The following is a 57,671-nucleotide window of genomic DNA, read 5'->3' as shown; positions in this document are numbered from 1 at the left end:
ATCTATAACTCGTTATAAATATTGATGTTACAACAACGTGCCATGTCGGGCACGGTGATTGCAAAGACAGAGAGAGAGAATCTATCGTTTTGTTTTATTTACACACCACTAACCAGGAGGTATCAGTGATTCGACGGTTTATCACATTCATCTGCATGGCGATTGTAATCTTCACCTTTTCGGCCGGGGCCCAGAACCGATGGAGTCTGGAATTGCGCCCGGGAGGATCATTTCCGGTCAAGGAGCTTGGTGACGCCGATCTCACGCCGGGATTTGGTTTTGAAGGCACGGTGGCATATCGATTTATCGGTTCTTTTTGTGCCTATGCCGGATGGGGATGGAACCGGGTGACGGCCGATCAGTCCTTTGCCGGTCCCGACGTCCGGTTTGAAGAGACCGGGTATGTTCTGGGGGTGCAGGCCATGTATCCTTTCGGCCGTTCCATGCTGAAGTATTATGTACGGGCCGGGATTTTGTACAATCATATCGAAACGGAAGACAGTGAGGGCGAGATAGTCGACAGTTCACCCCATGGTCTGGGCTGGCAGGCCGGGGCCGGGCTTGCATTCGATATTACCGACCACCTCCGGTTGACCCCGGGCCTTCGATACCGGTCCCTGTCCCGGGAAATTGATATCGACAATACTGTTGTCGACGCCGATTTGCGCTATCTTTCGGCAGGGGTCGGCATTGCCTGGCGCTTCGGGAGAGGATAACCCCGCCCCCTGAACAGGAGGCAAAAGCCCATAACCTAAACGTAAACAAACACCAGTTGGGAGACACAATGATCGACCGTCGTACCTACAAACCAGTGCCCTATTACATCCTCACCTATCTCATTACCTATGCCCTCTGGTTCACGGGGGCATATATGAGTCACCGGGAATGGGGTGACGGCCCGCATATGATCCTCATGCTTGCGGGGCTCATTGTGCCCTTTGTCCTCTCTCTGGTCTTTATCTTCGCTTCGGGCAAGCCGGTTCTCAAGAGGCTGTTTTTCAACCGGCTTGTCAATATTCATCTTATCGCTCCTGAAACTTTTCCCTTCATTTTTCTTATCATGCCCCTGTCGGTGCTGCTCTCTATCGTCCTTTCGCTCCCCTTCGGGGGAACAATTTCGCAGTTTCACTTTGCCGAAGGGTTCTCTTTTTCTGCGGGATTCGTTCCTGTTGTGCTTCTGCTTTTTCTTGCTTCCACCTTTGAGGAACTCGGGTGGCGTGGCTATGCTTTCGACAGCCTTGAAAGTAAACACACGTTTTTTACCGCATCGGTAATTTTCGGGATGGTATGGTCATTCTGGCATTTTCCCCTACTTTTTGTCAAAGGTTCCTATCAATACGAGATTTTCCACCAAAATCCATTGTATGCCCTCAACTTTTTTGTCTCCATTATCCCTTTAGGGGTGATTATCAGCTGGGTATGCATCAAAAACGGCAAGAGCATTCTTGCCGCGGTGCTTTTTCATTTCATAATCAATATGTCTCAGGAGGTGTCGGCAATCTCGCCGGCAACAAAGTGTATTCAGACCGGGGTCCTGACAATGATTGCCGTTGCGCTCATAATGGTGGACAGGGAACTGTTTTTCTCCAGAAAGCACTTTGTGCCGAAGAGGAGCCAGCTCAGGAGTACCGAGTGATTGTTTGCCCTCCGATGCAATAATTGATAAGGAGTGTTACAAGCTGATACCCATGATACGTACATAGCATAGGGTATTTGCCGGATTGCATCAACGGCTGGGCAAAGATGAAGCTCCATGGCTATGCTTTAGTTCTTAAAGGGCGGCATGCGATTTGCTTATTTAGCACTATATATTTTAGGTCAGTGCTGTCCAAAAAAATTGAAAAATATAATAATACTGATATTTTTAACTTTCTGATCAGCGAATATCAGCTTGATCAGCGTAATTAGCGTTCTATTTTGGACAAGACTGGTTTTAGGTGCTCAGTTGTGAAAGCGAGAGATCTATGTCGCCGGAATCTGCTGTTCATCTTCTTGATGAAGGCCATATACTTCTCTTCTTGGTGCAGTTCTTTATCCTGCTTGGTTCGGCCAAGCTGCTTGGATTGTTTTTTGTACGCTCTGGGGTTGCACCACTGAATGTATAATTGCTACTGACCGTCAATTCAGCGACTGGAGGTTCCAATGAAAAAGCAGATCTTATATATCACAGCTGCACTTGTCTGCACAGTAAGTGTCTTTTTTATTGATCTTTCGCTGCCGCTGGAATACATTGAGTGGATTTTGTATATTATCCCGCTCATTATTATCTACCTGGTCCAGCGTTCTGTTTATACTTATATGTTGCTTGGCCTCATCGCAGTACTTCTGGTAAGTGGTCTTGTTCTCTCCCCTCGGCAAGAAACTCTGCCCCTTATCTCTGTTGTTAATAGATTTGAAGGGTTTGTCGCATTCACTGCCTTTACAATAATTATCAATATGTTGATCCGTTCAAATAATAATCTCAGGGAGACTAAAACCCTTTCAGAACAGTACTCGGCAAAACTCGAAACTGCCAACAGGGAGCTTGAAGCATTCACCTATTCCGTCTCTCACGATCTTCGGAATCCAGTTAACAATATTTTCTTTATGACTGAAGCGCTTTCTACCCTCCATGCCGAAAACCTGGATAGTGAGGGCATGAAGTTCGTACAGGAGATCGAGAAAAGCGGTAAGCGAATGGATGCTATTATTTCTGACCTGCTTCGGCTCTCGCAAATTTCACGAAACGAAATCGTTTATGAATCTGTCGATCTCAGTAAAATGGCATCCGATATCATTACAGAGCTTCGGAAAAGCAGTCCTCGCGACAATATGACGGTAAAAATTGAAAAGCATATGACTGTAACTGCGGATAAAGGATTGCTCTACAGCGCCTTACACAACCTTCTTGGCAACGCCTGGAAATACACGGCAAAAACTTCCAATCCTTATATTGAAGTTGGTGCAAAGAAAGCAGACGAGAAGCTGATCTATTATGTCCGGGACAACGGTGTTGGATTCGATATGCAGTATGCAAAGAGCATATTCACTTCCTTTACGCGGGTTCATGCAGAAAAGGAATTTCACGGCACAGGAATCGGACTGGCAATAGCAGAACGCGTCATCATGCGCCATGGAGGAAAAATATGGGCCGAATCCACCCCGGGAGAGGGGGCGACATTTTACTTTACTATTCCGAAGGCGGCCCACAATGTAACACAATCCGTCGCCCCCCGGCGTCATTGAGACCAGTGAACGCACTATTGATTTCCGGCACCGCGGCAAAGGTGCTTTCCGAAACATGCATCTCCCCTGCCCCGCATCCGGTTCTTCAAAAAGTTGTCTGATATAACCATACCTTTTTCTACGTGTATTATTTTCATTAAAACCGAATCGGCTCAACATACCGGAGGATTAAACATGCATCAGGATCAGATACACAATCTTCGGAAAATGGCGTTTGACGTGCGCAGGCACATACTCACGATGAGCACGCGGGGAGGATGCTTTGTTGGCGCCTCCTTTTCATGCACTGATATTCTTATCTGTTTATACCAGTATTTTTTAAATATTTCAAAATCGAACCTGCAGAATCCCGGCCGGGATTATTTCTTTTTATCCAAAGGCCATGCGGCGCCGGCGCTCTATGGGGTTCTCGCCGAATCGGGGCTGATTTCCAAAGACCATCTGAACAATCACCTTTCACCGAACGATCATATATATCTTCACCCGAATCCGAACATCCCTGGAATCGAATTCCATTCCGGTTCACTGGGGCATATGCTTCCCCTTGCAGTGGGAGTTGCGATTGACTGCAAACGGCAGAAGACAAACAACAGGGTTGTCGTTGTAACCGGTGATGGTGAACTCAATGAGGGTTCCAACTGGGAAGCATTGCTCACTGCGCAGGCCTATAAACTGGATAACATGATTATCATTACGGACCGGAATCAATTGCAGGCAAATGTTCCGACCGAGGATCTTATTCCATTGGAAAAACTCGAGGACAAGTTTGCTGCATTCGGCTGTGGGGTTACCCGCATTGACGGCCACGATTTTGAGATTATCAATAACACACTCACTTCAGTGCCCTTCGGAAAATCGAAACCCTCGGCCATTATCGCCGAGACGGTGCGGGGCAAGGGAATCCCTTCTATGGAATCCAGAACCGACAAGTGGTTCATGCAGCCGACAGTGGAGGAAGCATCGGAACTTATGAGGGAGATGGAGAAAAACTGGAGTAATGGAGTAATGGGGTAAGGACAATACACCGGCTAGCCTGGTACTCCATCATTATTTTAACTTTTTCACTCTGAAATCATCGAGGCTATTTCACGGCAATGAACTATGAACACACCTTACTTCACTTAGCACGACAGAACAGCCGCCTTATTATTCTCACTGCAGAGAACAGAGGCCCAATCCGTTCTTTTGCAGAGGAGCTTCCGGACCGGTTTGTCGACGCCGGCATTGCAGAGCAATCGCTGGCCGGCACTGCTGCGGGTCTGGCGTTGCGGGGAAGAATCCCCATTGTCCATTGCCTTGCGGCCTTTATCACCATGCGGGCCTATGAATTTGTGCGTACCGATATCGGGTACCCATCCCTGCCGGTGAAAATCATGGGAACGATCCCCGGTTTTCTGTCCGAAGCAAACGGCCCGACTCATCAGGCGGTCGAAGACATCGCGCTCATGCGAACGATCCCATCGATGAACATTTTCTGCCCTGCCGATGAACAGGAACTCTGTGAGGCCCTCCCCGTGGTGCTGGAAAGCAAAAGCCCCTTCTATATCCGGTTCAATGCTTTGCCGACATCAATTTCTCATACCCATAAGGTAGAGATCGGCAAAAGTGAGCGGCTCACCGAAGGGACCGATATCACCATCCTCACTTACGGCATGCTTACCGGTTCTGTTTACGAAGCTGCGCTCAAGCTTATCGAAGCGGGGATATCGGTCAACCTGATCAACATGCGGTTTGTGCGTCCACTTGATGAAAATGCGGTTCTTCATGCAGCCCGAACCACCTGCATGTTGATTACTATCGAAGATCACATCCCGACCGGCGGCTTGTTCACCGCTGTTGCGGAGCTTCTGGTAAAAGAGAATGTGCGAACCCCATTACAACAGATCGCCCTGAAAAAGACCTGGTTCAAGCCGCTTTTGTTGCCCGGCCTGCTCGAGCATGAGGGCTTTACCGGGGATCAGCTCGCCGATGAGATAACTGGAATGCTGAGCGAGTAACGATGCGATCGGTCCGGACGCGCTCTGTATCCGCATGCTCCATGGTCATTCCTGCTCTCTCAGGTTCTGCCGCATAAATTCACCAATCGATTCCCACACCGCCGGATCCGAAAGCAGATCGTTATGGGCTCTTCCGGGGACCGGAACGAATCGGCATCCCGGAGAAGCTTCCGCAAGACGTTTTCCCTGATTGAAAGGGATAAGCCGGTCGTTTTTGCCGTGGATAATCAGCACGGGGCAGGAAATCTTCTGAATTGTTGATATCGATGGATACACGTCTCTCACCACTATCTTTACCAGCCAGGAGGGGTAAAACTGTGAGGCGACATCGTGCAACGAAGTCCAACCGCTCACGGCAATGAGACCGTCAACGGCGTCGGGATTTGCAGCAGCACACGTAATTGCCGCAGCGGCGCCCAACGACCATCCGCAGACTATCCGTGGGTTATCCGGATACTGCGATTGAACCCATTTCAAAAATACATCGCAAGCTTCGCCGACGCTTTTTTCCGAAGGTTTCCCTTCGCTTCGCCCGTAGCCGGGGTAATCGAGGGCCACAAAATGAACGTTCAGCATCTGAAGAAGGGCGAATTGTCCCGACTGACGGAGGGTTGCGAGGTTTTCGGCATTGCCGTGAAGATAGAGAACTACCGGCATGTTTCCCGGAAGATTTTCGTTGCGGAATTCCCATCCTGTAACGGTGAGCCGTGAATCGGTAGTGAGCCTGATTTCTCTCAACGGAGAGGGCGCAGGCGACGGCACTTCCAGCGAAGGCGCGGGATAGACGGATTTTTGAACAATACAGCCGGGAAAAGATATCATAGTAAATAATATAAGAGAGAGTACTGCACTTTGTTTCATTTTTAAGTCGTGAAAAAACGATTCATTAATAATGACAGCGATTTATATTAAAATAATTGATAACTACTCAGGTCCTTAAGGATGATTTCAGGCCTCATTCCGACTTTCGCGGGAATGACGAATCCGCCCCACCTGATTAGTTACAAGAGTTGTATAAAGAGTATCAGCACTAAAGAGGAAACGATGCCGCCACGATGCCCCGGTATGGATCCCGGAAACTGGACCCCTACAGATATTACCGAACACCCTTGCCCAAGATGCGAAAAGACAATCGAGTTCTGGAAAGATGATACCCGGCGCATCTGTCCTCACTGCAATACAACGGTTGTTAATCCCCGATTCTCCACCACCTGCGCATCGTGGTGCAAAAAAGCTGATGAATGCCTGGGAAGCAGAAATGAAAAAGAGTAAGGTTGGGGCTGAAAAAAGTACTGATATAAGCTCTTCTTCATTCTCTGTCCCCCAAGTATGGGGGACGGGCGGAGCCCGGGGGGGTTGGACTTTCAGGAAAAGCATTTTCCAAGCTGGGTCTTAGGGCCGCATAGGCCCTACCAAAATCATACATACCCGATCACCTAAAAAAGCATATATTTCAGTCCAATCCCGACACTGTACCCGTTAATTCCGATTTTATCTTCGGTATCGAATACCAAGGGCAGTGAGAGGTAGAAATAGAGTGGGAACGGAAGGCCGATGTTGGCGATTTCCATACCGTAGCTGAAAGTACAGGTTACAAGGTCCTTGTCTTCCTTATTGATTTTTTTCTCGGCAACCCATTCGGTATCGGCTTTGTGCACCGCATAGGAGAGCGTGTCGTTGGCCGGACGCCAATCATCGGTGGTATCGCTGTCGATGAAATTGCGCAACGAATCCATGGCTTGTTTCTCGGTCCGGACTGTATCGCTCAACAAAGGAGAAAAGGTATAGACGCTGATACCCTCACTTCGAACATAGGAGCCGTCACCGGGTGCAAGGGGAAAGGAAGGTGTTACGCCGAAAGAGGTCATCAAATGCTGCCGCTTTATACCAATATACGCATGGACATCGATCATATCGCTCCGGCGTACTTCTTTATCGTTGATATAGCTGAACGCCTTGTCGCGGCCCCAGGCAAGTTCTTTTGTTGTCGGTTCGGCCCGGCCGAGTTCGTAATCCCATTGCGTAGCCGTGGTTTTGAAATAGAGCAGTCCTGTGGAATAGGAGCCGCCCAGCATTACCATTCCCCATTCTTTGGTGATGGTATAATCGAGCCCTAGATTAGCGCCGAATACGCCTGAACCAAGCTGCATATCTGAAACGACAAGCTCATGTCCGAGATCGTAAATATCGGCCCGCCCGGTGGGGAGGGAAAATCCCAACTGCGCCTGCATCTGGCCTTCCATGCCAAGTTTTTTTGCAAGAGAAAGGGAGATGTCACCCACACCGGCAATCTTTTTTTCCGAGCTTTCGCTGGTGATCGCTTCTTTCCACTGGAGCGGCATGCTCAGGGTGAAATCGAGTATATGGGGATGGAACCCGAATGTAATGGGGATTGTCGTATTCCGGCGTGAGGCCATTCCACCTCCTGCATCATTGATCACCGATTTTGCCAACCGGACTTCCATATCAAGCATGGCTCCGGGCACCCCCCGGCCGATCCACCGTACACTCGCCCCGCCGGTGGCACTTCCACCACCGACACCGCACCCCCCGATGCCTTTCCAGGGGACAATCGTAAGAACATGCTTATTAAACTTTTCGCTATTGTGAAATCCGCGCCATAATGACACAGCTGCAATGCAGACAATAATCGGAAATCCGTACTGTAAAATTGTCCGGTACTTTTTATTAAATTGACATTTCATATTTTGGCCTTTCTTTTGAGCATGGGGGCATTAATCATTGTTTTCGTACCGTTTCCATCGTGCATGATATACACGCTCTGTCCGAGTGAACGGACCGAGGAGAGTAATTGCCGATCGGAATCGATCGTACCGACAAATGCGCCGCTCAGGCTGTAGAGCCGGTATTCTTGCCACACAGGGGCAGTAATACCTCTCGCGGCATCGGGTAAGGACTTTGCCCCTACCAATCCGTCCGGAAGGTCTCCGAGCCAGAAATCCGGGTGCGCAGGGCCGTGAAGGCCGCCCCAACCTTGGTTCCGGACGAATATTTCTGTCTCTTCGGTACTGATATTCATTACCGCGATATAGCTGTTTATATCGGATGTATAGACAATGTGTTCATTGCTGTTGGCAGCGAAACGCCCGCTGTTGATTTTGTCATCATTTTCGCTTACGGATTTATAAACAGATCCCGGATTGCTCCACCTGTATATATTAAATTTTTCATGATTCCCGGCGTTCGCACTCAGATATTGGCCATCCGGCGTAATGCTCGACTGGCAGTGAGAATCGTATCCATTGCGGCTTCCGTTGACTTCTATCATATACAAATGATCAACATCGTAGCCTTCCGAGCTTCGAGCGGCGATCCTCATACCATCGGTACTTATAGCAAATTCACCGATATAATTTTTTTGCGGATCGTTATATACCGTCTCTTTATTCCCGGCAATATCTACTTTGTAAAAATTATGCCCCTCGACATAAAACGCATAGTCATCATCAGGCCGATAAGTGGCAATGCTTGCCCTCCCATGCCAATAGTATACTCCCGGAATATTCACCGGATCTGTGCCGTCGTTATTAACCCGCCACATATATCCTTTGCCATTTATATTCTCACCGCCGATGTCATTGTTAGGCACAGAAGGATCATCTGTAAGAACATATATATAATTGGCATCGGCCGACCAGCAGGCATTACGCGCATTTGAGATAGTTGTAATTTTCGTCCGCGAATTTCCGTCGGAGACATATAAATCTCCACCGTTTCCCCATACTACCCAGCCCTCGATCGAAGCGCCTTTTGCCGAATACATTACACTCAAAATAAGAACCATCAGCACAATCCAGTGAGTTACACGCATACCGCTCTCCTTAAAAAAGTTAAATTGAAGCAACTATCTAACCGATTAACCCTTTATGCACGAACTAGCTGAGATTGAGTTTACCTACTCATTTCCGCCTTTTGAATACACTATTAATATAACAAAAATGACGGCGTGGAACCAATAAATAATTTATTACCCACAGGAGCGACAATTTCTGATATATAATAAATAATATTGCCCACTCGCTGCCGCTGTCACCGGGAAGGATGCTTTAGGAGAAGAGCGTATCGTCCATAATAACAAAACCCGGATGATTCAAGGCACCTCTATAGCTTAAACCGATCTATTTTAAGCGTTTACCGTTCTCTTATTCCCTTGAGCTGGAACAATAAGCAGCGTATCAGAGCTTCCGGCATTTAGAGTAAAATCATGCGGAAAACTATCATAGACTAAAGGCATATACGCTCTAACTGTCCAGCCTGTATCAATGTGAAACGGCTCATAGACCATAATCATTTCGTCTACAGTTAAATTTAAATAATCTGCTTTATTGAAAACAGCTACGACTTCAACATGTTTCTGCCCTGCGGTGGCGTATGTATGATCCACATACAGCGTATCGGTTGTGCGGCCCCGCCTGGGAACAGAAATGGAGGTATCATCATCTCGCCTATCGAATCTCACAATGACAGAATCGAGGTGTTCTGGGAGTGAAAGAATTATGCCGATTCTGATTGTATCGCTGCTATCCCATACCAGAGAATCTTTTCCAGGAAAAAATAGCATAACGTTACTATTACGAGGATCTTCCAAGGGGTCCGAAGGAGAAGTGCAAAGAAAAAAAAGAAATGCAAGAGAAAAACAAGCTATTAATGCACAATAGTTTAATGTACTACAGCGAAGCATATATGCAATTTTTCTCATAACCCAATCCTATAATCAAAAAAGCGCGCTATTGCTGATAATATAATATCTAAAAAACTGAAATTATAATTTACCAGGGAATTTCTCTCAGATCGGATCAATAAGCATAAGAATTCGACTCACATATTCGGCCCAAGCTAAATTGATATATTTTCGGCGGGGTGTTTGTTTGGATTTTTTGTGAATAATGCTGTTTTGCAGCTATATTCATCATTCCATAAAAAGCTTTGCGAAATGGCATAATTGCCCTGTTAGGGGAAATAGGTTTGGCACCCATTCTTCTATGGGCGGTTCTTCGTCTTTATGCTTTTTGACTTTTTCTTAGTCAATGATGAATTCAACCAGCTTGCTTTTTCTTTATAATAATTTCTTATCTCCTCATTTGTTTTGTTCTTAGTTTCTTCATGGATTCTATCACGTGTTTCTCTAATGAATTTCATGGTTTTAAATTCATTCATAGGTGGTAACCTCCCGTGGTGAATGTATTGTTAATTGTCTAAATCCATATTCAATATTCACTGCATTGAATTTTGCAATCTTATCAAAATGCACGATATGTTTAAAGTTCCAGCTGACAAGAATATCTGCATTGTGGACTGTAGCCAATGCAATATGAATCATGTCATTCTTGTATTTCTGTGTTAATATTTTATGCCCGAGATAGGCATCCGTCAGCATTTCAACATTTGAATCAATCTCAAATTTAACCACATCATAGTCAAATAATTCTCTGTATTTCTGTTTAACCGTTTCCGGTGCATTTTGAAGTTCTGCAATAACTATATCCGAAGTCGCAACTTTAAAGAATCCATTTTTAATGTCCATAAAAAGTCCGTTTGACCACTTTTGAAATTCGCCATCAAAACAACCGCCGATAATAGATGTGTCCAGATAGATTAGTGGGATTTTCATTTCAATTTTCCTTTAATGCATTTTGATACTTTTATCTCCCCTTCCGCCGCCCATTTCTTCTGTCTTTGGGTGCCAAACCTATTTCGCATAACGAATTCTTCCCCGTAATCTTCCCCGGATTCTTATCCTCTTCTCACCGCTCCCCCACCTTCCTGAGCATAGAAAGCACCTTCTCCGCCTCATCTTCCTTGAGATTACCCAATCCGCAGGCAGGAGTAAAGATTCGCTGGGATTCAATTTTCTCTTTGCCGATACCTTTGTCGGTAAAAACAGTGGTGAGTTGATCGATTCTTTTATTCAGGCTATCGACATTTTCCTTTTCGATATCCTCGGAGCTTCCGGTGGGCACGATACCCCACCCGAGGATTTTGCCCCGGTCTAAAAACTCACCGATCGCATCGGGATAGAGTGCGACTTTTTCTCCGAATTCATAGGCATCAAAGGCAATAACATCGATATCGGTGCGCGCGATAAGCGACCAGTCCATATTGCCGCAGCAATGGATTCCCACCAGGCCCCCGGCCTCATGAATTTCACCGGTGATCTCATTCACGCCACTTATCACGTCCTCATCCGAAATCCCCATATACGCAGGGGTACCAAGGGCCGAAAAAATAGGCTCATCAAAGAAAATCGCGACTTTTTCACCAATTTCCGAGAGGACTTTTATCTGCCAGAGCGCTTTGGCCGTTATGCCTTTCAACACGATATCCTGATACTGTTCATCGAACCATACCGCTTTTCCATCATTGTCATTAAGAGTCAGCCCGAAGGTAAATGCTCCGATTACTTGTCCTTTTATATAAGGAACCTTATTTCCTTTTAACCGCCGTACAAAGGCATGAAATCCTGCCGCATGCTCATCACCCAATGCAAAATAGTCGAGGTCCTTTTCGACGATTTTCTCATAAAATCCGGCCATGGTCTCCAGAAGCTCATCGGTACGCTCAACCCAGACCTTCTTTTCGGCATCATCGTAGGAAACCCCCGGAAATCCTTCACAGTACTGGGGAACCATATTTTCCCTGAACGACCGTTTCGGAAGCTGGGGCCACGTAGGGATCGAAAGTGGATTCCGCTCTAAAGCATCCAGTGCATCTTCTCCGCTCTTATAAGGAGTACTGCCGATCATACAGGTCTGATTGGGTTGAATAAGTGGCATAGTAAAACCTTTCTATCTTTTTAAATCACACATTTCAAATCACAAAAACGGTGCGTTCGATCCCGGGATGGATAAGCCTTGTATTGTTCTTTTTACCTTAGCCTCAGCCATATTCTTACCAGATCCCTTCCAAATTATATTTTGCCCCCCTTTGTATTCCACCTCTCCTCTGAAAATCAGGCGAATTGATTAAATTATTAAGCTAAAACTCTTTAATCAATATACCCAAATTATTTATATTATTATTTAAGGAGTTAAATGCCAGGCGTTCTTCCCTATATCAGCTTCAGTTAGCATAGCAGCCCCACCACTTTGTGCGAAAAAGGAGTGTCTTTCGATGCATATTATCCCCGATACTCAGAGGATATCCGCCTCTGAATTGGAACTTCACGAAGAAAATCCCGATAACATTGAGCCTGAAAAGCGGAATCATTTTTCAGAATTCCTGATGGATTTCATCTCAAGCGGAACTCATCGTACCCATACTTTCGAACAACGAAGAAAACTGGTTATGCTCAACGGTATGTTCATAATCGGTTTATTGTTTATGATTCCCTATGGAATTCAGGGGTTGGTATCCGGGAATATAACCGTTGCCGTTATCGATTTTGCCGCCATTGCCCTGATATCAGTTTCCTTGTTTTCTCTCCGGGCAAGCAAAAACTATAATATGGGATGTGCGCTCGGAATTCCGGTCTATATGCTTCTTATTCTTTTTCTTACAATCTATGGCGGAATAGGTCGGACCGGCTATTTGTGGTCTTTCTCTCTCCCCTTCATTATAATTTTTCTTTTAGGTTCCAGAAAAGGAGCTCTTGTTTTCGGCCTCTATCTTCTTGGATTGCTTATCTTCTTTTTCACCGACTTTCCTCCGGGTTCAACCTCCTATACTTTTGCCTTTAAGATGCGCTATCTGGGCGCCTTTCTTTCGGTGTATCTTCTGGCTACTTTTTTAGATCGTGTTACCTTGGAATACGAAAAAAGGATAACCAGCGAAAACAGTAAATATGAACAGGCGAGCAGTGAAGTAAAAAAAGCATGGATATTTATCAGGAATAACGAAACGACGATCCAGACACTTATCGACCGTGCATCCGATGCAATTCTGATCATTCAGAATAAGATTATTGTCTGCGTTAACGAAAAAGTACCCGAACTTGGGGGGTACGCCAAAGAAGAGATTATCGGGGCGCCTTTTACCAAATATATCCATCCCAACCATGTTCAGGAAGCCAATGCGAATTACATGCTTCGCATCAAGGGCGTTTCGATCCCGGAAACTTATCCATCGGTGCTTGTCGGTAAAGACGGTGTCGATATCAATGTTGATATACGCGGTGGTAGAATTATGTATCGCGGAGAACCTGCGGATCTGGTCTTTCTGCGAAAAAAATAGTTACCCTTCTTTCCGTTCACCGCTTACCGAATAGCCGGCATCAGCGATTGCCTTCTCGGCCAGTGTCTCATTGAATGTACCGACACATCGGGCCTTTTTCTCATGAAGATCCACATCAACCTCGGTAATTCCCGGCACTTTCCGCAATTCTTCGGCAACATGAGCAGCGCAATGATTGCAGGTCATGCCCTCGATACCAAAGGTCATTCCCGGGCTTTCGGACGCTATCTCCTTTTTGAGTCCGAGTTTTTTAAGTGATGCACTCCAGAGCGAGGGTACAAGTTTTCGCATGAGCGACATTGCAAGAAGTATCAGGAAAATGACGGAAAAACCGATTTTCCAAGGAGATACGCCTATGTCATGAACATGACTCAGTGGATGATATCCGCTTTCCTGAAAAAGGGCGAAAATGTAATTGAGCAAATAGCCGGCAGCAATGGAAAGAATCGCAATGGAACCGAGAAACACAGCAACCATCTTTTTGCCCATGGCATTTCCAATCAGGGTAATGGATGCCGCGTTGGTGGCAGGGCCGACAGCCAGAAAGACAAACGCTGCTCCAGGTGAAAGCCCCTTCTCCATAAGCGCCACTGCAATAGGAATCGATGCCGTTGCACATACATAGAGTGGCACACCACCGACAATCATGATCAGCATGCTGATAATACCCGCCCCCACATATCTGGTAAAGAAATCCGGCGGGATAATCCATGCAATAATACCGGAAATTATAATGCCGACTACCAGCTGAAGAGAAATATCATCTAAAAAATCACCATAGGCATACAGGGCCATGCCTTTGATTTTCTGAAATATCGAATGCCGGTGAGGGTCGGGCCTCTTGCAGAGGGTACATGATACCGTTCCGGTTTCATTTCCGAATGATTCTGAAGCGCTATGGGAGAACAAATTAGCGGTGACACCTCCGGCCACCCCCATTATCAATGCCGCGATAGGGCGAAATATTGCAAACACCGGCCCCATCATACCATAGGTGGCAAAGATGCTGTCGACTCCGGTCTGAGGGGTCGATATCAAAAACGACATCGTAGCGCCGTCGGAGGCCTTACTTTTTCGCAACGAAAGAGCCGTGGGAATAACCCCGCAGGAACAGAGTGGTAGCGGAACCCCCAGAAAAGACGCTTTGAACACGCTTAACAGATTGTTTTTCCCCAGATGCTTAACGATAAATTCTTTTTTAAATAGAACATGGAGAATACCCGCAAACGTAAGGCCCAACAGGAGGTAAGGCGCCATACTAAAAAAAGTTGCAACGATTTCATTCAACAAATTATTCATCACACACCCCCCGCTTCTTTAGATTTATAACCGCTCCTCTTTGTATTTTATTACGGTTAGATCTTGTTAGTGTTTGATACATAATATATAATCTCATAAAGATTTAAAGGAGTATAGCTAATGCCAATCTATGAATACAAATGCCGTGACTGCGGCAAATCTTTTGAAGAACTTGTATCGTTATCCCAAAGCGATGGAATTACATGTCCATCATGTTCATCGAAAAATACCGAAAAACAAATGTCTGTTTTCGGCACGGTAAGTGGAAACTCACCCGATATGCCCTGCGCAGCTTCATGCCCCAGTGCTGATTCGTGCGGCAAGGGAAGCTGTTGCTCTCAATTTGGAGGACACCCCTAATCGAACGGGATTTATAAGTCTATGAATCAAATAAACTTAAAAGAACAGGTTAATATAATCCGTGAAGCTTTCGGGTATATAAACCAATTCAAAGGCGCCACCTTTGTAATCAAACTCGACAGCACGTTGATTGAGCATCCATTCTTTTCTTTGGTTATCAAAGATATTGCCCTTCTCCACCATATGGGCATTAAAATCGTCATTGTCCCCGGTGCCCGGCAGCGAATCGATGAAATACTCAAGGCATTTCATGTCCGCTGCAGAATCGTCAACGGCACCCGGATTACCTCGCCCGGGGCCATTCCATTTATCAAAATGGCCGCCTTTGATGTTTCTAATAAAATCATGACCCTGCTTGCCGAAAATAATACTCATGGCATAATTGGCAACTGGGCCAAGGCGCGGGGTATTGGTGTCATAAATGGTATCAATTATCAGAACTCGGGCATTATTGAAAAAGTGAATTCGGATATTGTCAAAACCGTCCTGGACCAGGGCATGATTCCGATTTTTCCCAACATTGGGTGGAGCGCCAAAGGTAAACCCTATAATATTTCATCAAACGAACTTGCAGCCACGATAAGCCAGGAACTTCGAGCGGCAAAACTCTTCTTTCTTGCTGATTTTGAAGGAATTACGGCAAACACCTACAAACTTCCACGAAATGTGCAGGTAACCGCCGACGGTATTATTTCGCGGATGAATGTCACCGAAGCAGAGAAAATGCTTGAATTGAATTCTTCCCGGAAACACGATTTCAAAATGGAATTGATATCCCTGGCTCATAAAGCTTGTACCGAGGGAGTGCAGCGGGTGCATATTGTTGATGGACGGGGTGAGGGCATGATTCTCAAGGAAATATTCTCCAGTCGAGGCTGGGGCACAATGATCTATGCCAATGATTTCGAGAATATTCGCCCCATGCAACATGCTGATATTGGCGAAGTTCTACATATTATGCAGCCTTCAATCAAAGAACGGTCACTGTTGCCGCGCACAGCTGAAGAGCTGGAAACGAACATGGAAGACTACGTTGTTTTTGAAATCGATGGCGCTATTCATGGATGTGGTGCTCTTCACATTCATTCGAGTGATCAGGCCGAAGTTGCAGCTCTTGCGGTCGATTCTGCCCAAGCCAATCAAGGTATCGGCTCAAAACTGATGAAATACCTGCTTCAGAAAGCCAGGGCAGCCAAATGTAAGGAGGTTTTCGTTTTAACCACCCAGGCGCCGGACTGGTTTTCAAAAGCAGGATTCAAAGAAGCTTCGGTTTTATCACTGCCCGAATCAAAGAAAAAGCAGTATAACAAAAACCGAAACTCCCTGGTTTTCACCTATTCCCTTAAGCGGAAGGCACGGCAGCGGCGGTTGAGGGTGGAATAAAGTAGTTGCACCCATGATTCCGGTAGGGCCTGGGGGTCTATTCCCTCCCCCGGCGGGGACCATGATAAAACACAGCTATGAAAATGCTTTTCCTGAAAGCCCAACCCCCTGGGCTCTGCCCGCCCCCCATACTTGGGGGGCAGAGAAAGAACAAGAGCTTATATCAGTGCTTTTTCTCCCCCTCAGCCTTACTCCGCTTTCACCGCGTTAATCAAACCACCGGCAAGGACATACGATTTCTCCCGTGAAGAAAGCTGAGAGACAACAGAAAAACTCTTTGATTTTGTTTGGTTTACAACAACAAGCTCATCACCGGCCTCAAGCCCCTCGCGAACATCATCGACCACAAGTCTGTCATTTTCACCAAGATCGTCATAGTCGGCGGGATTTTTGAAAACGGCAGGGATAATACCGAAATTAACCAGATTGGCCCGATGGATTCGTTCGATAGATTTTGCGATCACCAATTTCACCCCCAGGTACATGGGGCATATGGCAGCATGCTCCCTGGATGAGCCCTGGCCATACGATTCTCCGGCAACAATGACATTATGGAGCCCTTTTTCCTTATTGGCGAGGGTTCTCCGCGGAAATTCCGGCTCATTTCGTTCGAACACAAAATCGGCATAGCGGGGGATATTGGAACGATATTTCAACCTGCTTCCGGCAGGCATGATATGATCGGTGGTAATCTTATCACCCACATAAATTGCAACGATACCCTCTATTTTTTGGGGAAGTTTCTCATTGGCGGGCGGCGCACCAATATTGGGTCCCCGAAGAACCTCGACCATTTCCGGGGTGGAGGAAGGAGGAAGAATCATGGAGTCATCGATGGCAAAATGAGTGGGAAAAGAGATATTCGGATAAGGGGTATCACCGAAAAACTCCCGGGGATCGACAATCTCTCCGGCCAGCGCACTTGCAACGGCGGTTTCGGGCGATACAAGAAAAACCTGAGCACTGACAGTCCCGCTTCTTCCATAAAAATTGCGGTTCGATGTTCGCAATGAAATAGCATCGCTGTGGGGAGCCATAGAGTTGCCGATACAGAATCCACAGACGCTTTCAAGAATCCGGGCTCCCGAATTGATAATATCGGCGAGTGCCCGGTTCTCCGAGACCATGCTTAATACCTGATGAGATCCGGCGGCAACACCAAAAGAGACCGAGGGTGCGATTTTTCTGTTTTTCACCATTTCGGATACCAGCATGATATCCCGGAAAGAAGCATTGGTACAGGAACCCACTAAAACCTGTTCTACAGCCGTTCCCTTCAGCTCAGACACCGGTTTTATGTTTCCAGGTGAATGGGGACATGCCGCCAGAGGCTCAAGAGTTGAGAGGTCGATTGTGATTACTTTGTCGTATTCAGCATCCGAATCAGCAACAATTTCCTTGAAACACGCCCCCCTATCTTGTGCATTTAGAAAGAGTTGCGCTTGCTCATCAGAAGGGAAAACTGAAGTGGTGACACCGGTTTCGGCCCCCATGTTCGTGATGGTAGCCCGCTCTGGAACGCTCAATGTCGCAACACCCTCTCCCCCATACTCGAGCATACATCCCACATTGCCTTTAGTCGAAAGAATCTCAAGCACCTTGAGAATAACATCTTTGGCAGATACCCAGGGCCTGAGTTTTCCTTTCAGCTCGACTTTAATTACCTTTGGATAGGTAAGATAAAAAGGATTACCCCCCATTGCTACAGCAACATCAAGACCGCCCGCGCCGATGGCAATCATCCCGATCCCACCGCCAGTAGGCGTATGTGAATCGCTTCCCAGAAGTGTTTTCCCCGGACAGCCGAACCGTTCGAGATGGACCTGATGGCAGATACCGTTGCCGGCTTTTGAATATTGAATGCCGTATTTTGATGCTACACTCCTGAGATAAGCATGATCATCGGCATTCTCAAAGCCTTCCTGAATTGTATTATGATCGACATACGACACCGAAACATCGGTTTTAACCCGGTCGAATCCCATGGCCTCAAACTGAAGGTAGGCCATTGTACCGGTGGCATCCTGCGTGAGGGTCTGATCGATTTTTATTCCAACCTCATTGCCTTCCCGGGGAGTCCCTTCAACAATATGTTCATCTAAAATTTTCTGTACGACATTCTTTCCCACGGTAGAGAATCCTTCCTTCTATGGAGTTATCAAAACGTTTACATTCTTTTCACCGCACGTTAAAAACTTCCTGTAAGCTACTACATTTTAAAAAGTTACGAAACACACACATTGTTATTACACCCTGCAAATTAGTGTTGCGGCAGGAATGATGATAATGCTGCGATAGCTTTCCGGCACATCGAAGACAGTGCTTTTTCCATAATGAAGTTCGTAGCCTGCCGGCACCCAAAATACTATTTCTCCGGCAGATTTTTCAGCGCCTCGGTCACTTTCTTTTTATCGAGCAGATCCCGCATGATAATCGGTTCGTAAGGATTATGACCGGGAAAGACGGCGAAAAAGGGCACGCTCCGGGAGCCGAGGTGATGAAGCAGTGTTTCTGCCGGTTCATTACGGCTTGTGATATCGGCTTTGAGCGCAAGAACATCCTTCTTGCGCAGTAGATTGGTGATCTTTTTGCTGTGAAGTACGGCGATTTTGTTGAACTGACAGTTCATGCACCAGCTTGCGGTAAAATCGACAACCACATGACGACCCGATGCATGGGCTGCCCGCAGGAGACCCGGACTGAACGTCTCCCACACATCAGCATGTTCTTCCGATTTTTCCAGAGCCGAATCGGCCACTCTGGGATAGAGCACGCCAAAATTTACATAAATACCGAGCGCGATAACGCTTGCTGCGAATACTGTGGCGATTATTTTTCTTGCCGCCGATGAACCGAATGGAGCGATCCTTCCAAAAAACCAGAGCGCCGTGGCAAGAAAGACACACAACCCCACCGTACTGATAATCATATCTTTGGGAAGGCCGATCATGAGGTAGACCGCAAATCCAAGCAGCAGAAAACCCATCACATGCTTGAAATCCTCCATCCATTTACCGGGTTTGGGGACATGGCGGGCCAGTGTTTTGCTTGAAGATAACAGAATATAGGGAAAGGCCATACCGGCGCCTACAGATGCAAAGACCCCAAAGATAATAAGAGGCGGCTGAGTAAGAGTCCAGGCAAGGGTAGCGCCCAGAAACGGCCCGCTGCAGGGGGTGGCAAGAATTGTGGCAAACATCCCTTTCAAAAAATCCGAATGGAGCCCCTCCCCTGTTTTCTGCTCGAGATTGCTTATGTTCGATGGCACCAGAATCATATAGACATCAAACATACCGAGCGCGAAGACAAAAATTAGACCGATAATGCCTACCAGTATCTTGGGATTCTGGAACTGCTCACCCCACGAATAGCCGGCAAAAGCTGCAAGTGCGGCAAGGGCCATGAAAATCACCATCATACCGGCGGCAAACACAAGGCTTCTGATGACTGCTTTGAGCCGGGATTCGGAAATTCCATGGGAAAACGAGAGGATTTTCACCCCCAGAACAGGCAGCACACAGGGCATGAAATTGAGGATGATCCCCGCAAGAAAGGCAAAGAGCACCGCCAGAAAAATATTATATTTTTTTCCGGACTCAACCGGATCATAATCCCACTCGAGCACCGCCTCCCGATTCGCGTTGTTTACCCCACTTACATCCAGAGACAAACCGGAGGAGAATTGACCGCCCTCCTGCTCCTGCGGTGTATCCTCGATTTCCATGGGAATCGATGCGCCATACTTCTCTTCAAGGGTCTCATTCCATACAGATTCTCCCGGATCCGCCCAAGAATTGATCGCGAGAGCAAATGGTGACTTATGAACAAAGGGAACACAGGCCGTGTGGCAAATGAGCCCATCCATGATAACGGCTCCCTCAACGTTTCCTTCGGATTTCCCGGCGAGTACCCCCTCGATAAAAAACCACGCAGCATCTTCGTAGGCCCAGACCCACTCACCGATTTCCGGGGTATATTTCGAAGCTGGTGATTTTTTCAGGCTAATGACATTGAATCCTCCTTCACTTTCCGCACTGATTTTGAGCGGTTTTCCAATTCCGGGACCAAGGGGATTGCCGTAGAGGTGATACTTTGAAGGAATTGTTACCACCATAGCCAGAACAGCGGTATCACCCGGCGTGTATGCTTCTTTGTTCGGTACAACCGTAGCGGTTATATCAGCACCCACAATCACTGTTACAACCAATAAAATTCCGGTAGTAACACGCCTTGCCGGTGAAGTTTTTTTCATAGTCATCTCTGCATTTTTTTATAAGACATTGTTTTACAGCGCCATTACAATTGTCAGCACAACCAGCGATTATTATATTCTTTATAGAAAATAATTCTCTTCTTCATTCCATTTCGAATTAAAGGAGCGAAAATGAATACTGAAGAGAACAGAGGAGATACTCCTCAAATCCGGTTCCTTGATGAGAACAAGAAGGCGGAAGGATTTATCGCCGCAGGCAATTACCCGGAAGCTGCGAAAATACTTGTTGACATCGTGGAAAAAGACCCGGACAACTGGCGGGCCTATAATAACATGGGAATCATTTCCTGGCTGCGGAATGCGTGGCGGGATGCATACACCATGTTTCTCAAGTCTGTGATTCTCAAGCCCGACTATACCGATGCACTTATCAATCTCTTTGACGCGGGCCTGAAACTTAAGAAAGTAAATGAAATTTTACCTTATTTTGAAAATGCTTTAAAGATCAAGCCGGACCAGGAAGAGGTCAGGGTTATTACCGAGAGTATCAAAGAGCAGGGTGATGACATCTATATGTCCGAACGGGCATTAACTCTCGGCATCTATAATCCCCGTATCGAAGAAGCGAATTTGCTTCTGGAAGAAGGGCAACTCAATCAGGCCATGCAATTGTATCTTCAAATCAATGATATAGAAGGGCCCAATGCCGACGCATTCTGCGGATTGGGTATTATCTCATTTTATCAGAATCGGTATGAAGATGCTTTTTCGCTGTTCCTCGAATCGATCAAGCTCAATCCCATCGCCAAAGATACCTTTCTCAACCTGCTCGATGCCGCGAAAGAGTGCGGCAGAGTCGAAGATGCCAAAAAACTGTTTAACCACTATTCCGAACATTTCGAAACACTCAAGGTTTTAGCTCCCGAATTCGAGAAAGCATAATACATTTGCTTCCCCACTCCTCATTTGCAACATTGTAAAAATATTCGCCGAAAAAGGTACGTAATAAAAATGTTGCAATATATCAGAATTTATCTACAATAATAGTATATGCAAAAATTCCTCTCCCCTCCATCAGTCCTGCTCTGGGTGCTTCTTATCGTTCCCCTGTCTTATGGAGGAAAATCGCGAACAGCTCGCTCCGGTGAATCACGGGCATATACCTCCCTTCTGGCCACGCGTAACGCCCGGGCAATCCGGCAATTCGAATCAAAACTCCGTCCCTATTTTGAAATAAAAGCAGGAATACGGCGAGATCCTTCTGATAAAAACTCCATATACCGGCCATCCCAATCTGATCTGTATATGCTTGCCAAAACCTGGAATCTCGTCAGCAGTGAATTCAAATCGATCTACTTGAAATCGATACAAATTCCCGAGGAATTTTTGTATTATACCTCCCCCTCAGGCCACTTTGAGGTCTATTACACGGTTACCGATCCTCAGAATGCGGTCGATCCTGCCGATCAGTATGGATTTGATCAATCCAACTGGAGAAATAAAATCAATGCCCCCAACGGCATTCCCGATTATATCGACGAGGTTGCCTGGGCACTCGACAGCTCCTGGTCTATGGAGATCGACCGGTTCGGTTTTCCCCGCCCCTATCCATCCGATAATTCATCCGGCACTCCCAACATCTATAAAGTTGTGGTGAAAAAGCTGGTGTTGGACGATTATTACGGACAAACATTCCACGGCGGAGCAATTACCCATTCGGGCAAAGGATATACCAGCGTATTCGAATTGCGCAATGAATGGGAGAGCCCGACATGGAAAAACACTTATATGGATTATAATACCTATCCCGAACAGGGTATCCGGGTAACCTGCGCCCATGAGTTTTTTCATGCAATCCAGTATGCCATGTCGTGGCGAGTTGAAGACCAGGTTTATCTGGATGATTTTCCGCTGGCATGGATCGAAGGTTCTGCTGTTCTTATGGAAGAACTTGCTTTCGAAGACATTGACGATTATATCCAGTATTCCAAAGATTACTTCTATTCTCCCACAATCCCCATGCTTCGGGTCAATAACTATGATGACTACTTTAATGTATTCTTAATGCTCTATCTCTATAACCATACCACCACTCCTCCTTCAATCGATTTCATAAAAACGGTCTTTGATAATAATTACGCAGGCAGTATCAGTTTTCATTCCAATCTGCAACAGACATCGGAATCCCTGGGTTTTGTGTGGAACGAGCTGTTGGGGGATTTCTATGTTGCCACCTATTTTACCGGCACGAGAGCCGACCCTGTGCTTTTTATCGAAGATGCCGATTTGCTGCCCGAATGGACTACTCCCAATGATGCAGTCACCCCGAACCGTTCGGTAACAAAAATCGTTCAACCTTACGGTATGAATATTTTTTCCTTTGAAAGTGATACGGATCACTATCCTGAGATGGAGATCCATTTTGGCGGCAAAGATTCTTTCAAGCGCCCTTTATCAGTAAACGACTGGGCCGTTCACGCACTTCTCACGCCTCGGGAGACCACGAATAGCGTTGAAATACAACCCATTGAAATTGCCGGCAACGGGGCCGGAAAACTTTTTATCGAAAACCGGCAACTATATTCGGACATCAAAGTGATCGCCACTAATGGAATTAATGGTGATGCCCGGTATGGTACAGTCACCTTTATGCCCTGCTCAATAAGCCATTTCCCCGGTGACACCGTGTTCTCTCAAACAACGTCGGTCAAAGCTCCGGGTGTTCCCCCCGACACGGCGTCGCTCTATTTTGTGAGCCGGGATACCCTTCGATGCTCCATGTCGATTACCCCCTATATCCCGTCGTCATCGATGAAAAATGAAACTCTCTTAAGTAACCGGACCTCGCTCGATCAGTTTTATGAGATAACCTTTCCAAATTCGTGGATATACTCTTTTGATACACTCCATTTCGATCTACAGTTAACCGATGATAATTTTCTTCTTTATAATACCACCCGTGTTTTCACTCCGGCCGACTATATGCTTTTTATCTGGGATGATTCTGCAGAACGCTGGGAGCCTGTCACTACCGGTTTTTCAAGCGTCACAGGTTCCTACAACTGGTATGGGACACTTAATTCTCCGGGAATCTATGGACTCTTTGCGCGGGAAACCCGGAAAACAGATATCGTTGTCTATCCTAATCCCGTTCATCGCTCCGAAGAGGTTGCCTTTGAAGGCGAGCATTTATCGGCGTTGAGGATATATCAGGTTGACGGAAAACTGGTATTCCACGCTCGAAGAGATGAATTTTTTACGCCCCCATGGTATAATCCTCGTAGAGACACGTATATATTTCGATGGGATCTCCTTAATCATAATAACAATACGGTTGCCCCGGGAACCTATATTATCTTTCTCGAACACACAAGTCGGACAACCGGTGAGACTTCCATAAAAAAGAAAAGTCTTCTGGTTCTGCCATGAAAAAATCAGTCCGTAATTTTTTGTGTTTTTTCAATGCTCTGGCGCTGACAATTGCTTTTTATGGATGTGCCCATAACAAAGGAGTGGTGAAGCGTACAAGAGTTCCTGTACAGCACGAAAAAATATTCCTTATGCCGATTGAAAACAATTCGGGAGTAGAGAGCCTGGAAGGATGGCCCGGTGAAAGTGCATATCAACATATCCTCATGCGGTCGTTTCAGACTATCCATGAAGATCTGCTTATCGAATTCCGGCGATGTGAAAAGTACGGGTTATATGAAATGACCGATGACTCATTGCAGGCAACGGTTTATGTAAAGACAACATTGAAAGGACACACTATTACCTCAGATACCCTTAAAATACCGGTGAGTGTCGAGGTGTTCAATACCGCCACGAATGATAAACATTCCTTCGTTCTGAATGCATATACTCCTATTCCGCCTCAAGATCCGGACCGCTCATCATTCAATAATCTCGGCCTGCTTTTTGCCTGTTTCAGGCGAAATTTCCCCTGCCGAAGGCTTGTGTCCGAATTTTACCCCGGCAAGGAAGAGAAATAATAATCTCTATCGCATTAAACTGCTGACATTTCAGTTGTTACATGATATAATTTACATGTCAATCAGGTTTTAACTGTTCCAAAGGATATTGCGGTGGAGTTATCTTCAACCCCATTTGACAACTATACACTGTGCACATTGAATGGCGAAATTACCGTTGCCGAAATCCCTTCACTGACACCACAGTTATCCAGGCAACTTACAATAGAACCCCCTCAAGACCTGATCATAGACCTCTCGAATATCACCCATATTGATTCAAGCGCAATCCGGCTTTTGACCAATGTAAAAAAGCGCCTGGAAAAAGTCGATAAAACACTGTTCCTCCTCAATCCATCAGAGCAGGTTACCAGGGTCCTTGTCAAACTCGGGCTTGATCAGTCATTCTCCATAATTTCGGCCCTTGATGACCTGAGGAAAGAATTGACACGCAACAGATTCGAACGATATCTTCCCTTTGTCCACAACGAGAACGGCCTTCGACGGCTCTCCCTGGCCTGTGCGGTATGCGGTTCCCAAAATATTGCAGGATACCTGATTGAGCCATCCGCATATATCTGGCGGTGGGAAGAAGGGGATCCATTCCCGACAAGTTACGCAAAAAAAGATAAAAAACCATTTAATGTTTTTGGACTTCTCCCAATTGTCTGTAATGATTGTGGTATGAGTTCTATCGATCTCTCCCACTTTCATGCCGCCGAAAAAGACAGAATTGAGATTCATGCCGGGCTTATCGATGAGATAAAATCGATTCTTGCGAAGTCGATTAAACAAAGAAAAAGACTGGTGGAACCGGTGCAGGAAGATACGTCGGAATTATTTGTATTTCCCCGAAGCAAGGAGGGGTGCTATCTTGCCTACGAACTGGCGCGGATCTGTTCACGCAGCATGGCCTTTGATAAAAAGGTGGGGATACACTTTACAATAGGATACACGACCTTTCTCACGATTCAATTTGCCGACCCGTCACTCAAAGATGATCTTATCAACGATTGCCGGACCTGGTTTACCCATGTCCTCAATGATAAAGAATCCTACAATTCGCTTCATTTAGCGATATCCTATTTTATCCTTATGAATGTTGCGTTACATATCAAAAAGCCCAAGGAAGCTATTGCGGCTTACAATCAGTTTACCGAAATGATGAATTCTCTTCCTCCTGAAACCGGCGAGCTGGATATTGAAAGCCCCCATTTCTGGTACAAACAGGCAAAAAACATCTGGCATATCGAAATAAAATCGCGATCGAGTGAGATGAGATTATAACCTGGTGTTTACTTCCCGTTTTTAACTTTTCCCAGGGCAAGTTCACCGAAAACAGTCTCGAATTGATTGTACTTTATCTGCATAGCCTTCTGTTTGTGTCGATTTTTGCTGGCAAATTTTTGAAGTTCAGCCTCTTTTTCCTGTTTTTTCTCCTGCTCATGATAAATATAGGCTCTAAGAAGATTAATCATCGAATTTGCCGGTTGCTCGAATTCCTTGGATGATAAAATGCGGATCGCATGATCATATTTCCGCTCATAGCATATGTGAAACGTCCAGATTATCAGATCTGTTTTGGCAAGGTCCTTATGGCATGATAACAGACGGCGCCGCAAAAATTCCACATTGGCGTTAGGAAGGTGGGCCTGGTGATAACAAATTAGCTTATGGAGTGCCTGAATGTTATCAGGGTCCCGTTCAAGTAGTTTTTCCAGACAATGACTCGACTTTTCATAGTCTTCCAGGCGATCATAAATGTCTGCAAGATGGAGATAGGGCGAATAATCGCCCGGTTCAAGCCGGATTTCCTGTTCCAGGCTGCGAACCGCCCGGTCGGTATCACCAAGTTTCTCATATGAAAGCGCAAGTCCGGCATAGAACTCCGAATTACGATCATCTACAACAACCGCTTTCTGAAACCAGCAAATGCTCTCAGAATATCGCCCGGAATATTGAAGCAACTCTCCGATTAAGGAATATATCTGGGCCAAATCACTGCAGATCTCTTCGTTTTTATTTTCAATACTCTCGTAAAATGCAACGAGACGTTCCAATTGATTGATCGGTTGAGTAGCGTTGCTCCCCTCACTCTCTTCATATGCCTTTTCCTCAATCAGCTCTTTTACATCCTCAAAGGGCTGAGTGAAATTGATTACGCTGTCGCATAGTGTTTCCAACACTCTGCCCGTAGCTTCGAGCTTCGCCTTCTTTTTCGGCATCAAAAACCTTCCTGCAGCAAAATGTTATACTGCTTCCATGCAATAGTATATCATACGGTAGCACGCCGGAAAGAGTCAATAAAGATTTTGAATGCCGGGAAAAGATCGGAGATTTAGCTTGACTATTTCTGGAAAAGTACAAGACCGGCCCCGTTTCAGGACGAGATTTTTTAAACGGACAGTCTTATTTTAAAGAATGGCAGGGCTTGCGCTGGTTGAACCATTACCTTCCAAGGGAAATTTTAACCGTCTCAGTTCTTTTACCGGATCTCAGGTGGGCTGTGTAAAGCCCTGCCGCCGGCTTTTTGTGAGGAGTTATGGTTGCATTACCCCGAAGGTTGGTGTGTGAGGTAACACAGATTCCCGCGGCATTGAACAGATAAAAATCGTACTTGTCCCCTGACGGTCCGGTGACGTTGATTGTACGCCCTTTAACCGCGACGGTGTAGGGAGACACAAGCCCCTGTGTTCCCGAGAATGGTTCATTTACTGCAAAGACCGGAGAGAGAGGTTGCGGTTCCCGCTGGGGAGGCTCGTCGATGCTCTCGAGGGTATACCCCAGGAGGGCTTCGATTTTCCAGTGGGAAGTGGAATTTTTAATGTCGGTGAGTTGAGTTTCGAAAGGTTTAAGAAGGTTACCCAACTGATCGATCCGATTTATGGCATGAAGCCTCACATATTGATTATCATTTCCCAAAAGAGTCGTGAGCGTATTGAACGCATCATCAATATCGGACCCGATAAGGATAAGCCCCCGTGCGGCTTCAATCTGCACATCGGGAGAAGGATCATTGAGAAGCTCCTTGAGTTTAGGCGCCGCAGAGGAAGCATCACTGCCGATATTACCTAAACCGATACATGCCCAGGTACGAAGGACCATATCGCCACTGTCGAGATTAGTAATCATATCGCTCATGCCGGCTGAGCCGGTTTCCGATAATTTCCAGGCATCGAGCCATGATTCAACAGGATTCCCGCCACTGGCGGGGTGCGTAATCTTCCATCGATGCTCGGGGGCTTCCCGTTCCAGTATAAACTGCTCCGCTTCGGGCATAAATCCGATATCACGGCTGTCGATCTGCCAGCGTTCAACTGATCGCAATACTCCTTGATCTGCTGGTCTACTTCGGTAACCTTGGTGTAAATAGCATCCATACTCTTGCGAACCTTATCGGTATCGGGATAATATGGGGGAAGCGGAATATCGGTACGCGCCTGTTTATCACTCCATTGCAACACTCTGCTTTCGTGAGTAGTCATATAATTATGAACATGGAAAAAGGGCTCCCCTGAAGAACTGTTTCGCCATGAATGATCACCTTCCTCATTCCATAATGGCCCAGGAGGACTCCACTGCCAGTCTTCTTTGCCTGCATTGGTAACGAAATAACCGGCCTCATTCAGATAGTAAGGGTAATGCTTTAAAATATCCGCAGGATAGGCCTTGCCCCGCATATAATCGAACCCAAGCGAGGTCGGATACATACCGGTAAAAACCGCATTACGACTAGGAGCACACACGCCGGATGTCGAATACACATTGGTGAAAATCGCCCCCTCTGCCGCAAGAGAATCCAGAAAAGGAGTGTCGGCCGCAGGATCCCCGTAACATCCCAGATAAGGATTGATATCTTCGGTGGTAATCCACAAAATATTGGGTTGATCGCTCTGCTTCCGGGAAACAAAATTGGCAAAGGTCGACGAAGCTGTTGAAAAAGTTGCCGCACTCGCGCCGCACAACGAGAGAAAATCCCGACGTTTTATTGCAGTCATGAATACCCCTTTTGCTTATCTAATGGAGAATATATGAGGACCTCTGCTTTTAATAGCCCATCAAAGCCTCCCCCTTCCGGAGAAGGAGGAGACTGTTGATGAGTCATTCAGCAAAGGGGAATTTTTGATAGCTTACCTGGTTATGGATAATAAATTAACCAATATACCCAACGAAATCAACAGCAACTTGTTCGCCACATTAAAACCCTATTACACCCTGTTGCACAATTTAAAAACCAACATGGTGATTCCCGAGGTCACCGCCATGCTTTCGGTACAGGATGTCGATCCGGACTTGCAGGAGTATGTTCCCCTTGATACCCTCTCGACAGCCTGTTCGAGGTCTATCCGGGCAATCTGATCGCCCTACCGGGTAGATGCTTGTGGATGAAAGGACAATAACAGATACTGCCCTCATGCAGCAAGACCGTTTCACGTTACCGGGGAAGCCTAATGTTGGAAGGTTTCTTCTCCTGTTATTTTGCTTTCCTGCTGAAAGCCAGTACAGATGTCGTAAATACCGCCATACCGATCGCAAGCATCGAAAGCCCTTCACGCCATAACTCCACAAAACCGGCGCCTTTGAGAAATATGTCACGGACTATATGAATAAAATACCGTACCGGATTAATAACCGTGAGCATCTGCACCCACCCGGGCATATTCTCGACAGGAATAAAAAATCCGCCCATAAGAATGAAAAAGATCAGGATAAACCATATGGAAAACAAAACCTGCTGAGAGGTCCGGGCCAGCGTGGAAGTGAGGATACCGATTCCCAGCGAGGAAATCATGTAGATAACAGCATAGCCGAAAAGCGCTGCGAAACTACCCCGGAATGGTATGCCGAACCAGAGTATGGCAATTATCAGAAAGAGTACGATTTCGGCCAGTCCGATAAGAAGAAAGGGGATAATTTTTCCAATAAGTATATGAATCGTGCCCACTGGTGTTACCAGCAGCTGTTCGAAAGTCCCCCGTTCTTTCTCCTTGACTATAGAAAAGCCGGTCAGCAGCGACGTAACGATTGTCACCAGAAGAACGACCAGTCCCGGGATCATGTACCACGATGAAAGGAGCATGGGATTGAACAGAACCGTTGTCCCTCCCCGCACAGGAATTATCTCCCGAATACTTCCTCCCCGGCCGGCCGCCCGTTCTTTCATTTGTGAACCATTCCAACCGGAGAGTATTTCCCGCAGATAGCCGGAGGCGACCGATGATGAATTAGCATCCTGCCCGTCAATAAGCATCTGCACCGATACATCGTTGTGCAGCCCGGGAGATTGCCCGAACGTATGCGGGATAACCAGGCCGATTTTAATAGTGCCGTCATCGATCATCGTAACAAGCTCTTCTTTATCATCGGCTTGTCCGTAATATTCAAAAAGGTAATGTCTGCGAATGTGATCGATAAGTGACCGGCTTCGAGGTGTTCCGCTCCAGTCGAGAACGGCAACAGGAGTGTTTTTAACCTCGGTAGTTAAGGCATAGCCGATAACAAATAATTGCACAAGGACCGGCAATACAATCAGCCGCATCATGAGCGGGTCGGCTTTGATATGAGAAAATTCTTTCCAGACAATCAATCGTATATATCTCACAGTTTCACCTTGAATATTTTTACGGAAATTACAAGAAATATTGCACCTGTCAAAACAAGATACCCAAAGGGCTGCCAGAGAGCCACGAGCCCCACGCCTTTGAGAATGATACCCCGGATAACCGTCAGATAATGGGTTGCCGGGATGATTTGAGTCAGGATTTGCAATGGAAGCGGCATGCTTCGTATCGGAAAAATGAACCCGGAAAGAACGATAGTGGGAAGCATGGTAGCCGGAAGGACCATGAGCATTGCCTGCTGCTGGTTTTTGGCAACCGAGCTGAATATGAGTCCCAGTGCAAGTGAGGTTATGATATAAACGATGCTGACAAAGGCAAGAAGTGCCGTGCTGCCGCTGATACCAACGCCGAAAAACAGCCGTCCCACAAGCATGATAAGAACACCATCCGCGGCCGCCAGCACTATGTACGGCGAAATTTTCCCCGCGATTATCTCCCACGAACGGAGCGGTGAGACCAGAAGCTGCTCCATTGTCCCGGTCTCCTTTTCTCTGGTTATTGTCAGAGAGGTCAGCAGAGCTGAAATCATGATCAGGATAATCGCCATAAGACCGGGGATAAAAAAGAGCGAGCTTTTCTGTCGTGGGTTGTAAAGAATTTGTGAATCGATAACGAGAGACGGAGGAATATCGGTTTTAAGATAATCTATAACAGCATTCATGATCATCGGTTCCATAACGTTGCGGATAATGGTTCCGGTATTCTGATCGGAACCATCGATAAGCACATTGATCTCCGGGGTTGTACCTTTGTTCCGAAGGTCCCGCTCGAAATCCGGCGGAATTCTGAGCAGTGCCTTTGCATTATATTTTCGCATGAGCGCAACAGGATCTTTTGCTGCATGAACGACCGCTTCTACAGAAAACATTGTGCCGGCATCAATGCTCCGGACCAGCGATGTCGCGGCACGGGATTGCAAAGGCGCTTCGACAATAACCGCGGCATTATTCAAGTCGAGTGTCAGTGCATACCCGTAAAGAAACATCATCATAACCGGCATGGCGATAATAATTGCGAGGGTCTGACGGTCCCTGAGAATATGACGGGATTCTTTGAGAACAACGGCTTTCAGCCTGTTTCCTGTTTTGCTCAATCTGGAATTCGGTTTATTGTCACTTTTCATTGCTGTGTCGGCCTTCTCCCGATACCACGGCAATGAATGCGTCCTGAAGTTCATTGCCGCCGTAGTGTGTTTTCAATTGCTGCGGACTTCCCATTGCAGCAATTTTTCCATCGACCATAATCGATATCCGCCCGCAATTTTCGGCTTCATCCATGTGATGTGTCGTAACAAAGATGGTCCTTCCCTTCCGGGCAAGCTCATGGATAAGATCCCAGAAATTCCTCCTGCTCACCGGGTCGACCGAACCGGTGGGTTCATCCAGAAACAGAACATCGGGCTCATGAAGGTTGGCGCATGCCAGGCTCAACCGCTGCTGCCATCCCCAGGGAAGACTGCCGGTGGTGGAACCGAGCATATGTTCCAGGCCCAGAAACGACGCCATCGTGCTGATTCGCTGTTGTAAAGCGTCCTTTTTCAAGCCGTACAGGGAACCGAAAAGCCGCATGTTCTCTTCAACGCTCAGGTCGGTATAGAGGCTGAATTTTTGGGACATATAGCCGATTCTCGAACGGATAGCCGATGCCTGTCGTACAATATCAAACCCGGCAACCGAACCCTTTCCTTCGCTTGGCTGCAGCAAACCGCAGAGCATGCGTATGGCGGTCGTTTTTCCTGCCCCGTTCGCTCCGAGAAAACCGAAAATCTCCCCCCTTTTAACATCGAAAGAGATATGGTCCACCGCAATCTGATTACCGAACACTCGTGTCAGCTTGTGTACCTCGATGGGATTCATTGCGTGTCTCCCGAGGCAAGGGTATAGAAAAAGATATCCTCTATTCGCGGCTCAACCGGTCGGCACACCTGTGCCTGTGGAATAAAACTCTTGACAGATTCAAGCACCTGTTCCGATTCCATGCCTTCTTGCTCCGTTGCGGCATGGAGCGCTCCCCGTGAAGGATAGAGCAGCTGCAAGCCGGCGGGTGGTTTTTCACTCTGCGGGAAATGAAGATTTTCCCCCTGAGCCGTTATCCGGAAAAGCTGTAAAGGATATTCTTCTTTGAGTCGTTCGGGAGCCCCCTGACGGAGGATTTTTCCCCGGTGCATCAGAATAAGATGGCTGCAATATTCGGCTTCATCCATGTATGGCGTAGAAATGAGTATGCTGATACCATCCCGCTGCAACTTCCGCAAAATCGACCAGAATTGTTTTCTCGACACCGGATCGACACCGGTGGTAGGTTCATCCAGTATCAGAAGTGAAGGGGTATGGATTAAAGCGCAGGAGAGTGCGAGTTTCTGTTTCATCCCGCCCGAAAGCGCTCCTGCCCGCCGGTCCTGAAAAGGCCCCAGACGGGAAAACTCAAGCAACCGGTCGATGCTTGCATCCCGCTCTTTCCCCGTTACCCCGAAAATATCGGCAAAAAAGAGCATGTTTTCCCGTACACTCAAATCTTCATAGAGCGAAAATCGTTGCGGCATATAACCGATCTTCTCCCGGATCGGACGGTGTTCGCCCGTGGTAGTATGTGATAAAACATGAGCAGTACCGCTATCGGGATTGATAAGTGTTGCCAGAATCCGCATGAGTGTTGTTTTTCCCGCACCATCAGGACCGATAATACCAAACAATGCACCCTCATCGACAGTAAAGGAGATACCATCAAGCGCACGCTCTCCGCTATAATTTTTGGAAAGGTCATTTATTTCGAGGGCATTCATCGCATAAGCTCCCGCAAGATTTGTGGTGATGGCGTAGTGGAGTGGTGGAGTACCGGGATGCCCAATGTACTGTCCTCCGGGCCATTACTCCATTTCCCCTCTCCATACTTCCACCGGCAATCCGCGTTTCAGAACACGGTCGGTATTTGCCGCCTGAGCGCGTACCTGAAAGACAAGCTCATTTCGCGCCTGACGGGTCTGGATATTTTTAGGAGAAAATTCGGCTTCATCGGCAATCCAGGTGATTCGTGCAGGGACAAAAAACGCATCTTGGTTTTCGGGGCGATCAATTCTTATCCGAACGGTCCGTCCCACCGATATTTGCGAGAGTACCGGCTGGGGAACGAAAAAATCTACTTGCGCGGTATCGTACGCAGCGATTTCATATAACGGAAGGCCGGGAGCGGCGATTTCCCCCTGATTCTTGAAACGGATTAGAATGGTACCCTCCACGGGAGAAAGGACTGTGCACCTGCGGAGCTGATCCTCGACCTGTTCTTTCTTGGTTTGAAGTACTTCGAGTTTGGCCGATGCTGCGCTCAGAGCCCGTTGTGCAGATTCGAGCTTTGCCTGTGCTGTGGCATACTGCGTTTCGAGCTTGTCTTTCTGCTGCATGGGGACCGATCCTTTTTTCGCAAGATCAGATATCCGGTCAAGCTCCCGTTTCAGCCCCGATACTTCAGATTTTACCGCAGTGATATCAGCGCTCCGGGAGGCAATTTCAAGTTTGAGTTGCCGTCGGCGGGCTTCGATTTCACGAAGTTTCAGCACAGAGGGGACCGTATCGATAAGGGCAAGCAGGTCCCCTTTACGAGCGTCATCGCCTTCATTTTTTAAAACCGATATAAGCTGACCCTGTACTGTCGCACTAGCCTGATATGTTCTGACATCAACAACCGCAGAACCGAGAAAGTCTTTATCCTGCGTCCGCGAACATCCGGCAAACAGGAGCATCGTCACTGTCATGATAATGACTATGCCACCGGAATGTTTCAAATTCATTACATCCATTACCATTCCTCCGATCATTCAAAACATAATTGTTTACCAGATGCAAAGCGCAGCATAAGATACTGTTGTTTGTATGAAAAAACCGCGCGATCGTGCATAAGTCGGGCATCGGCACGATCCTGAAGAGCATTCAGATATTCCAGGGAGGTTGCGGTACCGGCATCGACAGCATTTCGGATATCGCCGGTATGCTGTTCTGAGGCATCCACCGCAAGCCGGGCTGCTTCAATCTGTTTCAACGATGTTTGCAACCCCTGCTGGGCAGTTCTAACCCGGTTTTTCAAATCCGCAAGAAGTTCTTCTCTGCGTTCTTTGACAATCTGCTGTTGTAATTCAATCTGACGCAGATTTGCTCGCGTTGTGAAGCCATCATAGAGTTTCCATGATAGCCGCATGCCTGCTATGCCGTATCCTGTAAATCCATCCCCACCCAGAGATGGCCCCGGATCGGCATAGCGGTAGCCTGCCGAAACCGCCAGCGAAGGCCATCGTTCGGCACCGGCTGCACGTTCGAAGCTTCGCAACTGTTCGACGCTCATATCGAGTGCTTTCACCACCGGCTTGTTCTGCAATGGGGGGCCGGTTACCATTGCAGCAACATCTGCCGAATCGATTTCTATGGCATACTCCCTGAAAGTAAGACTGCGATTTTCGATACCGGTCATTACCGCAATTTCTCCCCGAAGAGAATCGGCCCGGTTCTGTGCTGAAAGAAGGGCTACCCGTGCTCCTGCCAGCCGGGCTTCGGCTTTGGCAATATCGGCGCGGATTGCCATACCGGCATTATGCAACTCCCGGATGTGTTCGCAGTATTTCCCGAGACGTTCAACCTGATCTTTGTGATTATCAACTGTTTTCTGCGCCAGCTCGCAACCGAAATAGAGCATTCCAAGTTCGAAGGAAAGCCGCTCTTTCAGTTGTGCGGTACTGTACCCCGCTGCCTTGACCGATGACTCCCGACTCTTTATCCGGTACATTCTCCCGAATCCGGTAAAAACCGGCCAGGAAATATCCGCACCGAATTCAACCCGGTCCTTGTCCCCAATCGTGCGCTCCATGGCCCCTATCGGAGGTGGAAGGCTGATATCAAGCGTCTGCTCTTCAGTTTGATACCCGTAATTCGCCGATGCACTCAGGTGCGGATGCCAGGCAGAACGGGCCTGTTCAAGCGCAGCACGGGAAACATCGGATTCTTTACGGGAAATGAGCAGCCGGTGATTGTTTTCGAACACCAGGTGTTGCGCCTCCGGCAGAGTCAATGTATCGGCTTTGCATAAAAAAAGACCGGCAATCAGAATATATACCGAAAACATGTTTTTCATTTCGATTTCCTCCCGATACAGATACCATCACAGGCCATTTCGGTTATGGCCCGGATGCGGGTGCCGAAATAATCGTTTTCATCAAAGGGCGCCATGTCCGGAATCAGTCCCTGAAGCTGCGTCACCATGGGTTTGACAATAAACGATGCCGCACACATCCCCATCACGTTCACGATAAAATGGAGCGGATCGATCCGTCGTACATGTCCTTGAGCGCTTTCCCGCTCGAGCGCCAAGAGAATTGCCCGGGGAACATCGGCAAAGTATGTTGCTATGCCTTTAACGACCTCGGGCAAAAACCGGCTCCCGTCCGCAACCTCACGAAGAAAAAGGTGTGGAAAATCGGGATTTGCCTGCATAGTCCGGATATAAAGACTGACGATGGTATGGATTAGCTCCCGTATATCACCGGTCTGGGGATACGCCTGCACAGCTTCACGAAGACAGCTCCATAACCGTGCCATGGTATCCTGCAAAACAGCTTCATACAAATTCATTTTAGAGCGAAAGTAGTAGTAAAGAAGCGCTTTATTTACCCCGGCGCTATCGGCTACTGATTGCATCCTTGCGCCAGCAAGCCCCTTGGCAACAAACTCAGCCCGGGCAGCATCCAGGATCTTCTGCTCGGTTCCCGAACGCTCGGGCAATTCCGGCCCTTTCGAATCAGAATACGGTTTATTCATTACACAATCCTTTATTAACCGCCTGGATTAACCACATGGTTAAACCTGATAGTTAAAATATATACAGAATTGGGAAAGAAATCAAGGGGAAAGGGTTTTATTGAGGGGAGAGGAGCAAAAACTGTGGAATGAAGGGGCCGGTCGGATCCGACCCCAATGATATTACCTATCGATACTTAATATACGCAACCTTGTGCTCGGTGAAAAACTGTATCCCCGACTGACCGGCTTCCGGAACCCCGTGTCCTGAATTTTTCACACCGCCAAAGCTGAATTGCGGCTCTTTGTACGCGGTCATCATATTCACATGGGTCAGACCGGTGTCGATTTTTTCCAGAAATTGCATCGCTTTGCCGAGATCCTTTGTGTACACCGATGATGTCAGGCCGAAACCGGTCCCGTTGGCAACCGTGAGAGCTTCATCAAAATCATCGACTTCGATAATACTGAGCACCGGACCGAATATTTCTTCTTTCGCAATAGTCATATCGGGTTTAACATGGGAAAACACAGTCGGCTCGATAAAGCATCCATTTGCCAGATCGCCTTTGGTTAAGCGATTCCCGCCGATCTCGAGTTTAGCGCCTTCCTGTTTGCCGATTTCGATATATTTCGTAATTGTTGCCGCCTGATCTTTGCCGCAGACAGGTCCCATGGTGGTTTTTTCATCACGGCCATCGCCGACAACAATTTCCCTTGTCTTTTCAACAATCCTTTTTGTCAACTCACTGGCCGCCGACCGTATCACAATGGCTCTGCTGGTCGATGCGCACCATTGCCCGGCACAGGCAAAGGCGGCCTTTACCGCCGATTCGGCGGCTTCATCCAGATCGGCATCATCGAGCACCACAACAGGATTTTTTCCTCCCATTTCAAGCTGAGTTCGAGCCATGATCTCTGCGGCTTTCCGGTGAATCGAACATCCGACTTCGGTAGAACCTGTAAAGGAGATCGCCTTAATTAATGGATTGCTTATCATCTCGTTTCCGACGGTTGATCCGCCACCGCTGACAAAGTTGATTACCCCGGCAGGAATTGCCGCATCGTCAAAAAGCTCGACAAATTTTGCGCCGGCCTGCGGGGTCAAACTGGCCGGTTTGAGAACACAGGTATTGCCTGCAATAAGCGCGGGCACGCATTTCCGGGCAGGAACATTGAATGGAAAATTCCAGGGAAGGATAACACTCACAACGCCGAGGGGACGGCGAATTTCGTAGGCAAAGACACCCTCATGAGCTACCGGATGAACCTGTCCGCACATCCTGACCCCCTCGGAAATCTGAAAAGTCGCTTCTTTAATCGCCGAATCGATTTCAGCTTTGGATTCAGAGAGGGTTTTTCCGTTTTCCGAGGTCAACACCTCCGCAATTTCATCCCGTCGTTTTTTCATATTCTCAATAGCGTTTTTCAGGTACTCAGCCCTTTTATAGACGGTCAAAGTGCTCCATTTTTCGAATGCTTCACCGGCAGCTTTGATTGCACTTGCAGCGTCTTCACTGGTTGACGCTGGCCAGTTACCGGTAATCTCATCGAGATTAGCGGGATTTCGCTGTTCAAACATCTTACCATTCGATGAGCCGGTCCATTCACCATTAATGTAGTTCATAAATTCTTTCGCCATTACGATCCTCCAAATTCTTTGGAAATGCCCCTTTGAATTTTTCCAGTCTATAAGAATAATACCCCTTTTACTTTTCTAAAATAATAAATGACTTATATAATGAATGAGTAATGAAGTCTTGATTATAATCTCACCAGCTAAATTCGACAATTGTACCCTGCGAATTCTATTTTGCAATTCACTTTTTATTCGTCACCATTATAACGCAGGGAAAGAATAATGTCAGAAACAAGACCTTTTGATCTCAGAAGTGAATATGCGGAAAATCCCCTTGGAATCGAAACCTGTACCCCACGACTTAGTTGGCGTATTCCTCTGGAACCAAAGGGAAATTTTCAATGTGCCTATCAAATCCTCGTTGCTTCCACAGCAAATTTACTCGAGCAGGACACCGGCGATCTCTGGGACAGCGGCAAAGTAGAATCGGACAATTCGGTCCATATCGAATACAGCGGCGCACCGCTCCATTCCCGAATGCGTTGTTTCTGGAAAGTGAGATTCTGGGACGCCAATGGAACACCATCAGATTTCAGCGAACCCGCAACCTGGGAGATGGGCCTTCTTGACCGTGATGACTGGTCGGCGCACTGGATCGGACTCCCCTACCCAATCGATGGCTATGAAGCGCCCTGCTACGGATACTGCTCCGAATTTACTATCGATCCCGAAGAAGAAAAATGGATAACTATCGATCTCGGTACCTCCCGTCAATTCAGCTCAATCCGGCTCTTCCCTGCAACATGCTATGAATGGTTGGGCAAGGAGGGGTTTCTTTTCCCCCTCAAACTGAAAATTGACATATCCAACACAGAAAATTTCACCGAACACACGACCATTGTAGATAAGACCTCAGAGGACATTCCCAACCCCGGAAAAACTCCGAAGGAATATCATTTTGACCCCTGTACGGCGCGGTATATCCGAATCAGGGCGAAACTCCTTGGGCGGTGGGAAGCCAATATTCATGGATTTGCTCTGACCGAGGTCGAAATCTATGGCGGCGATGAAAACATTGCCTTGGGTAAGAAAGTAACGGCATCCGATTCCTGCTCATGTAAGGGGTGGTCGCCCTTATATTGCACCAACGGTGTTACCGAGTCTAAAAAAGGTAACCCCGGTTCGCCCGCGCCCGCAACAGTCCTCAAAAAGACATTCCCGATCGAAAAGCAACTTGCTGCGGCCCGCCTCTATACAACCTGCCTGGGGGTCTACGAAATGCATATCAACGGAACCCGTGTGGGAGAGCATATCCTGGCGCCCGAGTGGACCGATTATGGAAAAAGGGTGCAATATCAGACATACGATATTACCCCACTGCTCCGTCGGAAAGAAAATCTGATTGTCGCAACCTGTGGCGAAGGATGGTATGCCGGAAGGCTCGGGCTGACTCCCGGGAGACGGTTCTATGGCAATCGCCCTCAATTTATGGCTCAACTGGAGATCGAATACAGCGACGGCACCCGGGGAGTTGTTCACACGGACAGCTCATGGCAGGGCACTCTCGACGGCCCCATCCGCAGCTCGTGCATTTTTGACGGCGAGGTGTACGATGCGCCACAGGAAATTGATTTCCATCAGCAGTCACCCGTTCATCCCGGTCCTTATAGAGAACAAGGAACAAAAAACGCGAAGGATAACAAGCAGGCAGCCGGTACCCCCCAATGGAACAACGCTGAAATCGACGACTCCATTACCGTCCCTCTTGTCAGTCAGTTCAACGAGCCGATAAAAATTACCCGGGAACTCTCCCCCATTTCAATCACCGAACCCAAATCCGGCGTGTACGTAGCCGACATGGGACAGAATATGGTGGGATGGTGCCGGATAAACGTTTCCGGTAAACCGGGAGACACAATCACCCTTCGCCATGCGGAAGTTGTTGACAAGAATGGCATGGTAGCCATGGCCAACCTTCGTACGGCAGCACAAACCGATACCTTTATACTCGGCGGCAAGGGCCCCGAAACACTCCAGCCTCATTTTACCTATCATGGTTTCCGCTATGTGGAAATAACAGGGTTGTCATCAAAACCGGGTCCTGATTTCATTACCGGATGCGCCTTTCATTCGGCGGCGCCCGAAACAGGAACATTCGAATGTTCCGAACCGCTGCTTAACAAACTGATGACTGCGATTCAATGGACTCAGCGAGATAACATGCACAGCACTCCCACCGACTGTCCGCAACGGGATGAGCGCCTGGGATGGGGCGGTGATGCATCGGTGTTCTCCCAAACCGCCTGTTTCAACATGAATATGGCGCGGTTTTACACCAAGTGGGCGGGAGATTGCCGCGATGCTCAAACCGATGATGGTCGTTTTTCCGATTTTTCCCCTAATCATCTTATCTCATACAAACGATTCTCCGGCGCTCCGGGATGGGCTGACGGCAGCCACATTACCCCCTGGCGGGTATATGAAAATTATGGCGACCGGCGGATCATCCGGGAGCATTATGAGTCATCAAAAAAATGGATCGAGTTTATCCGGTCCCATAATCCCGATCTGATCTGGCGGAACTGTCGCGGGGTCGACTATGGTGACTGGCTGAGCAGTCAAACCTATAAACCGGAAAACTATCCCTGGCAAAAGCTCGGTACTCCCAAACAGGTATTTGCAACCGCTTTCTTTGCGCATGGCGCCGAAATACTGGCTAAGATGGCTCAGGCCGTCGGCCACGATGAAGACGCCGGGACATATTCCCGCCTTGCCACTGATATCAAAGCCGCATTTTGCCGTGAGTTTCTCGACAATGAAGGTAAAATTGAAGGACACAACCAGACGGTCTACACCCTCGCGCTTCATTTCGATCTTGTCCCCCACGAGATGCGCTCAACAATTATTTCCCACCTTGTCGAGCGGGTCCAATACTATAATTTTCATCCCTCAACCGGCCTACAGCCGACCCACCGCATGATGATCGAACTGGCAAAAGCAAACCAGACCGATCTGGCCTACAAACTCCTCATGAATCGTGACATCCCCTCCTGGGGCCACATGATCGATCAGGGCGCCACCACGATCTGGGAACGGTGGGACGGTATCTTTGCCGACGGCACGATCAATCCACACGAGATGAATTCATTCAACCATTTCGCTTTCGGTGCAATCGGAGAATGGATATACCGGGTGATACTCGGCATCAATCCCGATCCTGATACGCCGGGATATAAATCGGTCATCATTCATCCCCGCCCCGGCGGTGGACTGACATGGGCTAAGGGAAGGTATGAGTCCATTTATGGAGAACTTGCAGTGAGCTGGGAAATAAAAGATGGCCGGTTTGATCTGGATGTGACCGTGCCGGGGAATGTTTGGGCTAAGGTCGTGTTGCCGGGGGTGGAAGAAAACAAAATTGCCAAAGTAGGGTCGGGGGAACATGCATTTTCTGTAAAACTATAACAATGATCGGTATCCGGATGGTCTGGAAGTTCAGGCCACACAACAGCAAAGAACAATAAGTTTAAGGCTATTATTCAAAAAATCTAAACACACCATCCGTGTGACCGGTACTTCAGTGCCGGTAATGGTGCCTCCGGAACAACAGGAAATACCTGAACTGACGTTCAGGCCACACAACAAGTGAGGCATGACTAGTGTAAAACTACTCACCTGCAAGATTATAACCTAACCATCAGTATGATATGTAATGGTCTATTTCTCCTTCTCCCTCACCAAAGGAATTTCAGGCAAAACATACCGATGCACTATGACAAGCAGTACCAGGAGAAGCAATGCTGAGAGTGTAAACACCGAAAACTTTTTAAAAAACCGCTCCCCCATCATGCCGGTAAGGTATGGGATCTCAATGAGGCCGATCCAGATACCGGTTAGATACCAGAAGGCCTTGTTTGGCGGTTTGTATGAGAACATAAGCGGCAGGCTGAGAGTAAGAAATGCCGCTGGATAGAGAAGGACCCAGTAGTGCCCCCAGGCGATTGGTGACAGGAGCATCATGATGATAATTCCCGCCGAAAATTCAATCAATGCACGGTATGAATGCCGATCGTAGGGCTTGCGGAGGAAAAAGACCATTGTAGTGATCATTACAGCAAGACCACTGAATTTCGCGGCCGTGCCGATAACTTTGTTTTCAACAGAAACAAGGTTCAGCTGATGAGCCAGGAGCCGTTCCCAGAAAGCATATATCGACTGATTACTGTGAGTATCATAGCCGACAACAAGCGGCTGATTGAGGCTTATGTCAAGCCATGTCGTGATAAGAGAAATATAGCCCTCAACGCCGTAGAACAGAAGAGGCATAAGGGTAAATGCAATTCCGGATACCACTGCTGCTGCAACGACTTTCCATTGTTTCCGAAGGGCAAAATAGATAACGAAAAAGCCCGGCAACGCTTTTAAGGAAGCGGCGAAGCCGATACATATGCCTGCGGGGATCCCTTTTCCTTTGCGGTGGAAATAGATACACAGGGTCAGAATAAAAAGAATAAACACATTAATCTGCAACATGAAATAATTTTTTACAAAGGGTGACAAAAGCGCAAAAAAGGGCACGAACATAATGGGTGAAGTAAAATCCGGTTTCTTGTCGGAAACCAGCTTAGGTGCTGATCCCTGGAGAAAGGAGGCCCATATTTTCATGAGTGCGATCAGGCAGAAAAAATTGAAGAAATACCATAGTTCCTTTGTAATCGGAAGTCCGAGCCATTGTTTGGAGAGCGCAAGGGGAATAGCAAAAAAGGAAAAGAAAGGCGGCCAGGTATTGTTTTTACCCGGCGCGGAATGGCGATACAGATTTCGCAGATGCAAAGCATCATCGCCCGCCCGGATATACCCGCCGATATCGGCTCCCCGCCCGCCGCGATGAAAATAGACGGTTACTTCAGGAAGAACAAAGGCGGCAATAGCGCAGAAAAGAATGATCTTTCGGTATTGTATGCAAAACTGTTTTACTTTGGGCCAACCAAATCGCATCACTGTCCTTTAATGAGAGGTGGAATGGAATCCGTCGTAATCACGCCGTTTCAGATATTTCTTTGGCAAATCGGGAGTAAACGAATCATTAATGCCGGTTAAATAATTGAATCTGAATATATGCCACATGGCTGCAACGCCGTCTCTCCAGGTAATCTTTTTCCCTTCGATATAGTTGCGGGGATAATAGGTAATCGGCAGCTCGAAAATCCGCACGTGAAGCTTTGCTATTTTTGCGGTAATTTCGGGCTCGAAACCGAAATGCCGGCATTGAAGCACGGCATTGCGTATTATATCGCCCCGGAAGGCCTTGTAACATGTTTCCATGTCTGAAACCTGGATCCCCGATGCTATGTTCGATAATGCGGTGAGGATCCGGTTCGCCCAGGCATGATACGTACGATGAACCTGGAGGACCGACTTTTTAAACCGGCTTCCATAAACAATATCAGCTCTATCAAGCAGGATCGGTTTTACCAGTCTCGATATTTCAGCGCAATCATACTCAAGGTCGGCGTCCTGAACAATCACAATATCACCGGTGGTTTTTGAAAATCCTGTCGCTAATGCAGCCCCCTTACCCTGGGGCGAATCGTGAGAAAAGACTTTGATCCGTTTATCGGTTTGAGCAAGTTCCCGGATAATTTCCAGCGAACGATCGGTAGATCCATCGTTGACAATTACAAGCTCCAGTTCCACCTGCGGGAAATCGGTTGAAAGCAGTTTTACAATAACGTCTTCAGCTGTTTTTTCTTCATTGAGAACCGGCATAACAATGGAAAGAACCATTACCGACTCCTTTTTAATACGAGATTGAGAGTATAGAGAATGTAAAAATAGTAAAATTCAGGTTAAACCAGGGATAAGCAGCCTTTCTTTGCGCCCATCGCACAGCAGTCCCACGCCACCGCGCATGCCACAACCGGTGCCGTCATGCACCGCAAGAGCATGGATTATCTTTTTTTCTCCTGCATATCCAAGAACCCTGTCGATAAATTCCGCTCCACCTTTTTCGGCTCCAGCAAAATGAATACATGCTTCAGCAAACAGGGGGTTTCCGCAAACAACAACACCTCCCTGTCCGGGAACAGCGGCAAGACTGAGCCCATGACCGATATTTTCACTCCATGGCCGCAGCGAGGCAGATGATGGCCGGGCACACGGACTGCCGATTATGCCCCCGCATGAATGCACTGTACCGGGTATATGGACACTCAATGCACAGGCGTACACCGCTGAAGAACACTTTTCCCTGACAAACTGAGCACATTTCATATCGATTTCAAGCTGATCGACACTATCACCAATCTCGATGTCGTTAAAAATCTCTGAAATTTCGTTGAGTTCTCTTTGATGAGAAACAGGTCCCAGAAGACCCGCAGCAAAGGGATAGCTATCGAGAGTATGTCCTGAAATGAGCAATCCGAAAAGCGGATTCATGACGATATACTCCCTGGCGGATACTGTGTGATAACCGCTTCGGCGCATGCCTCAGCGATAGACCGGCACTCCCAATCTCCCTGTTTCAAAACAGCAAGCAGCGCCTCTGCTGCAGCGCAGGCTTCAACATAAGGTCCCGGGACATTCACCACCAGACTGTTCCCTGCTCGACCAGCCATAATCCGGGCCCACCGGTGGCCGTTGGAACCATAGATGTCCCGGGTCCAATATTCTTTCAGCACGTTCTCTATTGCCCGGGGAGTGACATCGATGCCCAATCCCGGGCACCTGCAATGGCCTTCACCACACCCGCCGATCAGAACAATACAATCGCAGCGTTCTTCGATCTGCCGCTCTATTGCAGCAGCAATAACCTCTGCGATATCGGAGCATGGAGAACAGAGTGCAATTGCACAATCAGGAAAAGTATGGAGAATCAAATCCCGGATTGCAGGGCTGTTCGTGTCGACCACCACGCCTTCGACAATCTCATCACCGGTCGGAATGATCGCGGCTTTTCGTATCACAGGATCTCCATCGCTGACCGGCACATCCCGGTACGTTAACAGGCGCAACTTCGTTGATATTTATATTGATACACCCGTCGTTCAACGTTATTTTCTTTACATCGGCTATAGTAATACCTTCGGCAGCAGCAACAGCAACGACAATTCCTTCGCTGTTGCGCTCGATATCACTCTCTTTCATGCCGTAAATATCCATATCCAGCCTATCGCCGGTCACACCGATTACCCGGACAACCGTATTGAGCTTTTGAGAGAGGCTTTTTTCGAGCTCCACAGGTCTGAGCCCCTTTACCGAAAGCCCCTCAATTTTCAGCATACATTTATCGGCGTAACAGATTATTTTTGATTTCATTTTTTAAACAGAATGGATACTTACAAAAGTTAAGCAGCAGCGATTCAACCGGAAACGATATCAACAGAGCGTGTTTCTGCAATTTCATGGGCCTCGATTTCCACCGGATTAACCACACCGGGTATTATCCGGTCGGCCTGCCCGATTATCTGTTCCTTTGGCAACGGTTTTTCCCATCGCGACAAACCCCGGATATCCATACCGATACTCGCAAGCTCTTTTTCTGCCTTTTCGGTTATATTGTCGATATCGATATCATGGTGATATGCCTGGGCGACTGCAATGCAGGCAGGTGCACATCCAAGCTCTCTGCCGGGGACCATTCCACACTCAAAGGCCCGTATAATGGAGCGTGCCAATTCCCGCTTGGGTGCAACAATGCAGGGAATATGACTCTTCAGATTTTTAGCATACCGCTCCGCTGCGTGGGCAGTATCTCCTGCTCTGAACTGACGGGTAGGAAAGATTCTTCCGTAGACTTCAGCCACAGTCATACCGACGCCAACCGAAATATACTCACCGGACATACCCACCACCACCGGTTTGTCTTTCATGATCTGAATCTGACCCAGTATGGGAAACAGGATTTCTTCCATGGTAACGATATCCATCATTTCGGTGGCCGAATTGTTATTTGCGGCCCGTCCGGTCATAACCACATTATGCACGGGGATCAGTTTTTTGGCGGGATCGGGCCCTCTGTAAAGCGGTTTGCCTGGATAATACCGTTTTACTTGCGCAAGGTGAGGCTCTTCTTTGATAAGATCATCGGTAACATCGACCCGGGCCATGGAAAGGATACCGAATTCTTCATTGACATTACCGTTATCCCCCGCACCCATGCAGACAATAGCGCCATCAATAACGATCCCGTCACTGGTGGTCGTCACGGCGTCCATATCGAAAATGTTAATCGCTACCGGAGCATTTACATCGCAGGCAACCCCACGAATCGCATCTTCAACGGAGCATCCACATGAGGTAATGGTTCTGATATCGACCAACGCGATGCCGAGGGGCACCAGCTGGCCGGTCTTTTTTCCGGCGGGAATAAACCTGTAGGTCAATCGGGCCATGATGCTTATTCAGTGCTTTCCCAGAGGCGGCCGGCGATCATCGACCGAGGTGCAATTGCGAAGCTCGTATTCTTCGGTGGGATGAATAATATTGACAACTTCCATAATTGCCCGTGTATCGGCGCCTTTTTTATCGACTCCCTTTACAATTACCGTGTGCATTGTTTCCGGCACACGGGGCATAACGATCACTTCAACATTACCGGTTGCCGATTCCCGGGCGATCTCCTCAATGGCGGATTCGATTCTTCCTGTCCGAAGGGATTGCACTTTACCGCACCGAAGATTTTCGAGCCCGCTGATAGTGCATTTTTTGCCCTGTTCGAGTGCCGCCTGTGTAATTTTATGTTTGAATTCGGGTAGTTTTGTGTGAAGAAGTCTCATCAGGCGCCCCGGGTGCAGCAATAGGCTTTACTGTAAATATCAAGAACGTCATCATATTCAAGTGAACGCGGGTTATTGAGAATGAGCCGCGTTACTTTCAAGGCTGATGTGGCCATGTGCTCGAGTGCTGTTTGGGGAACACCAAGTTCTTTGAGGCCGGTTGGTATGCCGCAGGCTTGTGCAAGATTGCGAATCATCACAATGGCCTGCTGCGCCCGCTTTTGGTTATTTTTTTCTTTGCACCCCAGAACCTTTCCGATGTTTGCGTACTTTTCGACACACTCGGAAAGATTGTATTCCATGATATAAGGAAGCAACATCGAGTTGGCCTTTCCGTGGGAAACACAGAATTCGCCGCCAAGAGGGTAAGCAAGCGCATGAACAGCAGCGGTATTGACCGAGCCCAGGCACAGGCCGCCGCACAGCGCGCCTCTGGCCACTGCGGTCCGCGCTGCAAGATCATTGCCGTTCCGATACGCTTTCAGTAAATTTCCTCCGATAAGGGTTATCCCTTCCAAAGCAACAACATCGGTCTTCGAAGTGCTGAACCGGTTCGTGTAGGCCTCGATACAATGGGTCATGGCATCCATGCCGGTTTCTGCGGTCACCGACGGGGGCATGGAAAGCATCAATTCCGGATCCACTACAGCGACATCGGGAATAAGCTCATCGCTGACCGCACCGATTTTGAGCTGCTGATCCGAATCGGTAAGAATGGCAATAGGAGATACTTCACTGCCTGTTCCCGAGGTCGTAGGGACTGCCATAAGGCGGATTGTCCGTTTCTCGTAAATTTTATCGGTGCCAACGATATCAGAAAAGGATTTGTCACTGTTGCAGAGAACCGCAAGGAGCTTGGCCAAATCGATCGTGGAGCCGCCGCCGATACCCACAACAGCATCCGGTCGGTAGGTCTTTGCTTCCAGGAGGATTTTTTCAAAGGTGGATATTTTCGGTTCCGGTTCCACATGGGAATAGATTGTGCACTCTGTTTCCGACGCCAGGCTTTTACCGATTTTAGCAGCCGAATGCACCAGTGCGGGATCACACACGATAAAGATCCGGGTGCTTTCTGCCAGATATCGGGGAATATGGGAACAGGATTTATATCCGAATTCAACTGAGGACGGCTGTTTCATTACTTCCGGTTTTTCTGCAATATTCATGATACAATTGAGTAAAAATAGATGAAATCAAGATAAAAAGGATATAAATCTACTATAAAACACGCCCGGATACCAAACTTCAGTTTTTTTTGCTGTTTGCTGATACTTGCAAGGTACCATATTTATATTATCATTATAGTTTTAGCTCAGGCGAACAATAAATTAAGGTGAAATTCAGAGCATTCCCGAATCCATAAACCTTTCAACAAAGGATTTTTTATGCGCAACACAATCTTTCTTTCCGTGCTTATTCTCGGTATACTTTTGCCGGTATATGCCAAAAAGGATAAATTTGAGTTGAAACTCGATTACAGCGGGAAGGAAAACTGGACCTATACGATCTTCTACCAATCCAAATGCATCTTTGAGAAAAACAAGGAAAAGACGCCCAAGGAGACCGAGATCACCTGCGATCTGAACGGAACCCTCTCCGACAACAAAGAACGGCTGTCCTTTGCTGTCAATGATGTCTCCGTGAAATCGGAACTCTATGATGAAGAAGTTCAGAATAAGATAAAGGAAAACCTTTCGGAATCAACGATGGATCTTGCGCTTGTTGAGGGTGCCCCTGAGATCGATACGGTACCCGATTTTTCCTCTGAAGGCATTCCGGAATGGAACGTGTACATGCAATTTTCAAAACTTCTGCCCGAAATGCCAAAGCAGGCGGTAAAGAAAGGTTTCACCTGGGAACGCTCGGTTACCCTTCCCATAAAAACCGCACAGGGCACTAACATCTGTGAAGTCTACCGTCTATATAAAGTGGAAGAAATCTCTCCTAAAAAGGATACGGTGCTTATCTCGTGGCAATTCAAATATGCAACTATCGAAAAGGATGAGGAAGCCAAATCGCTCACTCAATACATTCCTATCGGCGGCAAGGGAACCGGAACCGCGGTTATCGATATTGCCAACAAGGTGATCAAGAAAGCTTCAATCGATTTCCAGACCCCGGTGGCCACGGTTGAAGGCTCCACGGTTACCTGGAAAGAGAATACCGAAATAGAGCTTCAGGAGAAATAAGAGAAGGCCTCTATTTACGCAATGAGTTAAGATTGCGAGCGGCATGGCCTTGCGGGCCATGCTTCGTTGCTGGTGCAGACATACATGGCCCGCAAGGCCATGTATGCAGAACCACTCCAATGCACATTTGTAGTTTAATTGAACAGGCATGGCCCGAGGGGGCTCCCCCCACAACTGCTGTAATACTATCTCCATTTCCTGGTGGCCACAGCGACTGCTGTTTCATAGATATGCTGATCGCTGATCAATGCCGATTGTTCGAGGACCCGTGACACCGGTGGCGGTACATCAACCGAGGTGATACTTGCTATGGGACAGTCGAGATAATCAAAATAGCGCTCCGTGATTTCATGTGCGATCGTGGGACCTACCGCGTGACTCTTTTTTGCCTCCTCGCAGATCATCACCGCCCCGGTTTTCTTCACGCTCTCCCCTATTGTCTCATAATCGATTCCCGGGTAATCGAGGGTCCGAAGATCGATCAGCTCCGCAGAGATACCGTCATCCGCCAGTTTCGAAAGCATAGCCTCACAGCGTCCCACGAGATTACCATAGGTCAAAATGGTGCATTGGTCGCCCCCGGATACCACATTCGCTTTTCCCAGGGGGATGAAATAATCGACATTGCCTTTGGGAACAGGAAATTTATTGGTATAGAGCGCCTGATGTTCGAGGATAAGCACCGGGTCGAGCGAGTGCATGGCCGAATTGAACAGGCCGATATAATCGAACGAATTGCCGGGGGATATGATACGCCATCCGGGAAAGAGCGCATAGAGTCCGACCGCGTTCATGGAATGCTGCCCGCCGTAGCCCAGCCCGGTACAGACTCTTGTTCGGACGACGAGTGGAATATCGGTGGTATTGCCGTACATATGGCGGGCTTTCCCGATCTGATTGAACAACTGATCGGCGGCAACCAGAGAAAAATCGCAAAACATGATCTCGACAATCGGACGCATCCCGGTCATGGCCGCGCCCAGACCGAGACCGACAAACCCAGCCTCGGAAATGGGAGTGTTTCTGATTCTATCGGGATATTCTGCAGGAAGCCCCTTCGTTGCCTGGTAGGCGCCACCGCCGAAATTGGCGACTTCCTCGCCCATGACAAAGGAGTTCGGGTCGGTTTCGATCCAGCGCCTTGTCACCGATGCAATGGCATCACTGTATTTCATCTTTTCCCATTCCGCAAAATCGGACTTTTGGGAAAATGATATCCCCGAAAACTCATCACCGGTACTCCGAATTCCTTCGGTAAGACGGGATGGGTCCGGCAAAAGTTCTGCTTTCACGGTTCTGGGTTCACCGCCATTCGTCAAGGAATCAACAGCACGGGCAACTGCAGAAAATGCAGTATTTTGTATACGTTCGATCTGTTCAGTCGCAAGGACGCCGGCATCGATAAGCTTTTTGGGGAACAACAGCATGGGTTCTTTTTCCGAATGAAGCATCTCTTCATCACGCTCCCGATAGTTGTAAGCGCTTCCGGGCTGATCTCCTGCATGATGATACCTTCGGAAACATTTCGCTTCGATAAGACAGGGCCCGGCTCCGGTACGCATACTTTTTGCCGCATAATCTACCGCATCGTAAACAGCAACCGGATCGCTGCCGTCAACAATATGGCCATCCATGCCATAGGAGGACGCTCTTACCGAAAGATCGCACACCGCGCAGGCTTCATCTTTGCATGTAGCGACAGCATATTCGTTGTTTTCGCAGACAAATATCACCGGAAGGTCCCATATTGCGGCCATATTGGCGGCTTCATGAAACGCTCCCTGATTAATGGCGCCGTCACCAAAATAGCAGACCACGACATTGCCGGTCTTGTTGATTTTTTCGGTAAACGCAGCACCGGTGGCCAGTGGTATGCCGCCACCGACAATCGCATTGGAGCCTAAAAAACCCGATTCGGCATACCGCAAGTGCATCGATCCTCCGCGGCCGCCGCAGTAGCCCATGGAAAGCCCCATAATCTCAGCCATACTCCGAAGAACGCCTTCGTGCCCTTTCTCCGGAAGCTCTGCAGTGCGGGGATCCCAGTTTCCCGGTAATTCGTACTGAAGAACCTTTGAGAGGAAATGATGATGGGCACGATGAGTTGAGAATGCTTTGTCCGAAGGTTTTATTGCTGCGGTCACACCGGCCGCTATGGCCTCCTGTCCGACACTCGAATGGACCGGCCCCCATACGCAATCATCGTTTTTAAGCCGCAACAGGGCATGTTCGAATTCATTGATGATAAATACCTCAAATAAGAGACGCCCGGCAAGCCGGCTATCGAGCTTTGCAAGCTCCTGGTCGGTTGTTTTCCATTCGTACCAGTCAAAATCGAGTTTCAGTTTCTTTTTCATTTTCTGTGCTCCTTAATATTTGCAGATAATATATTCTCATTCAGCAATGTCGGAATCACCCGGCGGCGTCTGGCGTAACTCACACACTTCACCATCGGGGCCCTTGAAATAAACAATCCAGACATCAGGACGGAATTCCACCGGTTCGCTGATAAATTCGATACCCTTATCCCGTAACGCTGCATAATCGGCCCGTACATCGGTGGAGGTCAATCCCAGGTGAATCCATCCCTTATCCGCCTGTTTCCGTTCGGGCGGTATGGGTATGCCCTCGGGATTCGAATATTCGAACAGCTCGATCATGGTATCACCAAATGCCAGATGACAAATCCGGGCAACCGCTCCGGGCATGCCCACGACTTTTCCCAGAAGCGATCGGCTGTCGCATTCAAGGATGCGGATTACCTCGGCGCCCAGGATATCACGGTACAATCCAAGCGACCGGTCGATATCGGCAACACTTAGCGCAATATGGTCGACCTTTTTAGAAATCATAACAGGGTCCTTTGTGCAGCAGGTTTATGCGTTCTATTTAAATCGGTCCTTTGCGGCCCACAACCCGAGCGCAGGGCGGGGCACAAAAAATATCTCTTCACCATCAGGAAGTATATTGACTCCCGGAGCCAATTTTCCGGGATCATATCTTTTCATCATTGTAGAGCAATCGGCATAGTTGAAATTCACCGACTCGACCTCTTCCTTTGTCAAAAACCCCGGACACCAGGTGACCGTAAAACGATTTTCGGGAGAACTGATAATAATGTGGGACACCGCGGTAATATTGGATGACGCTTCACCAACGGTATTCACCAGGTTCACCATATAATCGGTATCGTGATACCCGAATTTCCTTATAAACCGGTCATTAGCGGTATCTTCGCCGAACTGTTTGACCCCCGGGGCCATAATGACGATCTCCCCGCCGTCGTCGATAATCATACGGGTACGAAATATCGACTTATTGCCCACCCAGGTGGTCTTGAACTCTTCAGGGTCCATGTAGACAACAACCTTTTGAAAGGGTTTATCCAGGAAGGTGATCGATATATCCCTGCACAGCTCCGCACCGATACGATAGCATTCTTCATCATCACCGCCAAAGAGTCCCCGGGTAACCACTGTGCCCATATTGTCCTGCCCCCGGACCGTCATGACATACGAGATCGGGAGTCCTTTGAGATGATGCTGTTCCATGTAGCGGAGGATTTTCCGCATGGGATTTTCAACACGCCCCATCAGACGCTCCAGTCCATACACGGCAGCAACATAATGGGTTTTGGAAATGGTATCTTCGCCCCCCGCACCGATACAGATATTTTTGCTGAAATTGGCAATACCCGCCAGCTCGTGAGGAACAAGCTGGCCCACCGAAATAATCCTGTCCCATCTCCCCTCGACAAGGGATCGATTAATCTCACAAGCCAGCGGGAATTTTAGCTTCCCCTCGGAAACCTCACGGATAAATTCCGCCGGAACGTCACCCAGCCGTATGATATCGTTCCGCCAGTCGTGCGCCCGGAAAACATCATGGGGAATCCCGGGGAACATGGCGTTTAATTCGGAATCGGTCATGGGAAGATGCGTCCCCAGGGTAGGCATGATCTCGATATGGCTGCGGTCCTTGAGCTTTTCATAGAGCAGAACAGTCAGCTCTCCCGCCCACGAGTAAAGCCGCGTATAATCGGGCGGCAAAATCAGCACCCGCCTCAAATCACCCAACGACTCCAGCATCGAATCGAGATACCCCGATGCTTTCTCCAGCGAAATAACCGAATTATGTGAACCTTCAGCAAAGTAAAGCATATAAAACTCCGGAAGAATGGGTAATGGAGCAGTGGAACGGCGGGAAAAATGCAATCGTTATCTTACTGTTTCCCGTCACCCCATCACTTTAATCAAGCCCTCCTTCACAGTCGGGCTGCTGCAGTGGACGCCACCTTGACGAACCTGCAAATACAATTCCATTATCCTCGTCCATTACCCCCAACTCTAAACAACGGTTCCTTTCCTACCAGGACCCTCGCGACATTCTCAGCCGCGCGATATTTCAAATCTTCCACCGATTCTTCGGAATAAAATGCGCTGTGGGGAGTCAATATCACATTTTCGGCTTTTTTGAGAGGATGGTCGGTTGTTACCACCGAATCGATATCCTCCAGAACATCGCATGCAGCTCCCGACACGTTCCCTGTTGAAAGTCCCCACACCAGGGCGTCGGCGTCGACAATCGCACCTCGTGCCGTATTGATCAGCAGCGGTTTTTTCTTCATTTTTTCTATAGTCGCGCGATTTATCAGATGATATGTTTGTTCGGTTGATGGACACTGTATAAAAACAGCATCACTTGCAGCAAGAAGTTCATCGAAAGCGACCTGAGAGAAACCGTCAACCAGGCCTTTCCATGTGGGCGTATGAAAAACAACCCGCACACCGAATGCTTTAAGACGTTCTGCCGCGGCTCTGCCGATTTTGCCGAACCCGATAAAACCCGCGGTCATACCTCTTATTGCATGAAGCGGTTTTACGTATGAAAGCGACCACACTCCGTTTTTCACCCGACGGTCGGCCGTGCTTATCTTGCGTGCAAGATTCAGGAACAGCGCAACGGCATGATCGGCAACTTCATTGATCGCGTGGTCGGGAATGTTCGAGACAATCACCCCATGCCGCGCAGCATCCGTGATATTGATCGTATCCACACCGATACCGTACCTGGAGACAATCTTAAGATTTGGCGCGGCGTCAAAAACATTATTGTCGATCGGCCCGAGATAACAGTTGAGCAGACCATGGATATCTCCCACATGAGGCAATAATTCATCGATAGTACGAAACTGGTGCACGATCAATTCGGCGTCGACACGGGCGAGGACCTCCCGTTCCGTATCGAAACGGTCAAACACGTGGTCGGTGACGAGAACTTTATATTTTGACATCTCTGGTTTTTTTTTGATTATACCTTATAAAAGCGCTCGCAATTATCGTGGAACAGTGCCTTGAGTTCATCCTGTGATGCGCCTTTTATCAATTCTTCCAGTGTTTCGACACACCGAGGATAGGTTGCCGCCATTCCTGAGACAGGCCAGTCGCCGGCGAAAAAGCAGCGTTCGATCCCGAAAGCATCGAAAACAGCATCGGCATAAGGACGGATATCATCGATACTCCAGTTTTCATGATCGGCCTCGGTAGCAAGCGATGAGGTCTTGCACCAGACATTGGGTCGTTTTGCCAGTTCCTTGATTTCTCCACGCCAGGGGTCCAGAAGTCCTTTGGCGATGCCCGGTTTCCCGATATGATCGAGTACCATGGGAACATCGGGACACTTATCCACAAACTGCGTTGCAACTTTTGTGTGACGGTAATCGATACAGATATCAAAGGTGAGATTATACTCCTTGAGCATAGTGACTCCTTTGATAAAATCGGGCTTGAGACAGAATTCCATGTCGGGCTCGAACTGGATAATCCGTCGTATACCTTTAACAAGCGTATTCTGCGCAAGTTCTTCGAGTTCCGGACGGGCCCCGTCACCCTTTTCCAGTGGACACCAGGATACAATGCCTTTAATGCGATCATCTTCATTCTGCGCCAGTTCGGTGATCCAGGCAACCTCTTCCTTATACTTTGAGGTCTCGATCTCACACTGAACAAACACCATTTTTTCAACATTCACCGGCCCTGTTGCTTCGTTATAATCTTTCAGCAAATGAGTCTTCTTCAAAACAGGAACATCATCGAGCCAGGGATAAACCCATCGATCGATATCCCACACATGCAGATGACCGTCGACAACAGGAAAATTTACCATATAAAACCTCCGGAGTTAAATTCCAAAAAAAAATAGAACGGGAACGTCATAAATTCGACGGATTTTCACAAACCTGACAACGTGGAGTAAAATCCGGTTTCTTACATGTATATATTTTTTTTGCGCGTTTCTCCGTGTGTCCCGCAAGAAACCCATCCTACCAGCTTCCGGCATTCACCGTTGTTTCACCGATCCCCTCAGGTCCCATCGAGCAATAGCCGGCGTCGACCATGAGATGCTCGCCGGTTACAAAGGAAGCGTCGTCGCTGAGAAGGAACAGGGTTGGTCCGGCGCACTCGACCGGTTCGGCGGTCCGTCGGAGCATATGGTAACTACCCCACACCGGCTCCCATTTGTCCCGTCCACCGCCGTCAAGTTGTGCCGCCTTATCGACTTCACGGGTCCAGACCCAGCCGGGATCGACACTGTTGACACGGATCCTGTATCTGGCCAGATCCAGTGCCTGACACTTGGTCATCTGGTTCACCGCGCCTTTGGAACCATTATACGTCCATCGGTTGACCTGGGCGATATGGGCCGAAATACTCGACATGTTGACCACTGCGCCGCCGCCTTCCTTTTTCATCGGTTCGATACACAACTGGATCATTCGTGCATAAGCAATCGGCCCGGTATGGTAGCTTCGAAGGAAATCATCAACGGTAGCGTCTTCACCCTTGGCAACAAAGGAAAACGCATTGTTCACGAGATAATTGATCTTTCCATACTTCTCCAGTGTCTTCTCGACAATGCCGGCCCGGAAATCATCATCAGCCATATCACCACGGACAAAAAGAACATCCCAGCCCTGTTCTTTCATTTCCTTTTCGGTGGTAATTCCGGCCTCGCTTATTCCGGTAATCGTAACCTTTGCGCCTTCTTTGCATAATTCTTCTGCAATAGACCGGCCTATTCCGGAAGATCCTCCGGTAACGATAGCAACCTTGTCTTTAAAACGGTCCACAACAGGCTTTCGAACAATATTCATCGGTCCTCTCCTTTCTTTGGTAATCAGGGTTCAGGGTACAGGTTTTTACTCATTTATCATGATCTTGCCGGTGATCTTTTGCCTCTTTTTTTCATCATCAGTTTCAGCTTCATATATTCTTGTTTCTCTCCCGAAAGCTCCTCGGGGCAGGTCGTTGTCACATATCTCTTCCACTTCATCTTACATCTTCAGCCCGCCGTTAATATCAACCGTAAATCCCGTGACATAGGATGCAAGGTTCGACGCCAGAAACAGGACCGGTCCGGCAACTTCTTCGGCGTCTCCAAGCCTTCCCAGGGGAATTGTTTTTTTGAAAGTCTCCAGTTGTTCGGGTGTTGCCCGGCGGGTTATTTCGGTGTCGATAATTCCAGGGGCGACGGCATTTGCCCTGATATTATGGGGAGCGCCGTTACGGGCGAGGGTTTTGGTCATGCACTCGATTGCGGCCTTTGTGGCGCTGTAGTGGGCGCCGACCGCTATACCGCCTACCTGCCCGGCAAGGGAAGCAAGACTGACAATACATCCGGACCCTTTTTCGATCATCGCTTTGAGACATGCCTGACTTAAAAGAAACATGGAAGTCAGATTGATATTGAGCACTTTTGTCCATTCATCGATTTTTATTTCCAGAAAAGGGGTCCGGGGGCAGATACCCGCATTATTGATAAGGATATCAATCCGACCCTGTTCATCGATTATCCGCTTTACAAGTGCGGGGGCGAAATCCGGGTCTGAAACATCACCCTGAATAAAACATTTTCGATCGCTCTCTCTGATATCGGCGCCATAAACCAGGGCGTTGTTTTCGGCAAACTTATCCGACAGGACAGCGCCGATACCGCCGGCGGCGCCGGTGATAAGGACAACTTTATTTTCAAACTCGGGAAATTGCATAGCAGCGGTTTCCTTCCTGATGTATCGTTTCCATTTGCGATCTATTCCTGTTTTTGACAATAATAATGACTGATAACCGTTTTTTTCGAATTTTCGATATGCCGGGCCAGTAAATCAACCGCTCTGTCTTTATCGCCGTCAATGAGCGAATCGAGCAATGCGATATGCTCTTTGGCGGCATCGACCGGCACATAACCCCGCTCCGCTTCTCGGAGGCGGATTATTTCGATGCGGGACCAGAGCGCCTTGAGCATCTCCTTGAGATTATCACAGCCGGATTTTATAGCGATGAGGTCGTGAAGGTATCCGTCGAGCTTAATCTCCTTTTCGACAGCCTCCCTGCTCGCCATCGTTTTGCAACTCTCAAACCGGTTTCGAAGGTCCCGGAGCCGGTGAGCAGAGAAATTTGCAAAGGCATATTCGAGGGCCATGCACTCCAGACGTTTACGGATCTCAAAGATCTCTTCAATTTCCTTTTCATCCAGATCAGCCACATAACAGCCGCTTCGGGGGATCAAATTCACCAGATGGTCCATTGCCAGCCGCTTGAATGCTTCACGAACCGGCGCCCGGCTGATCCCCATTGCCAGAGATATCTCCGATTCGGTGATTTTCTGTCCTGCTTTCAGGCGCCCCGATGCGATCTCTTTGCGAATCGCCCGGTATACCGCCTCGGATAAGCTGGTGTCGATTTTGAGGTCCGGAAGATGCATATGCTCAATAAGATAGTCGATTGTCGACAATTTTGCAAGAATAAGTTACGCGTTTTATCGCCAATCCGAGCCGAACCGCGTTAACTCCCTGATGAAATTCCGGGTCGAGCCCACGCAACTTTCATAAAATCTAAATCTTTATGTTTATACTAAGCCGGCAAAGCCGGAATGAGTTCAATGACGAGATCAAGATTCTTGAGAATGATTCTCTGGTGGGGGGAACCGCATAGCGTTTCCCCCTGGCCTGAGTTCCCGATTACAATCGGGATCTCAGGCGCACCCCCTCCAGCAAGGGCGGCCGCGCTATGTTGGGCGCCTGCGCACCCAACG

The 57,671-nt window shown here is 47.9% G+C and carries 52 protein-coding genes; 16 read left to right on the top strand and 36 right to left on the bottom strand.

Annotated features, from left to right (window positions below; translation table 11 throughout):
* Nucleotides 1-14: 14 nt before the first annotated feature.
* The 5 genes from GF401_15390 to GF401_15370 all read left to right on the top strand — a co-directional run bounded on the left by GF401_15390 (nt 15) and on the right by GF401_15370 (nt 5,222).
* Nucleotides 15-716, top strand: a complete 702-nt coding sequence (locus tag GF401_15390) for an outer membrane beta-barrel protein (protein MBD3346436.1) — start codon at nt 15-17, stop codon at nt 714-716.
* A gap of 68 nt (nt 717-784) precedes the next feature.
* Nucleotides 785-1,636, top strand: a complete 852-nt coding sequence (locus tag GF401_15385; protein MBD3346435.1) for a CPBP family intramembrane metalloprotease — start codon at nt 785-787, stop codon at nt 1,634-1,636.
* 506 nt (nt 1,637-2,142) lie between these two features.
* Nucleotides 2,143-3,225 carry a hypothetical protein gene (locus GF401_15380; protein ID MBD3346434.1) on the top strand — a complete coding sequence of 361 codons (1,083 nt, stop codon included), beginning with the start codon at nt 2,143-2,145 and terminating at the stop codon, nt 3,223-3,225.
* 174 nt (nt 3,226-3,399) lie between these two features.
* Entirely contained in the window at nt 3,400-4,239 is an 840-nt protein-coding gene (locus GF401_15375; protein MBD3346433.1) for a transketolase, read from the top strand.
* Nucleotides 4,240-4,319: 80 nt separating this feature from the next.
* On the top strand, nt 4,320-5,222 hold the full coding sequence (locus tag GF401_15370) for a transketolase (protein ID MBD3346432.1): 903 nt from the start codon (nt 4,320-4,322) through the stop codon (nt 5,220-5,222).
* 45 nt (nt 5,223-5,267) lie between these two features.
* On the opposite strand, the gene GF401_15365 is transcribed toward GF401_15370, so the two are convergent.
* Nucleotides 5,268-6,083 carry an alpha/beta fold hydrolase gene (locus tag GF401_15365; protein ID MBD3346431.1) on the bottom strand — a complete coding sequence of 272 codons (816 nt, stop codon included), beginning with the start codon at nt 6,081-6,083 and terminating at the stop codon, nt 5,268-5,270.
* A 183-nt stretch (nt 6,084-6,266) separates the two neighbouring features.
* Here GF401_15365 and GF401_15360 point away from each other — a divergent pair, with 183 nt between their 5' ends.
* Nucleotides 6,267-6,494, top strand: a complete 228-nt coding sequence (locus GF401_15360; GenBank protein ID MBD3346430.1) for a hypothetical protein — start codon at nt 6,267-6,269, stop codon at nt 6,492-6,494.
* A gap of 164 nt (nt 6,495-6,658) precedes the next feature.
* Here the strand turns inward: GF401_15360 and GF401_15355 are convergent, their stop codons facing one another.
* The 5 genes from GF401_15355 to GF401_15335 form a co-directional block, all read right to left on the bottom strand.
* On the bottom strand, nt 6,659-7,927 hold the full coding sequence (locus tag GF401_15355; protein MBD3346429.1) for a hypothetical protein: 1,269 nt from the start codon (nt 7,925-7,927) through the stop codon (nt 6,659-6,661).
* On the bottom strand, nt 7,924-9,054 hold the full coding sequence (locus GF401_15350; GenBank protein MBD3346428.1) for a hypothetical protein: 1,131 nt from the start codon (nt 9,052-9,054) through the stop codon (nt 7,924-7,926). The genes GF401_15355 and GF401_15350 overlap by 4 nt, the downstream gene beginning before the upstream one ends.
* 312 nt (nt 9,055-9,366) lie before the next feature.
* The gene (locus GF401_15345; protein ID MBD3346427.1) at nt 9,367-9,942 is read right to left on the bottom strand and encodes a hypothetical protein; all 576 of its coding nucleotides are present in this window, start codon (nt 9,940-9,942) and stop codon (nt 9,367-9,369) included.
* Nucleotides 9,943-10,392: 450 nt separating this feature from the next.
* The gene (locus GF401_15340; GenBank protein MBD3346426.1) at nt 10,393-10,854 is read right to left on the bottom strand and encodes a PIN domain-containing protein; all 462 of its coding nucleotides are present in this window, start codon (nt 10,852-10,854) and stop codon (nt 10,393-10,395) included.
* 133 nt (nt 10,855-10,987) lie between these two features.
* Nucleotides 10,988-12,016: a hypothetical protein gene (locus tag GF401_15335; protein ID MBD3346425.1), complete on the bottom strand. Its 1,029-nt coding sequence runs from the start codon at nt 12,014-12,016 to the stop codon at nt 10,988-10,990.
* Nucleotides 12,017-12,353: 337 nt separating this feature from the next.
* Here GF401_15335 and GF401_15330 point away from each other — a divergent pair, with 337 nt between their 5' ends.
* Nucleotides 12,354-13,412 carry a PAS domain S-box protein gene (locus GF401_15330; GenBank protein MBD3346424.1) on the top strand — a complete coding sequence of 353 codons (1,059 nt, stop codon included), beginning with the start codon at nt 12,354-12,356 and terminating at the stop codon, nt 13,410-13,412.
* On the opposite strand, the gene GF401_15325 is transcribed toward GF401_15330, so the two are convergent.
* The gene (locus GF401_15325) at nt 13,413-14,711 is read right to left on the bottom strand and encodes an SO_0444 family Cu/Zn efflux transporter (GenBank protein ID MBD3346423.1); all 1,299 of its coding nucleotides are present in this window, start codon (nt 14,709-14,711) and stop codon (nt 13,413-13,415) included.
* A gap of 120 nt (nt 14,712-14,831) precedes the next feature.
* Between GF401_15325 and GF401_15320 the strand changes: the two genes are divergently transcribed.
* Both GF401_15320 and GF401_15315 read left to right on the top strand, forming a co-directional pair.
* Nucleotides 14,832-15,071, top strand: coding sequence for a zinc ribbon domain-containing protein (locus tag GF401_15320; protein MBD3346422.1), 240 nt, complete (start codon nt 14,832-14,834; stop codon nt 15,069-15,071).
* Between the two features lie 21 nt (nt 15,072-15,092).
* The gene (locus GF401_15315; GenBank protein MBD3346421.1) at nt 15,093-16,454 is read left to right on the top strand and encodes an amino-acid N-acetyltransferase; all 1,362 of its coding nucleotides are present in this window, start codon (nt 15,093-15,095) and stop codon (nt 16,452-16,454) included.
* A gap of 188 nt (nt 16,455-16,642) precedes the next feature.
* Here GF401_15315 and GF401_15310 read toward each other — a convergent pair whose 3' ends face one another.
* Both GF401_15310 and GF401_15305 read right to left on the bottom strand, forming a co-directional pair.
* Nucleotides 16,643-18,583, bottom strand: coding sequence for an aconitate hydratase (locus GF401_15310; protein MBD3346420.1), 1,941 nt, complete (start codon nt 18,581-18,583; stop codon nt 16,643-16,645).
* 236 nt (nt 18,584-18,819) lie between these two features.
* Nucleotides 18,820-20,712 (bottom strand): hypothetical protein, encoded by a 1,893-nt coding sequence (locus GF401_15305; GenBank protein MBD3346419.1) that lies wholly within the window; start codon nt 20,710-20,712, stop codon nt 18,820-18,822.
* A gap of 126 nt (nt 20,713-20,838) precedes the next feature.
* On the opposite strand from GF401_15305, the gene GF401_15300 reads away from it, so the two are divergent.
* The 4 genes from GF401_15300 to GF401_15285 all read left to right on the top strand — a co-directional run bounded on the left by GF401_15300 (nt 20,839) and on the right by GF401_15285 (nt 25,925).
* The gene (locus tag GF401_15300) at nt 20,839-21,609 is read left to right on the top strand and encodes a tetratricopeptide repeat protein (GenBank protein MBD3346418.1); all 771 of its coding nucleotides are present in this window, start codon (nt 20,839-20,841) and stop codon (nt 21,607-21,609) included.
* A 108-nt stretch (nt 21,610-21,717) separates the two neighbouring features.
* A complete protein-coding gene (locus GF401_15295) occupies nt 21,718-24,096 on the top strand; it encodes a hypothetical protein (GenBank protein MBD3346417.1) in 2,379 nt (792 codons plus the stop codon).
* Nucleotides 24,093-24,659 (top strand): hypothetical protein, encoded by a 567-nt coding sequence (locus GF401_15290; protein ID MBD3346416.1) that lies wholly within the window; start codon nt 24,093-24,095, stop codon nt 24,657-24,659. The genes GF401_15295 and GF401_15290 overlap by 4 nt, the downstream gene beginning before the upstream one ends.
* 87 nt (nt 24,660-24,746) lie before the next feature.
* On the top strand, nt 24,747-25,925 hold the full coding sequence (locus GF401_15285) for an STAS domain-containing protein (protein MBD3346415.1): 1,179 nt from the start codon (nt 24,747-24,749) through the stop codon (nt 25,923-25,925).
* Between the two features lie 8 nt (nt 25,926-25,933).
* On the opposite strand, the gene GF401_15280 is transcribed toward GF401_15285, so the two are convergent.
* The 3 genes from GF401_15280 to GF401_15270 all read right to left on the bottom strand — a co-directional run bounded on the left by GF401_15280 (nt 25,934) and on the right by GF401_15270 (nt 28,636).
* Nucleotides 25,934-26,863: a tetratricopeptide repeat protein gene (locus tag GF401_15280; protein MBD3346414.1), complete on the bottom strand. Its 930-nt coding sequence runs from the start codon at nt 26,861-26,863 to the stop codon at nt 25,934-25,936.
* Nucleotides 26,864-27,086: 223 nt separating this feature from the next.
* Nucleotides 27,087-27,965 carry a hypothetical protein gene (locus GF401_15275; GenBank protein MBD3346413.1) on the bottom strand — a complete coding sequence of 293 codons (879 nt, stop codon included), beginning with the start codon at nt 27,963-27,965 and terminating at the stop codon, nt 27,087-27,089.
* Nucleotides 27,776-28,636 carry a sulfatase-like hydrolase/transferase gene (locus GF401_15270; protein MBD3346412.1) on the bottom strand — a complete coding sequence of 287 codons (861 nt, stop codon included), beginning with the start codon at nt 28,634-28,636 and terminating at the stop codon, nt 27,776-27,778. The genes GF401_15275 and GF401_15270 overlap by 190 nt, the downstream gene beginning before the upstream one ends.
* Before the next feature lie 124 nt (nt 28,637-28,760).
* On the opposite strand from GF401_15270, the gene GF401_15265 reads away from it, so the two are divergent.
* Nucleotides 28,761-28,997 (top strand): hypothetical protein, encoded by a 237-nt coding sequence (locus GF401_15265; protein MBD3346411.1) that lies wholly within the window; start codon nt 28,761-28,763, stop codon nt 28,995-28,997.
* A 115-nt stretch (nt 28,998-29,112) separates the two neighbouring features.
* Here GF401_15265 and GF401_15260 read toward each other — a convergent pair whose 3' ends face one another.
* From GF401_15260 to GF401_15225, 8 genes are all read right to left on the bottom strand, one after another.
* Entirely contained in the window at nt 29,113-30,240 is a 1,128-nt protein-coding gene (locus GF401_15260) for an ABC transporter permease subunit (protein MBD3346410.1), read from the bottom strand.
* Nucleotides 30,237-31,436 carry an ABC transporter permease subunit gene (locus GF401_15255; protein MBD3346409.1) on the bottom strand — a complete coding sequence of 400 codons (1,200 nt, stop codon included), beginning with the start codon at nt 31,434-31,436 and terminating at the stop codon, nt 30,237-30,239. Before GF401_15255 ends, GF401_15260 begins: the two co-directional genes overlap by 4 nt.
* Nucleotides 31,372-32,115, bottom strand: a complete 744-nt coding sequence (locus tag GF401_15250; GenBank protein MBD3346408.1) for an ATP-binding cassette domain-containing protein — start codon at nt 32,113-32,115, stop codon at nt 31,372-31,374. Before GF401_15250 ends, GF401_15255 begins: the two co-directional genes overlap by 65 nt.
* On the bottom strand, nt 32,112-33,041 hold the full coding sequence (locus tag GF401_15245; GenBank protein ID MBD3346407.1) for an ATP-binding cassette domain-containing protein: 930 nt from the start codon (nt 33,039-33,041) through the stop codon (nt 32,112-32,114). The genes GF401_15250 and GF401_15245 overlap by 4 nt, the downstream gene beginning before the upstream one ends.
* Nucleotides 33,042-33,125: 84 nt before the next feature.
* The gene (locus tag GF401_15240) at nt 33,126-34,070 is read right to left on the bottom strand and encodes an HlyD family efflux transporter periplasmic adaptor subunit (GenBank protein ID MBD3346406.1); all 945 of its coding nucleotides are present in this window, start codon (nt 34,068-34,070) and stop codon (nt 33,126-33,128) included.
* Nucleotides 34,067-35,374, bottom strand: coding sequence for a hypothetical protein (locus GF401_15235; protein MBD3346405.1), 1,308 nt, complete (start codon nt 35,372-35,374; stop codon nt 34,067-34,069). Before GF401_15235 ends, GF401_15240 begins: the two co-directional genes overlap by 4 nt.
* Entirely contained in the window at nt 35,371-36,057 is a 687-nt protein-coding gene (locus tag GF401_15230) for a TetR family transcriptional regulator (protein ID MBD3346404.1), read from the bottom strand. Before GF401_15230 ends, GF401_15235 begins: the two co-directional genes overlap by 4 nt.
* A gap of 166 nt (nt 36,058-36,223) precedes the next feature.
* Nucleotides 36,224-37,678: an aldehyde dehydrogenase family protein gene (locus GF401_15225; GenBank protein ID MBD3346403.1), complete on the bottom strand. Its 1,455-nt coding sequence runs from the start codon at nt 37,676-37,678 to the stop codon at nt 36,224-36,226.
* A gap of 219 nt (nt 37,679-37,897) precedes the next feature.
* On the opposite strand from GF401_15225, the gene GF401_15220 reads away from it, so the two are divergent.
* The gene (locus GF401_15220; protein MBD3346402.1) at nt 37,898-41,080 is read left to right on the top strand and encodes a Bacterial alpha-L-rhamnosidase; all 3,183 of its coding nucleotides are present in this window, start codon (nt 37,898-37,900) and stop codon (nt 41,078-41,080) included.
* 252 nt (nt 41,081-41,332) lie between these two features.
* On the opposite strand, the gene GF401_15215 is transcribed toward GF401_15220, so the two are convergent.
* Genes GF401_15215 through GF401_15180 form a run of 8 tightly spaced genes read right to left on the bottom strand, consistent with a single transcriptional unit; the run spans nt 41,333 to nt 47,558 of the window.
* Nucleotides 41,333-42,613: a DUF2029 domain-containing protein gene (locus GF401_15215; protein MBD3346401.1), complete on the bottom strand. Its 1,281-nt coding sequence runs from the start codon at nt 42,611-42,613 to the stop codon at nt 41,333-41,335.
* Nucleotides 42,614-42,622: 9 nt separating this feature from the next.
* Nucleotides 42,623-43,402 carry a glycosyltransferase gene (locus tag GF401_15210; GenBank protein ID MBD3346400.1) on the bottom strand — a complete coding sequence of 260 codons (780 nt, stop codon included), beginning with the start codon at nt 43,400-43,402 and terminating at the stop codon, nt 42,623-42,625.
* Between the two features lie 57 nt (nt 43,403-43,459).
* Nucleotides 43,460-44,053 (bottom strand): hypothetical protein, encoded by a 594-nt coding sequence (locus tag GF401_15205; GenBank protein MBD3346399.1) that lies wholly within the window; start codon nt 44,051-44,053, stop codon nt 43,460-43,462.
* Nucleotides 44,050-44,640 carry a molybdopterin-binding protein gene (locus tag GF401_15200; GenBank protein MBD3346398.1) on the bottom strand — a complete coding sequence of 197 codons (591 nt, stop codon included), beginning with the start codon at nt 44,638-44,640 and terminating at the stop codon, nt 44,050-44,052. Before GF401_15200 ends, GF401_15205 begins: the two co-directional genes overlap by 4 nt.
* Nucleotides 44,546-44,932: a hypothetical protein gene (locus GF401_15195; protein MBD3346397.1), complete on the bottom strand. Its 387-nt coding sequence runs from the start codon at nt 44,930-44,932 to the stop codon at nt 44,546-44,548. The genes GF401_15200 and GF401_15195 overlap by 95 nt, the downstream gene beginning before the upstream one ends.
* A gap of 44 nt (nt 44,933-44,976) precedes the next feature.
* Nucleotides 44,977-46,008 (bottom strand): hypothetical protein, encoded by a 1,032-nt coding sequence (locus GF401_15190; GenBank protein ID MBD3346396.1) that lies wholly within the window; start codon nt 46,006-46,008, stop codon nt 44,977-44,979.
* Between the two features lie 9 nt (nt 46,009-46,017).
* Nucleotides 46,018-46,392: a hypothetical protein gene (locus GF401_15185; protein MBD3346395.1), complete on the bottom strand. Its 375-nt coding sequence runs from the start codon at nt 46,390-46,392 to the stop codon at nt 46,018-46,020.
* Nucleotides 46,392-47,558 (bottom strand): iron-containing alcohol dehydrogenase, encoded by a 1,167-nt coding sequence (locus GF401_15180; protein MBD3346394.1) that lies wholly within the window; start codon nt 47,556-47,558, stop codon nt 46,392-46,394. Before GF401_15180 ends, GF401_15185 begins: the two co-directional genes overlap by 1 nt.
* 219 nt (nt 47,559-47,777) lie before the next feature.
* Here GF401_15180 and GF401_15175 point away from each other — a divergent pair, with 219 nt between their 5' ends.
* The gene (locus tag GF401_15175; protein ID MBD3346393.1) at nt 47,778-48,581 is read left to right on the top strand and encodes a hypothetical protein; all 804 of its coding nucleotides are present in this window, start codon (nt 47,778-47,780) and stop codon (nt 48,579-48,581) included.
* Nucleotides 48,582-48,766: 185 nt separating this feature from the next.
* On the opposite strand, the gene GF401_15170 is transcribed toward GF401_15175, so the two are convergent.
* From GF401_15170 to GF401_15135, 8 genes are all read right to left on the bottom strand, one after another.
* Entirely contained in the window at nt 48,767-50,938 is a 2,172-nt protein-coding gene (locus GF401_15170; GenBank protein MBD3346392.1) for a hypothetical protein, read from the bottom strand.
* 36 nt (nt 50,939-50,974) lie between these two features.
* Complete coding sequence (locus tag GF401_15165) at nt 50,975-51,433, bottom strand: hypothetical protein (protein MBD3346391.1); 459 nt, start codon at nt 51,431-51,433, stop codon at nt 50,975-50,977.
* 33 nt (nt 51,434-51,466) lie between these two features.
* On the bottom strand, nt 51,467-52,741 hold the full coding sequence (locus tag GF401_15160; GenBank protein MBD3346390.1) for a DUF2088 domain-containing protein: 1,275 nt from the start codon (nt 52,739-52,741) through the stop codon (nt 51,467-51,469).
* A 161-nt stretch (nt 52,742-52,902) separates the two neighbouring features.
* Nucleotides 52,903-53,874 carry a C-terminal binding protein gene (locus GF401_15155; GenBank protein ID MBD3346389.1) on the bottom strand — a complete coding sequence of 324 codons (972 nt, stop codon included), beginning with the start codon at nt 53,872-53,874 and terminating at the stop codon, nt 52,903-52,905.
* Nucleotides 53,875-53,891: 17 nt separating this feature from the next.
* Nucleotides 53,892-54,746: an amidohydrolase family protein gene (locus GF401_15150; protein ID MBD3346388.1), complete on the bottom strand. Its 855-nt coding sequence runs from the start codon at nt 54,744-54,746 to the stop codon at nt 53,892-53,894.
* Between the two features lie 157 nt (nt 54,747-54,903).
* A complete protein-coding gene (locus GF401_15145) occupies nt 54,904-55,734 on the bottom strand; it encodes an SDR family oxidoreductase (GenBank protein ID MBD3346387.1) in 831 nt (276 codons plus the stop codon).
* 180 nt (nt 55,735-55,914) lie between these two features.
* Nucleotides 55,915-56,628 (bottom strand): SDR family oxidoreductase, encoded by a 714-nt coding sequence (locus GF401_15140; protein MBD3346386.1) that lies wholly within the window; start codon nt 56,626-56,628, stop codon nt 55,915-55,917.
* Nucleotides 56,629-56,669: 41 nt separating this feature from the next.
* Complete coding sequence (locus GF401_15135) at nt 56,670-57,341, bottom strand: FCD domain-containing protein (GenBank protein ID MBD3346385.1); 672 nt, start codon at nt 57,339-57,341, stop codon at nt 56,670-56,672.
* Between the last annotated feature and the right edge of the window lie 330 nt (nt 57,342-57,671).

This window comes from Chitinivibrionales bacterium (genome assembly GCA_014728215.1).
Taxonomy (GTDB): domain Bacteria; phylum Fibrobacterota; class Chitinivibrionia; order Chitinivibrionales; family WJKA01; genus WJKA01.
The sequence above is the reverse complement of the archived record's forward strand: the minus strand, read 5'-3'. Positions and strand labels throughout refer to the sequence as shown.

Bases quoted from the DNA above. Each gene is read 5' to 3' on its own strand.
- GF401_15385 (MBD3346435.1), top strand. From the start codon at position 785: ATGATCGACCGTCGTACCTACAAACCAGTGCCCTATTACATCCTCACC.
- GF401_15380 (MBD3346434.1), top strand. From the start codon at position 2,143: ATGAAAAAGCAGATCTTATATATCACAGCTGCACTTGTCTGCACAGTA.
- GF401_15375 (MBD3346433.1), top strand. From the start codon at position 3,400: ATGCATCAGGATCAGATACACAATCTTCGGAAAATGGCGTTTGACGTG.
- GF401_15370 (MBD3346432.1), top strand. From the start codon at position 4,320: ATGAACTATGAACACACCTTACTTCACTTAGCACGACAGAACAGCCGC.
- GF401_15365 (MBD3346431.1), bottom strand. From the start codon at position 6,083: ATGAAACAAAGTGCAGTACTCTCTCTTATATTATTTACTATGATATCT.
- GF401_15360 (MBD3346430.1), top strand. From the start codon at position 6,267: ATGCCGCCACGATGCCCCGGTATGGATCCCGGAAACTGGACCCCTACA.
- GF401_15355 (MBD3346429.1), bottom strand. From the start codon at position 7,927: ATGAAATGTCAATTTAATAAAAAGTACCGGACAATTTTACAGTACGGA.
- GF401_15350 (MBD3346428.1), bottom strand. From the start codon at position 9,054: ATGCGTGTAACTCACTGGATTGTGCTGATGGTTCTTATTTTGAGTGTA.
- GF401_15345 (MBD3346427.1), bottom strand. From the start codon at position 9,942: ATGAGAAAAATTGCATATATGCTTCGCTGTAGTACATTAAACTATTGT.
- GF401_15340 (MBD3346426.1), bottom strand. From the start codon at position 10,854: ATGAAAATCCCACTAATCTATCTGGACACATCTATTATCGGCGGTTGT.
- GF401_15335 (MBD3346425.1), bottom strand. From the start codon at position 12,016: ATGCCACTTATTCAACCCAATCAGACCTGTATGATCGGCAGTACTCCT.
- GF401_15330 (MBD3346424.1), top strand. From the start codon at position 12,354: ATGCATATTATCCCCGATACTCAGAGGATATCCGCCTCTGAATTGGAA.
- GF401_15325 (MBD3346423.1), bottom strand. From the start codon at position 14,711: ATGAATAATTTGTTGAATGAAATCGTTGCAACTTTTTTTAGTATGGCG.
- GF401_15320 (MBD3346422.1), top strand. From the start codon at position 14,832: ATGCCAATCTATGAATACAAATGCCGTGACTGCGGCAAATCTTTTGAA.
- GF401_15315 (MBD3346421.1), top strand. From the start codon at position 15,093: ATGAATCAAATAAACTTAAAAGAACAGGTTAATATAATCCGTGAAGCT.
- GF401_15305 (MBD3346419.1), bottom strand. From the start codon at position 20,712: ATGACTATGAAAAAAACTTCACCGGCAAGGCGTGTTACTACCGGAATT.
- GF401_15300 (MBD3346418.1), top strand. From the start codon at position 20,839: ATGAATACTGAAGAGAACAGAGGAGATACTCCTCAAATCCGGTTCCTT.
- GF401_15295 (MBD3346417.1), top strand. From the start codon at position 21,718: ATGCAAAAATTCCTCTCCCCTCCATCAGTCCTGCTCTGGGTGCTTCTT.
- GF401_15290 (MBD3346416.1), top strand. From the start codon at position 24,093: ATGAAAAAATCAGTCCGTAATTTTTTGTGTTTTTTCAATGCTCTGGCG.
- GF401_15280 (MBD3346414.1), bottom strand. From the start codon at position 26,863: ATGCCGAAAAAGAAGGCGAAGCTCGAAGCTACGGGCAGAGTGTTGGAA.
- GF401_15270 (MBD3346412.1), bottom strand. From the start codon at position 28,636: ATGACTGCAATAAAACGTCGGGATTTTCTCTCGTTGTGCGGCGCGAGT.
- GF401_15255 (MBD3346409.1), bottom strand. From the start codon at position 31,436: ATGAACTTCAGGACGCATTCATTGCCGTGGTATCGGGAGAAGGCCGAC.
- GF401_15250 (MBD3346408.1), bottom strand. From the start codon at position 32,115: ATGAATCCCATCGAGGTACACAAGCTGACACGAGTGTTCGGTAATCAG.
- GF401_15245 (MBD3346407.1), bottom strand. From the start codon at position 33,041: ATGAATGCCCTCGAAATAAATGACCTTTCCAAAAATTATAGCGGAGAG.
- GF401_15240 (MBD3346406.1), bottom strand. From the start codon at position 34,070: ATGATCGGAGGAATGGTAATGGATGTAATGAATTTGAAACATTCCGGT.
- GF401_15235 (MBD3346405.1), bottom strand. From the start codon at position 35,374: ATGAAAAACATGTTTTCGGTATATATTCTGATTGCCGGTCTTTTTTTA.
- GF401_15230 (MBD3346404.1), bottom strand. From the start codon at position 36,057: ATGAATAAACCGTATTCTGATTCGAAAGGGCCGGAATTGCCCGAGCGT.
- GF401_15225 (MBD3346403.1), bottom strand. From the start codon at position 37,678: ATGGCGAAAGAATTTATGAACTACATTAATGGTGAATGGACCGGCTCA.
- GF401_15220 (MBD3346402.1), top strand. From the start codon at position 37,898: ATGTCAGAAACAAGACCTTTTGATCTCAGAAGTGAATATGCGGAAAAT.
- GF401_15215 (MBD3346401.1), bottom strand. From the start codon at position 42,613: ATGCGATTTGGTTGGCCCAAAGTAAAACAGTTTTGCATACAATACCGA.
- GF401_15210 (MBD3346400.1), bottom strand. From the start codon at position 43,402: ATGGTTCTTTCCATTGTTATGCCGGTTCTCAATGAAGAAAAAACAGCT.
- GF401_15205 (MBD3346399.1), bottom strand. From the start codon at position 44,053: ATGAATCCGCTTTTCGGATTGCTCATTTCAGGACATACTCTCGATAGC.
- GF401_15195 (MBD3346397.1), bottom strand. From the start codon at position 44,932: ATGAAATCAAAAATAATCTGTTACGCCGATAAATGTATGCTGAAAATT.
- GF401_15190 (MBD3346396.1), bottom strand. From the start codon at position 46,008: ATGGCCCGATTGACCTACAGGTTTATTCCCGCCGGAAAAAAGACCGGC.
- GF401_15185 (MBD3346395.1), bottom strand. From the start codon at position 46,392: ATGAGACTTCTTCACACAAAACTACCCGAATTCAAACATAAAATTACA.
- GF401_15180 (MBD3346394.1), bottom strand. From the start codon at position 47,558: ATGAATATTGCAGAAAAACCGGAAGTAATGAAACAGCCGTCCTCAGTT.
- GF401_15175 (MBD3346393.1), top strand. From the start codon at position 47,778: ATGCGCAACACAATCTTTCTTTCCGTGCTTATTCTCGGTATACTTTTG.
- GF401_15170 (MBD3346392.1), bottom strand. From the start codon at position 50,938: ATGAAAAAGAAACTGAAACTCGATTTTGACTGGTACGAATGGAAAACA.
- GF401_15165 (MBD3346391.1), bottom strand. From the start codon at position 51,433: ATGATTTCTAAAAAGGTCGACCATATTGCGCTAAGTGTTGCCGATATC.
- GF401_15160 (MBD3346390.1), bottom strand. From the start codon at position 52,741: ATGCTTTACTTTGCTGAAGGTTCACATAATTCGGTTATTTCGCTGGAG.
- GF401_15155 (MBD3346389.1), bottom strand. From the start codon at position 53,874: ATGTCAAAATATAAAGTTCTCGTCACCGACCACGTGTTTGACCGTTTC.
- GF401_15150 (MBD3346388.1), bottom strand. From the start codon at position 54,746: ATGGTAAATTTTCCTGTTGTCGACGGTCATCTGCATGTGTGGGATATC.
- GF401_15145 (MBD3346387.1), bottom strand. From the start codon at position 55,734: ATGAATATTGTTCGAAAGCCTGTTGTGGACCGTTTTAAAGACAAGGTT.
- GF401_15140 (MBD3346386.1), bottom strand. From the start codon at position 56,628: ATGCAATTTCCCGAGTTTGAAAATAAAGTTGTCCTTATCACCGGCGCC.
- GF401_15135 (MBD3346385.1), bottom strand. From the start codon at position 57,341: ATGCATCTTCCGGACCTCAAAATCGACACCAGCTTATCCGAGGCGGTA.